At 72.0% G+C, this 54,843-nt stretch carries 57 protein-coding genes and 1 pseudogene (1 of these 58 only partly in view); 34 read left to right on the plus strand and 24 right to left on the minus strand.

The genetic code is table 11. The annotated features are described in order from the left end of the window. The first annotated feature begins 276 nt into the window (after positions 1-276). Positions 277-762, plus strand: a complete 486-nt coding sequence (locus IO33_RS0140090; protein WP_037687205.1) for a molybdopterin-dependent oxidoreductase — start codon at positions 277-279, stop codon at positions 760-762. A gap of 25 nt (positions 763-787) precedes the next feature. Here IO33_RS0140090 and IO33_RS0140095 read toward each other — a convergent pair whose 3' ends face one another. After that, entirely contained in the window at positions 788-1,183 is a 396-nt protein-coding gene (locus IO33_RS0140095) for a TOBE domain-containing protein (RefSeq protein ID WP_031174036.1), read from the minus strand. Between the two features lie 124 nt (positions 1,184-1,307). On the opposite strand from IO33_RS0140095, the gene IO33_RS0140100 reads away from it, so the two are divergent. Beyond that, positions 1,308-1,889: a DUF1707 SHOCT-like domain-containing protein gene (locus tag IO33_RS0140100; RefSeq protein WP_031174037.1), complete on the plus strand. Its 582-nt coding sequence runs from the start codon at positions 1,308-1,310 to the stop codon at positions 1,887-1,889. 69 nt (positions 1,890-1,958) lie between these two features. Here the strand turns inward: IO33_RS0140100 and IO33_RS0140105 are convergent, their stop codons facing one another. The 3 genes from IO33_RS0140105 to IO33_RS0140115 all read right to left on the minus strand — a co-directional run bounded on the left by IO33_RS0140105 (position 1,959) and on the right by IO33_RS0140115 (position 5,521). Further along, positions 1,959-3,914: an APC family permease gene (locus IO33_RS0140105; RefSeq protein WP_031174038.1), complete on the minus strand. Its 1,956-nt coding sequence runs from the start codon at positions 3,912-3,914 to the stop codon at positions 1,959-1,961. Between the two features lie 265 nt (positions 3,915-4,179). Continuing rightward, positions 4,180-4,755 (minus strand): hypothetical protein, encoded by a 576-nt coding sequence (locus tag IO33_RS0140110; protein ID WP_245236038.1) that lies wholly within the window; start codon positions 4,753-4,755, stop codon positions 4,180-4,182. Positions 4,756-4,990: 235 nt separating this feature from the next. After that, positions 4,991-5,521: a universal stress protein gene (locus IO33_RS0140115; protein WP_031174040.1), complete on the minus strand. Its 531-nt coding sequence runs from the start codon at positions 5,519-5,521 to the stop codon at positions 4,991-4,993. Between the two features lie 377 nt (positions 5,522-5,898). Here IO33_RS0140115 and IO33_RS0140120 point away from each other — a divergent pair, with 377 nt between their 5' ends. From IO33_RS0140120 to IO33_RS0140130, 3 genes are read left to right on the plus strand one after another with little or no spacing between them, the layout of a single operon-like run. Continuing rightward, positions 5,899-7,194, plus strand: a complete 1,296-nt coding sequence (locus IO33_RS0140120; protein WP_031174041.1) for an extracellular solute-binding protein — start codon at positions 5,899-5,901, stop codon at positions 7,192-7,194. A 7-nt stretch (positions 7,195-7,201) separates the two neighbouring features. Further along, complete coding sequence (locus tag IO33_RS0140125; protein WP_031174042.1) at positions 7,202-8,209, plus strand: carbohydrate ABC transporter permease; 1,008 nt, start codon at positions 7,202-7,204, stop codon at positions 8,207-8,209. After that, positions 8,206-9,036: a carbohydrate ABC transporter permease gene (locus IO33_RS0140130; protein ID WP_031174043.1), complete on the plus strand. Its 831-nt coding sequence runs from the start codon at positions 8,206-8,208 to the stop codon at positions 9,034-9,036. Before IO33_RS0140125 ends, IO33_RS0140130 begins: the two co-directional genes overlap by 4 nt. A 151-nt stretch (positions 9,037-9,187) precedes the next feature. Here the strand turns inward: IO33_RS0140130 and IO33_RS0140135 are convergent, their stop codons facing one another. Continuing rightward, on the minus strand, positions 9,188-9,394 hold the full coding sequence (locus tag IO33_RS0140135) for a DUF5999 family protein (protein WP_031174044.1): 207 nt from the start codon (positions 9,392-9,394) through the stop codon (positions 9,188-9,190). A gap of 279 nt (positions 9,395-9,673) precedes the next feature. Next, on the minus strand, positions 9,674-10,276 hold the full coding sequence (locus IO33_RS0140140; RefSeq protein ID WP_031174045.1) for a hypothetical protein: 603 nt from the start codon (positions 10,274-10,276) through the stop codon (positions 9,674-9,676). Positions 10,277-10,853: 577 nt separating this feature from the next. Between IO33_RS0140140 and IO33_RS0140145 the strand changes: the two genes are divergently transcribed. Continuing rightward, complete coding sequence (locus IO33_RS0140145) at positions 10,854-12,371, plus strand: glutamate-cysteine ligase family protein (RefSeq protein ID WP_031174046.1); 1,518 nt, start codon at positions 10,854-10,856, stop codon at positions 12,369-12,371. Positions 12,372-12,664: 293 nt separating this feature from the next. Beyond that, on the plus strand, positions 12,665-13,465 hold the full coding sequence (locus IO33_RS0140150) for a CPBP family intramembrane glutamic endopeptidase (protein WP_031174047.1): 801 nt from the start codon (positions 12,665-12,667) through the stop codon (positions 13,463-13,465). Between the two features lie 94 nt (positions 13,466-13,559). Here IO33_RS0140150 and IO33_RS0140155 read toward each other — a convergent pair whose 3' ends face one another. Further along, positions 13,560-14,372: a PhzF family phenazine biosynthesis protein gene (locus IO33_RS0140155; RefSeq protein WP_031174048.1), complete on the minus strand. Its 813-nt coding sequence runs from the start codon at positions 14,370-14,372 to the stop codon at positions 13,560-13,562. 45 nt (positions 14,373-14,417) lie between these two features. Continuing rightward, a complete protein-coding gene (locus tag IO33_RS0140160) occupies positions 14,418-14,852 on the minus strand; it encodes a hypothetical protein (RefSeq protein ID WP_037687208.1) in 435 nt (144 codons plus the stop codon). Between the two features lie 91 nt (positions 14,853-14,943). Between IO33_RS0140160 and IO33_RS0140165 the strand changes: the two genes are divergently transcribed. Further along, positions 14,944-15,306, plus strand: a complete 363-nt coding sequence (locus tag IO33_RS0140165; protein ID WP_031174050.1) for a MerR family transcriptional regulator — start codon at positions 14,944-14,946, stop codon at positions 15,304-15,306. Positions 15,307-15,825: 519 nt separating this feature from the next. Continuing rightward, a complete protein-coding gene (locus IO33_RS0140170; protein WP_031174051.1) occupies positions 15,826-16,452 on the plus strand; it encodes a PadR family transcriptional regulator in 627 nt (208 codons plus the stop codon). A gap of 105 nt (positions 16,453-16,557) precedes the next feature. Here the strand turns inward: IO33_RS0140170 and IO33_RS0140175 are convergent, their stop codons facing one another. After that, entirely contained in the window at positions 16,558-16,986 is a 429-nt protein-coding gene (locus tag IO33_RS0140175; protein WP_031174052.1) for a type II toxin-antitoxin system Rv0910 family toxin, read from the minus strand. Between the two features lie 286 nt (positions 16,987-17,272). Here IO33_RS0140175 and IO33_RS0140185 point away from each other — a divergent pair, with 286 nt between their 5' ends. The 3 genes from IO33_RS0140185 (at position 17,273) to IO33_RS0140195 (ending at position 20,098) form a co-directional block, all read left to right on the plus strand. Next, positions 17,273-17,851, plus strand: a complete 579-nt coding sequence (locus IO33_RS0140185; protein WP_390985413.1) for a Clp protease N-terminal domain-containing protein — start codon at positions 17,273-17,275, stop codon at positions 17,849-17,851. A 72-nt stretch (positions 17,852-17,923) separates the two neighbouring features. After that, positions 17,924-18,928 carry an EamA family transporter gene (locus IO33_RS0140190; protein WP_031174054.1) on the plus strand — a complete coding sequence of 335 codons (1,005 nt, stop codon included), beginning with the start codon at positions 17,924-17,926 and terminating at the stop codon, positions 18,926-18,928. Between the two features lie 192 nt (positions 18,929-19,120). After that, positions 19,121-20,098 (plus strand): DMT family transporter, encoded by a 978-nt coding sequence (locus IO33_RS0140195; RefSeq protein WP_051927270.1) that lies wholly within the window; start codon positions 19,121-19,123, stop codon positions 20,096-20,098. Here the strand turns inward: IO33_RS0140195 and IO33_RS0140200 are convergent. After that, positions 20,080-20,760 (minus strand): pyridoxamine 5'-phosphate oxidase family protein, encoded by a 681-nt coding sequence (locus IO33_RS0140200; RefSeq protein ID WP_031174056.1) that lies wholly within the window; start codon positions 20,758-20,760, stop codon positions 20,080-20,082. The two genes, IO33_RS0140195 and IO33_RS0140200, sit on opposite strands and share 19 nt — an antisense overlap. A 69-nt stretch (positions 20,761-20,829) precedes the next feature. Here IO33_RS0140200 and IO33_RS0140205 point away from each other — a divergent pair, with 69 nt between their 5' ends. After that, positions 20,830-22,161, plus strand: a complete 1,332-nt coding sequence (locus tag IO33_RS0140205) for an aminotransferase class I/II-fold pyridoxal phosphate-dependent enzyme (protein ID WP_107069497.1) — start codon at positions 20,830-20,832, stop codon at positions 22,159-22,161. Positions 22,162-22,235: 74 nt separating this feature from the next. Here the strand turns inward: IO33_RS0140205 and IO33_RS0140210 are convergent, their stop codons facing one another. After that, entirely contained in the window at positions 22,236-23,186 is a 951-nt protein-coding gene (locus tag IO33_RS0140210) for a DMT family transporter (protein ID WP_245236039.1), read from the minus strand. A gap of 74 nt (positions 23,187-23,260) precedes the next feature. Here IO33_RS0140210 and IO33_RS0140215 point away from each other — a divergent pair, with 74 nt between their 5' ends. Beyond that, complete coding sequence (locus IO33_RS0140215) at positions 23,261-24,163, plus strand: LysR family transcriptional regulator (RefSeq protein ID WP_031174059.1); 903 nt, start codon at positions 23,261-23,263, stop codon at positions 24,161-24,163. 3 nt (positions 24,164-24,166) lie between these two features. Here the strand turns inward: IO33_RS0140215 and IO33_RS0140220 are convergent, their stop codons facing one another. Then, positions 24,167-24,637, minus strand: coding sequence for a pyridoxamine 5'-phosphate oxidase family protein (locus tag IO33_RS0140220; protein ID WP_031174060.1), 471 nt, complete (start codon positions 24,635-24,637; stop codon positions 24,167-24,169). A gap of 114 nt (positions 24,638-24,751) precedes the next feature. On the opposite strand from IO33_RS0140220, the gene IO33_RS0140225 reads away from it, so the two are divergent. Beyond that, on the plus strand, positions 24,752-25,396 hold the full coding sequence (locus IO33_RS0140225; RefSeq protein WP_031174061.1) for a cysteine hydrolase family protein: 645 nt from the start codon (positions 24,752-24,754) through the stop codon (positions 25,394-25,396). Between the two features lie 6 nt (positions 25,397-25,402). On the opposite strand, the gene IO33_RS0140230 is transcribed toward IO33_RS0140225, so the two are convergent. Next, positions 25,403-25,927, minus strand: coding sequence for a Rieske (2Fe-2S) protein (locus IO33_RS0140230; protein WP_031174062.1), 525 nt, complete (start codon positions 25,925-25,927; stop codon positions 25,403-25,405). Positions 25,928-26,107: 180 nt separating this feature from the next. On the opposite strand from IO33_RS0140230, the gene IO33_RS0140235 reads away from it, so the two are divergent. The 7 genes from IO33_RS0140235 (at position 26,108) to IO33_RS0140265 (ending at position 32,147) form a co-directional block, all read left to right on the plus strand. Then, a complete protein-coding gene (locus IO33_RS0140235) occupies positions 26,108-26,884 on the plus strand; it encodes a HipA family kinase (RefSeq protein ID WP_031174063.1) in 777 nt (258 codons plus the stop codon). Further along, positions 26,881-27,330 (plus strand): DUF3037 domain-containing protein, encoded by a 450-nt coding sequence (locus IO33_RS0140240; protein ID WP_031174064.1) that lies wholly within the window; start codon positions 26,881-26,883, stop codon positions 27,328-27,330. The genes IO33_RS0140235 and IO33_RS0140240 overlap by 4 nt, the downstream gene beginning before the upstream one ends. A 168-nt stretch (positions 27,331-27,498) precedes the next feature. After that, the gene (gene fabG / locus IO33_RS0140245) at positions 27,499-28,260 is read left to right on the plus strand and encodes a 3-oxoacyl-ACP reductase FabG (RefSeq protein WP_031174065.1); all 762 of its coding nucleotides are present in this window, start codon (positions 27,499-27,501) and stop codon (positions 28,258-28,260) included. A gap of 12 nt (positions 28,261-28,272) precedes the next feature. Then, positions 28,273-29,037 (plus strand): SDR family oxidoreductase, encoded by a 765-nt coding sequence (locus IO33_RS0140250; RefSeq protein ID WP_031174066.1) that lies wholly within the window; start codon positions 28,273-28,275, stop codon positions 29,035-29,037. A gap of 187 nt (positions 29,038-29,224) precedes the next feature. Continuing rightward, on the plus strand, positions 29,225-30,802 hold the full coding sequence (locus IO33_RS0140255) for an ABC transporter substrate-binding protein (RefSeq protein WP_031174067.1): 1,578 nt from the start codon (positions 29,225-29,227) through the stop codon (positions 30,800-30,802). Between the two features lie 105 nt (positions 30,803-30,907). Then, a complete protein-coding gene (gene ung / locus IO33_RS0140260; RefSeq protein ID WP_031174068.1) occupies positions 30,908-31,591 on the plus strand; it encodes a uracil-DNA glycosylase in 684 nt (227 codons plus the stop codon). A gap of 100 nt (positions 31,592-31,691) precedes the next feature. Next, on the plus strand, positions 31,692-32,147 hold the full coding sequence (locus tag IO33_RS0140265) for a hypothetical protein (RefSeq protein WP_031174069.1): 456 nt from the start codon (positions 31,692-31,694) through the stop codon (positions 32,145-32,147). Between the two features lie 423 nt (positions 32,148-32,570). Here IO33_RS0140265 and IO33_RS0140270 read toward each other — a convergent pair whose 3' ends face one another. Beyond that, positions 32,571-33,083 (minus strand): DinB family protein, encoded by a 513-nt coding sequence (locus tag IO33_RS0140270; protein ID WP_031174070.1) that lies wholly within the window; start codon positions 33,081-33,083, stop codon positions 32,571-32,573. Positions 33,084-33,125: 42 nt separating this feature from the next. Further along, positions 33,126-33,716, minus strand: coding sequence for a TetR/AcrR family transcriptional regulator (locus IO33_RS0140275; protein WP_031174071.1), 591 nt, complete (start codon positions 33,714-33,716; stop codon positions 33,126-33,128). A gap of 80 nt (positions 33,717-33,796) precedes the next feature. Between IO33_RS0140275 and IO33_RS0140280 the strand changes: the two genes are divergently transcribed. Next, positions 33,797-34,987, plus strand: a complete 1,191-nt coding sequence (locus tag IO33_RS0140280; RefSeq protein ID WP_031174072.1) for an FAD-dependent monooxygenase — start codon at positions 33,797-33,799, stop codon at positions 34,985-34,987. Next, positions 34,984-35,895, plus strand: coding sequence for a Gfo/Idh/MocA family protein (locus tag IO33_RS0140285; protein ID WP_031174073.1), 912 nt, complete (start codon positions 34,984-34,986; stop codon positions 35,893-35,895). Before IO33_RS0140280 ends, IO33_RS0140285 begins: the two co-directional genes overlap by 4 nt. On the opposite strand, the gene lnt is transcribed toward IO33_RS0140285, so the two are convergent. Both lnt and IO33_RS0140295 read right to left on the minus strand, forming a co-directional pair. Continuing rightward, on the minus strand, positions 35,813-37,387 hold the full coding sequence (lnt, locus tag IO33_RS0140290; protein WP_031174074.1) for an apolipoprotein N-acyltransferase: 1,575 nt from the start codon (positions 37,385-37,387) through the stop codon (positions 35,813-35,815). The two genes, IO33_RS0140285 and lnt, sit on opposite strands and share 83 nt — an antisense overlap. Positions 37,388-37,565: 178 nt before the next feature. After that, entirely contained in the window at positions 37,566-38,042 is a 477-nt protein-coding gene (locus IO33_RS0140295) for a nuclear transport factor 2 family protein (protein WP_031174075.1), read from the minus strand. A 190-nt stretch (positions 38,043-38,232) separates the two neighbouring features. On the opposite strand from IO33_RS0140295, the gene IO33_RS0140300 reads away from it, so the two are divergent. Next, positions 38,233-38,955, plus strand: coding sequence for an SGNH/GDSL hydrolase family protein (locus tag IO33_RS0140300; RefSeq protein ID WP_031174076.1), 723 nt, complete (start codon positions 38,233-38,235; stop codon positions 38,953-38,955). Positions 38,956-38,980: 25 nt separating this feature from the next. Next, positions 38,981-40,399 carry an MFS transporter gene (locus tag IO33_RS0140305; protein ID WP_037687212.1) on the plus strand — a complete coding sequence of 473 codons (1,419 nt, stop codon included), beginning with the start codon at positions 38,981-38,983 and terminating at the stop codon, positions 40,397-40,399. Positions 40,400-40,545: 146 nt separating this feature from the next. Here the strand turns inward: IO33_RS0140305 and IO33_RS0140310 are convergent, their stop codons facing one another. Together IO33_RS0140310 and IO33_RS0140315 are read right to left on the minus strand one after the other, a co-directional pair. Then, entirely contained in the window at positions 40,546-41,163 is a 618-nt protein-coding gene (locus tag IO33_RS0140310; protein ID WP_031174078.1) for a TetR/AcrR family transcriptional regulator, read from the minus strand. A 91-nt stretch (positions 41,164-41,254) separates the two neighbouring features. Continuing rightward, positions 41,255-41,818 carry a dihydrofolate reductase family protein gene (locus IO33_RS0140315; RefSeq protein WP_031174079.1) on the minus strand — a complete coding sequence of 188 codons (564 nt, stop codon included), beginning with the start codon at positions 41,816-41,818 and terminating at the stop codon, positions 41,255-41,257. Between the two features lie 200 nt (positions 41,819-42,018). On the opposite strand from IO33_RS0140315, the gene IO33_RS0140320 reads away from it, so the two are divergent. Then, a complete protein-coding gene (locus tag IO33_RS0140320) occupies positions 42,019-43,152 on the plus strand; it encodes a hypothetical protein (RefSeq protein WP_157858045.1) in 1,134 nt (377 codons plus the stop codon). Positions 43,153-43,175: 23 nt separating this feature from the next. On the opposite strand, the gene IO33_RS48650 is transcribed toward IO33_RS0140320, so the two are convergent. Both IO33_RS48650 and IO33_RS0140330 read right to left on the minus strand, forming a co-directional pair. Then, complete coding sequence (locus IO33_RS48650; RefSeq protein ID WP_031174081.1) at positions 43,176-43,355, minus strand: hypothetical protein; 180 nt, start codon at positions 43,353-43,355, stop codon at positions 43,176-43,178. A 348-nt stretch (positions 43,356-43,703) separates the two neighbouring features. Further along, positions 43,704-44,579, minus strand: a complete 876-nt coding sequence (locus IO33_RS0140330; RefSeq protein WP_031174082.1) for an undecaprenyl-diphosphate phosphatase — start codon at positions 44,577-44,579, stop codon at positions 43,704-43,706. Positions 44,580-44,808: 229 nt separating this feature from the next. On the opposite strand from IO33_RS0140330, the pseudogene IO33_RS53195 reads away from it, so the two are divergent. Beyond that, positions 44,809-45,130, plus strand: a pseudogene (locus IO33_RS53195) (Gfo/Idh/MocA family oxidoreductase); the annotation flags it as partial. A gap of 311 nt (positions 45,131-45,441) precedes the next feature. Here IO33_RS53195 and IO33_RS0140335 read toward each other — a convergent pair. After that, complete coding sequence (locus IO33_RS0140335; RefSeq protein ID WP_031174083.1) at positions 45,442-45,912, minus strand: winged helix-turn-helix transcriptional regulator; 471 nt, start codon at positions 45,910-45,912, stop codon at positions 45,442-45,444. A gap of 124 nt (positions 45,913-46,036) precedes the next feature. Between IO33_RS0140335 and IO33_RS0140340 the strand changes: the two genes are divergently transcribed. Beyond that, positions 46,037-47,206, plus strand: a complete 1,170-nt coding sequence (locus IO33_RS0140340; RefSeq protein ID WP_031174084.1) for a thiolase family protein — start codon at positions 46,037-46,039, stop codon at positions 47,204-47,206. Positions 47,207-47,380: 174 nt separating this feature from the next. Here the strand turns inward: IO33_RS0140340 and IO33_RS0140345 are convergent, their stop codons facing one another. Next, the gene (locus IO33_RS0140345; RefSeq protein WP_078964129.1) at positions 47,381-48,280 is read right to left on the minus strand and encodes a TVP38/TMEM64 family protein; all 900 of its coding nucleotides are present in this window, start codon (positions 48,278-48,280) and stop codon (positions 47,381-47,383) included. 106 nt (positions 48,281-48,386) lie between these two features. Next, the gene (locus IO33_RS0140350; RefSeq protein WP_031174086.1) at positions 48,387-49,538 is read right to left on the minus strand and encodes a glutathione-independent formaldehyde dehydrogenase; all 1,152 of its coding nucleotides are present in this window, start codon (positions 49,536-49,538) and stop codon (positions 48,387-48,389) included. Between the two features lie 261 nt (positions 49,539-49,799). Between IO33_RS0140350 and IO33_RS0140355 the strand changes: the two genes are divergently transcribed. From IO33_RS0140355 to IO33_RS0140380, 5 genes are all read left to right on the plus strand, one after another. Then, complete coding sequence (locus tag IO33_RS0140355; RefSeq protein ID WP_031174087.1) at positions 49,800-50,522, plus strand: DNA alkylation repair protein; 723 nt, start codon at positions 49,800-49,802, stop codon at positions 50,520-50,522. Between the two features lie 300 nt (positions 50,523-50,822). Beyond that, the gene (gene tuf, locus IO33_RS0140365) at positions 50,823-52,004 is read left to right on the plus strand and encodes an elongation factor Tu (protein WP_031174088.1); all 1,182 of its coding nucleotides are present in this window, start codon (positions 50,823-50,825) and stop codon (positions 52,002-52,004) included. Positions 52,005-52,098: 94 nt separating this feature from the next. Then, complete coding sequence (locus IO33_RS0140370; protein ID WP_031174089.1) at positions 52,099-52,944, plus strand: spermidine synthase; 846 nt, start codon at positions 52,099-52,101, stop codon at positions 52,942-52,944. 80 nt (positions 52,945-53,024) lie between these two features. Then, complete coding sequence (locus IO33_RS0140375; protein WP_157858046.1) at positions 53,025-53,327, plus strand: hypothetical protein; 303 nt, start codon at positions 53,025-53,027, stop codon at positions 53,325-53,327. 124 nt (positions 53,328-53,451) lie between these two features. Then, positions 53,452-54,843, plus strand: the 5' portion of a protein-coding gene (locus IO33_RS0140380; protein ID WP_245236040.1) for a discoidin domain-containing protein. The gene runs 1,176 nt beyond the window's last position; the window shows 1,392 of its 2,568 coding nt (coding positions 1-1,392); the start codon lies at positions 53,452-53,454; its stop codon lies off the right edge, out of view.

A 54,843-nucleotide genomic window follows, 5' to 3' on the forward strand; every position in this document is an offset into this window, starting at 1 on the left:
CGGAGGAGGAGCAGGCGCTGAGTGCCATCAGGGCGGCGGCTCCCGCACCGGCCAGCTGCAGCATTCGCCGGGTCCGGCGCACGGAACGGGTCATCACGGATCTACTCCTCGGGTCCTGTGGAACAACTGTCGCGCCCTGCGGCGATGATGCTGCCGCATCTGCCAGCCCGAAGTCTCCTGTTGCATCGCATGAGCCGCGAAGCGGTGACTTGTAGCTTGCATGTGCGTTTGCACGGTGCGCCATGGCGGGTACGGTGCTGCGGGAGGTGGTCGCAGGTGACGCTCGCGGAACTCGCCCTGACCGGCGATCTGGCCCGGCCCGCTCGGCTCACCGTGCCGGATCTGCGGCGCTGGCCGCAGCACCGGGTGGACGTCAGCTTCGAGTGCGCGACCAGCGGCATCCAGCGCCATCGGTTCGCCGGCCCGCGCCTGTACGACGTCCTCAGCGACGCGGGGCCCGGCTTCGACCCGGCGCGACGCAAGGACCGGCTGCGCTTTCTCATCGCCGTCACCGGCACCGACGGCCATCACGCGATGCTGTCCTGGGCCGAGATCGACCCGGACTTCGCGGACGCGCCCGTCCTGCTGGGCGTGCGCATCGACGACACCCCGCTGGATGCGGCCGGGCCCCAGCTGGTGCTCCCGCAGGACCGGTGCGGAGCGCGGCACATCAGCGGGATCACGGCGATCCGTGTGGACGGCGGGTATCGCTGTGGCACTCCGGCACCGGCCGCACCCGGTCACGCCGCAGCAGCCCGCTGAACCGGTCGCCCCTCGGAGGGTCGTGTCAGACGCGGTCGATGTGCACGTTGGTGGACTTCACGCGCGCGGTGGCCTCCATGCCGACCTCCAGGCCCAGTTCCTCGACGGCCTCCCGGGTCAGCAGAGAGACCAGCCGGTGCGGGCCGGCCTGGATCTCCACCTGGGCGGCGACGTCACCGAGCTTGATCGCCGTGACGATGCCCGGGAAGGCGTTGCGGACGGAGGTGTAGGAGGCGTCCTCCTCGCCGCCGCCCGCCTTGGCCAGTTCCACGGAGAACGCGGCGAGGTCCCTGCCGTCGATGAGCCGCCGCCCGGACTCGTCGCGATGGGTCGCCACCCGGCCCGCGTCGGCCCAGCGGCGGGCGGTGTCCGGGCTCACGCCGAGCAGCCGCGCCGCCTGGCCGATCGTGTAGGACTGCATGCCGGTCACGATAGGGCCACCGGTGGGGAACCGCTGACGTGGGGTTGGCCGTTGGGTATAACGCGATATAGCGTTAGTGCGTGAGTGGGCTCCCTGCGGGGACGTGCTGAATCGGGGTGAGGGTATGGCGGCCGAGCTGCTGCACCGGGAGAAGCCGTCCGGACTGCGTGCCTCGCACGCGGACCGGGAGCGGGTGTTGGACGTGCTCACGGGTGCGGCCGGAGACGGCCGGATCACGGCGGAGGAGCTGGACGAACGGCTGAGCGCCGCACTGTCGGCCCGCACGTTCGGCGAGCTCGCGGTGCTCACCGCCGATCTGCCGGCGGTGCCCGGCGCGGCACCGGCCAAGGACGTCGTGCGGATCGAGCAGCAGGGGGCGTCGGCCAGGCGCGCGGGCGGCTGGTCCGTGCCGCGCCGGATGGAGGTGGAGTCCGCCTGGGGAGACGTGACCCTGGACTTCTCCAGCGCGGTGATCACTCAGGACACCCTCCGCATCGACCTGGACATGCGCGGCGGCACCCTGCGGCTGATCACCCGGCCCGGCGTGGTCGTGGACGCCGACTCGCTGGTGATCGACTACGGCGAGAGCAAGGTGCGGCCCGCCGGCGACCCGGGGGCGCCGGTCGTGCTCCGCGTGGAGGTACACGGCCGGCTCGGCATGGGACGGCTGGAGGTACGGCCGCCCAGGCGGTGGTTCGGCAGGTAGGCCCGGTCCGCGCGGTCCTTGGGGCGGACCGGCCGCGCGTACGGCCCCCTGGTCGGGACGCGCCCGGTCTCACCCGGTGTGCACCCGGGGCCGGCGCTCCCGGTCCGACTCCGCCTCGCGCAGTACCTCACGGGTGACCGGAGCGACCTCGCCCTGGCCGAAGAGGAAGAAGCGCAGGAAGTTGGCGAACGGGTTGCCCTCGGTCCACTCGAAGTAGATGTGCGGGGTGCAGCCGGTGACGTCCCGGACGTGGAGCAGCAGTGCGGCCAGCGCGTTGGGGATGGACGCGGACTCCAGGGTCAGCACGCGGTAGCGGCCGTGCAGCACCTCGCCGCGCACGGTCAGGCCCGCCTCGAACTCGGAGGGGTCGGTGACAGTGACCTCGACGAAGACGAAGTCCTCCTGCTCGGGCATGTCGTTGTCGGCGCGGATCTGCTCGATCTTGTCGCGGTACTCGGCCTTGTCGCGGTGCCCGGGCTCGTTGGCGATGAACCGCATCTTGCGGCTGGCCATGTCCCGGATGAATCGTTCCGCCAGTGGATCGAGGGTCACGCTGGTCACGCGCAGTTCGAAGGCGCGGGCCAGCCGGGAGGCCAGCGAGACGAGGATGATGCCGGCGATGAAGCAGGCACCGATCTTCACACCGTCGGGGCGCTCGATGACGTTCACGACGGTCGTGTAGAGGAACACCGCCGAGATCACCCCGAAGCCGATGGTCCAGTTGCGCTGCTGGGCCTTGTGTGCGGCGATGGTCACCGCGATGGCGGCCGAGCTGATCAGCACCAGCACACCGGTGGCGTAGGCACCGCCCTGCTTGTCGACGTTGGCGTCGAAGATCCAGGTCACCAGGAACGCGACCAGGGTGAAGACGATCACCATCGGACGCACCGCGCGGGCCCAGTGCGGGGCCATGCCGTAGCGGGGCAGATAGCGCGGCATCAGGTTGAGCAGGCCCGCCATGGCGGAGGCGCCGGCGAACCACAGGATGGCGATGGTCGAGATGTCGTAGACCGTGCCGAAGGCGCCGCCGAGGTACTGGTGCGCGAGGTAGGCGAGGGCGCGGCCGTTGGCCTGACCGCCCGCCTTGAACTCGTTCTCCGGGATCAGCAGCGTGGTGATGAAGCTGGTGGCGATCAGGAAGCAGCTCATGATGAGGGCCGCGGTGGTCAGCAGCTTCTTGGTGTCGCGGATCCGGCCGGTCGGCTTCTCCTCGGTGTCCCCGGCGCCGCCCTGGACGTGCGGCATGACGGCGACACCGGTCTCGAAGCCCGACAGACCGAGGGCGAGTTTCGGGAAGACGATCAGCGCCACACCGACCATGACGAACACGTTGCCGTGTTCCGCCGTCAGGGCGGTGGTCCAGTCGGTGACGACATGCCCGGCGGTGAGGACGTGCCACAGGCCGACGATCACGACGACCACGTTGAGCGCGAGGTAGATGCCGACCAGGGCGACCGCGACGCCGATCGCCTCCAGGAAGCCCTTGAGGAACACCGCGCCGAGCAGCGCCACCAGGAACAGCGTGATCAGCATCTGGTGGCCGTGCAGGGTGCTGGTCAGGTGGGGGTTCTCCACCAGGTGCGTGGAGGCGTCGGCGGCCGACAGGGTGATGGTGATGAGGAAGTCGGTGGCCGCGAAGCCCAGCAGTGTGAGCACGAACAGCTTGCCCTGCCAGAACGAGAGCAGCCGTTCCAGCATCGAGATGGAGCCCTCGCCGTGCGGGCTCTCCTCGGCCACCCGGCGGTAGACCGGCAGGGCGCCGGCCAGGGTCACGATGACCAGGACGATCGTGGCGATCGGCGAGAGCAGACCGGCCGCCAGGGCCGCGATGCCCGGCTGGTAACCGAGGGTCGAGAAGTAGTCCACACCGGTCAGGCACATCACGCGCCACCAGCGCTGGCCCTTGTGCGGGGGCTCCGGTTCGGCGTGGGGTCCGGTGTGGCCGCCGTGCTTGCCCATGTCGGAGAGCCCCTCCAGCATCCAGTTGCGCAGGCGACTGGGAGGGGGGTGCTCGGTCGTGGCCATCGGCGTGCTCCTGTGTGCGGCTCAGCTCTTTCCGGCCATCACGCGGACGGCGGCACCAGCGTATGCAGAGAGTGACGCGTGGGCCCATGGATCCGGGCTCGGGAGGCGTCAATCTTGCGTTAAGAATGGCGCGAGAGCAGTAAGGGCGCATCAAGAAGGCGAGGCCGGAGCCGGTCGCCGGGTGCATGGCGGTCCGGGTCGGCGGCTCGCGCCGCAGCGTCCGGTGTGGCCACCGAGTGTCATGTTCTGGGGTCGGGACACCGCCTCACTTCATGCCGGAGGCCCGGAACACGCCCAGGGCCGTCTCGTGGTCGATGCGGCGGGCGAGGCGGTGCAGGGCCGTCGTGCCGCACAGCAGGGTGCCGGCTGCCTCTGATACCCGGGCGCCCTCGTCGAGCAGGTACCACAGGCCGGGATTGCGGATCAGTACCTCGGGGTCGATCTCGACCCGGTTGCCGAGGGCGTCGCGCAGGACCAGCCGCTGGGACACGCCGTCCAGCGGGCGCACCGCGACCAGAAGGTCCGTGCGGACCCGGCGGGTGCGCAGCAGACGGCGGGTGGCCAGCCAGCCCGCACCGGCCGACACCCGCACCGGGAACAGGACGAGGAGCAGCAGCAGCGCGACGACCAGCCACAGGGCACCGCGCCACCAGGTGAGGGAGCCGGCCGCCCCGTCGACGAACAGCAGCAGCCCGAGCAGCACACCGGCGCAGCGCAGCGACGCGCGCACGTCGGCTGCCCGGTCCCGGTCCTCCACCACGCCGGGGGTGCCGGTCGGGTGCGAGCCGGTGCGCCGGGGATGTGTGTCGTCGCGGTGCCTCATGTCGTCGCGGTGCCTCATGTCTGAGACGGTAGACAGCCCTGGCCCCGGCGGAGCACGGTCGCGGCGCACCTTGACGGTCTTCCGACGGCGGAGGGGCCGCTTTTGACGCCGCGTTGACACCGACCCGGCGCATTGCCCCGGCGCGCGGTCCGCGGGGTGCTGGGCACCGCGCTGTCTCGGGGACGCCCCAGCGCGGTCACCGGCCCCCGGCGAGGCCCGGAGGGGGCCGGGGTGCCGTCTTCGGGGGGCGCCTTCACAGGCCCCGGATGTCCATGCGCAGATGCCAGGTGTTGCGCCGGTGGACGGAGAGCAGTTGCGACTCCAGGGGGGAGGGGGGCACCGCGAGCACGGGGCAGACCGCGTGCGCCAGACAGTGCCGGGAGACCCGGCCCGAGAAGGCGCGCTGCAGACCGCGGCGGCCGGCGCCCACGACGAGGACGTCGTTCTCCCGGTTCGCGGTCGCCACCAGGGCCGGGCCCGGAGCGCCGCGGACGATCACGGCGTGCACCGGCACCCCGGGCGTCTGGCTGCCGAAGATCTCCTCGAGCACCGAGGCCAGCCGCTGCCTGGCCAGCCGTTGCCAGTCCTCGACCAGCAGACCGGCGGCGGGGGAGCGGCGCGCGGCCGGATCCCCGCCCGGCGGCTCCCAGGCCAGCACCGGCCACAGTTCGGCTCCCAGGCGCAGGGCCAGCGCGGTGGCCCGGCGCAGGGCCGTGACACTGCCGAGGGATCCGCTGACACCGACCACCACCCGAGCGGCCGCCGAGACGTCGTAACCGGACATCACTCCACCGTTCCTCGCGGGCGACGCCGAGGTCTCTCGCGCGGACGTGCCCGCCCTGCAAGGCCGTTGCTTGCTTCCATCCCACTCCCGTGGCGGCGATTCGACCAGCCGGGCGACGGTGTTTTTCCGGCCGCTGCCACCGCCGCGTCTCGGCCACCTCGAGCTCCGGCCGTAGGTCCGGGACCTCCTGCGCGACATCTTGACGCTCCCCGCGCGCCTTCCTAGAGTCCCGGTTCGGAACGTTCGGTATTCGTGCCGAATGTTTCGAACAACCGGACCACTTACAGGCTGCGGTCGCCACCGGGCCGCGTCGGTGGCCGTCGCTTCTCAGTCGGAACCTCTGCACGGCAACTCCGAAAGTTTCGAAGGAGCGCAAGATGGGCGACCCCGTACTGTCCCGCCGCGGCTTCCTGGCGGCCTCCGTGGCCGCCGGGCTCGGTGTGACCGCACTCAGCGGCTGCGGCGGCGGCTCGGACGGAGGGTCGTCCTCGGGGACGACCACGATCGAATGGTGGAACATCTCGACCACGGAACCCACCAAGACCGTCTGGGCCGGCCTGGCCAGGAAGTTCGAGACCCGGAACCCCAAGGTCAAGATCAAGATCGTCCAGCTGGAGAACGACGCCTACAAGTCGAAGATGACGGCGCTGACCGCTTCCGGGAAACTCCCGGACGTCTTCCACACCTGGGGCGGCGGCGTCCTCAGGCAGCAGGTGGACGCCGGCCTGGTCGAGGACCTCACCGCCCGCACCGAGCCGTGGGCCGACAGTCTGCTGCCGGTGGCGAAGCAGCCGTACCTCCTCGACGACAAGCTGTACGGCGTCCCGTTCGACATCGGCATGGTCGGCTTCTGGTACAACAAGGCGCTCTTCAAGAAGGCCGGGATCGGCGCGCCCCCGACCACCTGGAGCGCCTTCCTGGACGCCGTGAAGAAGCTCAAGTCCGCCGGGATCACCCCGCTCGCGCTGGCCGGCAAGGAGAGCTGGACCGGCATGTACTACTGGGCGTACCTCGCCCTGCGCACCGCGGGCGTCGACGCCCTCCGGCAGGCCGACGAAAAGAAGGACTTCAGCGGCGAGGGGTTCGTCCAGGCCGGGCAGCACCTAAAGGACCTGGTCGGCCTCCAGCCCTTCCAGAAGGGCTTCCTCGGGGCCGCCTACTCCTCACCGACCGGACAGGCCGCGACCGTCGGCAACGGCAGGGCGGCCATGGAGCTCATGGGCCAGTGGGCGCCGGTCGTGGAGGCGGACGCCGGCAAGGGGCTCGGCGCGGACCTCGGCTTCTTTGCGTTCCCCGAGGTCGAGGGGGGCGCCGGGAAGATCACCGAGGTGTTCGGCGGAGGCGGCGGCCACGCCCTGCGCAAGGGGGCCCCGCAGGCGGCCGTGGACTTCCTGAGGTTCTTCGCCTCCGAGACCACCGACCGGGAACTGGTGCGGAAGACCCGCGTCCTGCCGGTCGTACCGGCGGCCGAGAGCGCCCTCACGGACCCCGGCATCAAGGCCGTACAGGCCCGGCTGAAGGGTGCCACCGGCTTCCAGCTCTACCTCGACCAGGCCTACGCCCCCGCCCTCGGCCAGCAGGTCAACGACAGCGTGGCCGCACTCATCGCCGGCTCCAAGTCCCCGCGACAGGTCACGGAGTCGATCACCAGGGCCGCGAAGGAAGAGCAGTAGGCGCGCGATGACCTCCACCTTCCTCCCGGACGAACGGGGCAGGCAGAGCGGACCCGACGCCGTCCGGGCGGCTTCGGCGACCGGCGCGGCCCGACAGCGCTCGCGCCGGCGCACGCTGCACCGGCTCACCGCCCTCGGCCTCCAGCTGCCCGCCCTCGCGCTCTTCGGCGTACTGGTCCTGCTGCCGATCCTGTTCGCGCTGTACGCGTCCTTCTTCCGCTGGGGCGGCTTCGGGATGCCGTCCGACTACACCGGCACGGACAACTTCGGCCGTCTGCTGCGGGATCCGGTCTTCCTCGGCGACCTGTGGCGCTGCCTGCTGCTGGTCGTGCTGTCCCTCGCGCTGCAACTGCCGTTCGCGCTCGCCATGGCCGTCCTGCTCCATCAGAAGGTGCGCGGACGTGCGGTGTACCGAATGCTGTTCTTCGCGCCGTACGTGCTCTCCGAAGCCGTCACCGGCGTGCTGTTCGGCATGATCTTCGCCCCCGACGACGGCCTCGCCGACCACGTCCTCGGCGCCGTCGGCCTCGACGGGCTCGGCGGCCAGTGGTTCTCCGGCACCTCCACCGTGCTGGCCACGCTCTTCCTCGTCATGACCTGGAAGTACTTCGGCTTTCACATGATGCTCTACCTGGCCGGCCTCCAGGCGGTCCCGGCCGAGCTGACCGAGGCGGCGACCGTCGACGGCGCGAACCCCTGGCAGCGCTTCCGGCACGTCACGCTGCCCCTGCTCGCGCCCACGCTGCGGATCAGCGTCTTCCTTTCGGTCATCGGGTCGATCCAGCTGTTCGACCTGGTGTGGGTGGTCACCGCGGGCGGCCCCGACCACCACTCCGAGACGATGGCCGTGACCCTGTTCCAGTACGGCTTCAAGCGCTACCAGGTCGGCTACGCCAGCGCGATCAGCGTGGTCATGTTCGCCATCAGTCTCGTCTTCGCCCTCGCCTACCAGCGGTTCGTGCTGCGCCGCGACCTCGAAGGGGCCACCACGACCATGAGGGGAACGGGAACATGAAGGTCCGCCGCAAGGGGCGCACGCTGCCCTTGCACGTCGTCCTGGTCGCCGTCGGCGCGCTGATGGCCGCACCGCTGCTGTACGCGCTGATCTCCGGCTTCAAGTCCACCGACCAGCTCTCCCGCAACCCCGTCGGGCTGCCCGAGCCCTGGGTGTTCGCCAACTACGGCGACATCCTCGGCTCCGGCTCCTTCTGGCGGCTGGTCGGCAACAGCACGCTGATCGCCGTCGGTACGACGGTCCTCGTCGTCGCCGTCTCCGCGCTCGCCGCGTTCTCCTTCGCGCGGTTCGCCTTCCGCGGACGGGAGGTGCTGTTCACGCTGTTCACCGTGGGGCTGATGTTCCCCTTCGCCGTCGCGGCGCTCCCGCTGTTCCTGCTGCTGCGCACGCTGGGCCTGCTGGACAACCCGCTCGGCGTGATCCTTCCGCAGGCCGCGTTCGGGCTGCCGATGACGATCGTCATCCTGCGCGGCTTCTTCCGGCAGATCCCGGGCGAACTGGAGGAGGCGGCCACGCTCGACGGCTGCGGACCGCTGGGCTTCTTCTGGCGGGTCCTGCTGCCGATGGCGCGCCCCGCACTCGGCACGGTCTCCGTCCTCGCCGTCGTCACCAGCTGGAACAACTTCTTCCTGCCGCTGCTGGTGTTCACCGACTCCACCTGGTGGACCCTCCCGATCGGTGTGCAGCAGTTCCAGGGGCAGTACTCCGCCGACACGGCGCGGGTCTTCGCCTACCTCGTTCTCGCCATGGTCCCCGCCCTCGCCTTCTACGCGGTCGCCGAGCGCCAGCTCGTCGGCGGCCTCACCGCCGGCGCCACCAAGGGGTGAACGCCCCTCGGAGGGACAGGAGTCGCCACCAGGCGCCGCCGGAGGCGCTGCGCGAGCGACCGGCCACGGTCGGTAGCCGCACCCGGACACACGTCGGGGCCGGTGCGCACCGGATGTGTGCGGCCGGCCCCTCAGGTCGCTCCCGCTCCGCTCAGGCGGCGGTCATCACCCGCTCCGCACCGAGCGGGCGGTGCGGAGCGATGATGCTGCCGTCGGGCAGCAGCTCACCGGTGTCCTCGAAGAGCAGGACGCCGTTGCACAGCAGACTCCACCCCTGCTCCGGGTGGTGCGCCACGAGACGGGCGGACTCCCGGTCGGCGGACTCGGCTGGCGGACACGGCGGCTGGTGCTGGCACATGGGTGGGATCTCTCGCTCTGTCGTGGTCATGGCCGTCCCCCGTGGTGTAAGTCGGTCGGAACCCAGTGTTGCCCTCTGGGCGGCGTTCCGCAGGGATTTCGCAGCACCGCTTCTCACAGGTTCATGACGCGTCACCCGCCCGGACGGTTCAGTCCAAGTGCACTGTCACTTCGGGTGGTTCCGAGTGGCCGGATAGGGCTAGTCCATGCAGGCCAGCGCTCCTGACATGGTCGTACCCCGCGTGCCGTGCGGGCAGCGGGGTACGCGAGGCGTCGTCCGTCAGGCGACGGGCGAGTCGAGCACGGGCGGTCCGAGCAGCGGAAGAGGGGTCGCGCGATGGGTCAGCACGGGCAGCAACTCGGTGACCCGGAACAGGCGGTGCGCCGGTATGCCGGGCGGGGCCGGCGCCAGCGGGACGAGCAGGTCGGTGCCCCCCGGGTGTCCCTCGGCTCCGTCGGCGGCGATGTCGCCGTGCAGCCACAGGGTCAGCATGTACAGGCCGGGGACGGACAGCAGTCGCGCCTGGTACGGCTGTTGCAGCGCCTCGGCCTGGTGCAGGGCGCGCTCGGTGGAGGCGACGTAGGGACCCTCGAAGAAGTGCGAGAAGGCCCAGCCGTCGGGCGTGAGCATGGTCTCCGCCGCGGCCACCGCCCGGTCGCCGCAGCGGATCAGGAAGCGCCAGCCGGCCAGCCGGGTCGTGGACAGACCCTGGGCGGTGATCCGGTCCAGCACATGTACCGGCAGCGGGAGTTCGGGTGTCGTCGGGCCCTGCGCGGCGCGCAGGGAGGGGGTGCGGGCCTCCCGCACCGCGGTGGGCGAACCCAGGGCGGTGAGGACGGAGCGCAGGGCAGGCGCGGGGGCAGGGGGCACGTGCAGCGGCATGTGGGTCGCCTCTCTCGTACGGCAGGCGCGACGGCGCGAGGAGGGGGGTGGGGCTGGGGCGGACGGCGCTGTCTGCTCACGCAAGGACGGAAGGGGTGAGGCCCGGGTCGGTGAACAAGGGTGCGGCTCGGCCTGCCGCCCGTCCCGGGACGGCCTGAACACGGCAGGAACCAGGACCGAGGGCGTCACCCTTCTGCCTTGTGGGCGAAGTTTATACGACGCGTGTTCGGCCGATGTTTCATCTATCCGATTCCGGGAAGTCACGCAAGCCGGTAATAAGCCGCAGATTTGCGGGACTCCTCCTGATTTCCCGGCCGGTTGCCGCCGCTGACCTCGCCATACGCGCCGGTAGCGGTAGGCCGAATATCATCGGCGTTTTTCACGAGGCGTTCCGGGCACTCGAAGGTGCACGCTGCGGCATGCCCCGTGAATGTGCCGCGGGGAACATTCCGAAAGAGTAGCGGGCGCCGGGCCCGCGCGGGACGTTATCGATCGCTTCCGCTGGGCATCATCCCCCCTGACCCGGGAGCCCCGGCGGCCGGATCATCGGCCCGCCCATCCAAGGAGGGACACTTCGATGGGGGAGAAGGTCGTGGCAGGGCAGTTCGACCTGTCCGATCGCCAGCGCTACCGCGAAAAGCTCCAGAAGTGCCTGACGGGACTGGAGCGACTGCTGCGCGAGAAGCGATTCGACCGTCCCAAGAACCTCATGGGAGTCGAGATCGAGTTGAATCTCGCCGGGCCCGACGGCATGCCGAAAATGTTGAACGGGCAGGTGCTGGAGCGTATCGCGAGCCGTGATTTCCAAACGGAACTCGCGATGTTCAACCTGGAAGTCAACATCGCCCCGCACCGGTTGGGCGGCCGGGTGTTCGACCGGCTCGCCGAGGAGCTGCGCACCTCGCTGGCCTACGCCGACCGCAAGGCCGGTGAGGTGGACGCCGGCATCGTCATGATCGGTATCCTGCCCACGCTCGACCGCGACGACCTGGTCTCCTCCAACCTCTCCGAGGTCGACCGCTACACGCTGCTCAACGACCAGATCGTGGCCGCGCGCGGCGAGGACTTCCGGGTCGACATCGAGGGCGTGGAACACCTCGTCTGCACCTCGAAGTCGATCGTTCCCGAGGCCGCGTGCACCTCCGTACAGCTGCACCTGCAGGTCACCCCGGCCCGGTTCGCGGACGTGTGGAACGCGGCGCAGGCGGCGAGCGCCGCTCAGATCGCCGTCGGCGCCAACTCGCCGTTCCTGTTCGGTCACGAACTGTGGCGCGAGTCCCGGCCGCCGCTGTTCCTGCAGTCCACCGACACCCGCCCGCCCGAACTCCAGGCGCAGGGCGTACGGCCGCGCACCTGGTTCGGCGAGCGCTGGATCACGTCGGCGTACGACCTGTTCGAGGAGAACCTTCGCTTCTTCCCCGCCCTGCTGCCGATCTGCGACGCCGAGGAGCCGCTGGACGTCGTGGCGGCGGGCGGCACACCGCGACTCGCGGAACTGGTGCTACACAACGGCACGATCTACCGCTGGAACCGGCCCGTCTACGGCATCGCCGACGGCGTCCCGCACCTCAGGGTGGAGAACCGGGTACTGCCGGCCGGGCCGACCATCACCGACGTGATCGCCAACGCGGCCTTCTACTACGGCCTGGTGCGCGCCCTGGCCGAGGAGTCCCGGCCGGTGTGGACCCGGCTGCCGTTCGCGGCGGCCGAGGCCAACTTCGACGCGGCGTGCCGGTACGGCATCGACGCCCGGTTCGTGTGGCCCCGGCGGGGACGCTACGGCGGCACGGGCGAGGTGGACGCGGTCACCCTGGTCCGCGACGAGCTACTGCCCCTGGCCTCGGCGGGGCTGGACGCGTGGGGCGTGGAAGCGGCCGACCGCGATCTCTACCTGGGCGTCATCGAGGAGCGCTGCCGGCGCCGGGTGAACGGCGCGTCCTGGCAGGCGGCCACCTTCCACCGGGCGCTGGAGCTGGGGCTGAGCCGTGAGGCGGCGCTGGCCGCGACGACGCGGCGCTATGCCGAGCTCATGCACGTGGGGGAGCCGGTGCACACGTGGCCGGTGGGGTTGCCGGAAGCGGTGCCGCTCGGCTGAGGGCCGTCGCCTTCACCGGGTCCGGGCCCGGCACCCCCGGCGGCCCGCGCGCCCGACGGGTCCCGGCCGAGGCCGTTCCGCTCGGCGCCCCGCAGACCACCGGTCCTCGCTGCGCGCCGGCGCTGCCCATGGGGGCCGGCGGCCCGGGCGTCGTAGGGGGCGCCGTCCGCGTCGTCGTGGCCGAGCGCCCTCGCGGCGGGCAAGAAGCGGGTGTGCGCCGCCGCACAGGTCCGTCTGCGATCCTTGCGGGGCAGAGGTGGGTCCTCGGGCCCATGAGCCGGTGGGAGGCAGGGGTGCAGGTGGAGGCTGACTCGGTGGCCGATCCGGGGGTGCGGGAGCGCGACCGGCGGCGGATCCTGCGGGACGAGACCCTGCTCGTCCTGGGGCTCTCGCTGGGCGCGAGCGGGGTCTCCGCGCTGATCAGCTTCATCGGCTCGGTCACCAAGCCGGGCGGCCTGAAGGACCAGGCCGCCACCCTCAACGCCTCGGCCGCGCCCGGCCGCCCCTGGCTGGACCTCGCCTGGCAGCTGTTCGGCATCGCGACCGCGCTCGTCCCGGTCGCCCTGGTCGCCCACCTGCTCCTGCGCGAGGGCGGCAGCCTGCGCACCCTCGGCTTCGACCGCACCCGCCCCTGGCCCGACCTGGCCCGCGGCGCCGGCGTCGCGGCCGTGATCGGCAGCACCGGCATCGCCTTCTACCTGGCCGCCCGCGGCCTCGGCTTCAACCTCACGGTCGTCCCCGAGGCACTGCCGGACGTGTGGTGGAAGTACCCGGTGCTGGTCCTGTCCGCCCTGCAGAACGCCGTCCTCGAAGAGGTCGTCGTCGTCGGCTATCTGCTGCGCAGACTGGGCCAGTTGGGCTGGACCCCGGGGACCGCGCTGGTCGCCAGCGCGGTCCTGCGCGGCTCGTACCACCTCTACCAGGGCATCGGCGGCTTCCTCGGCAACATGATCATGGGTGTGGTGTTCGTGTACCTGTACCGCCGCTGGCGGCGGGTCGGCCCGCTGGTCGTCGCGCACTCCCTGCTCGACATCGGCGCGTTCGTCGGCTACGCCCTCCTCGCGGGCAGGGTCGGCTGGCTGCCGACGGCCTGAGCTCCGCGCCGGGCCGGTGGCACGGAGTGCCGCCCGCATCCGCGTCAGGCCGTGGACGCGCGGCGACGGCTGCCCGCGAGGAGGGGGCGCCGGCTCAGGCGCGCAGCTCGCCCTCGATGACCGTCACCGCGCGGCCCGTGAGCAGGGTGCGCTCGCCGCGCAGGCCGGTGCGGATCAGCCCGGTACGGCGGGAGGCCTGCAGACCGGTCAGGTCGTCGCGGCCGAGGCGCGCGGACCAGTACGGGGCGAGCGCGGTGTGGGCGCTGCCGGTGACCGGGTCCTCGTCGATGCCGAGGTTCGGGAAGAAGCAGCGCGAGACGAAGTCGTAGCCGCGGGAGGCGTCGTCCGCGCGGGCGGTGGCGATGAGACCGCGTGACGCGTGCACGCCGAGGGACTTGAAGTCCGGTGCGAGGCCGAGGAGGGTCTTCTCGTCGGCCAGTTCCAGCAGCAGGTCGCCCACGGCGGGGCCGGTGGCGGCGGCCGCGACCGGCGGCGCGCCGAGCGCCTCGGTGATCCCGGCGGGGATCTCGACCGGGGTGAGCGGGGCCGTCGGGAAGTCGAGGGTGATCGAGCCGTCCGCGGCGGGCTCGGCCGTGAGTACACCACTGCGGGTGGCGAAGCGGACCGGGCCCGGGTGGGCACCCGTGGTGTGCAGGACGTGGGCCGTGGCGAGCGTGGCGTGACCGCACATCGAGACCTCGGCGACGGGCGTGAACCAGCGCAGCGCCCAGTCCGCCTCGCCGCCCTCGGGCAGCCGGTGCGCGAACGCCGTCTCGGCGTGGTTCACCTCCAAGGCGACGTCCTGGAGCCAGTCGTCGTCCGGGAAGACGTCGTCCAGCAGCAGGACTCCGGCCGGATTGCCGGCGAAGGGGCGGTCGGTGAAGGCGTCCACGATTCGAATGCGCATGCCGCCGACGCTACTGGCGGAGCCGGACGCCGGCCCAAGGCCAATTCAGGAGCTCTGGCATGCTTCCCGTACACCGGCGGCACGGCCCCGCGCCCACGGGGCCAGCTGGGCGATGCCGAACGAGGCCTCCAGCACCAGGAACGGCCACAGTACGCCGGGCCCTCCGTGCGCCAGCGCGTACGCCTGCCACAAGGAGAACAGGGCGCGGGCGGTGCCGTCGAGGAGGCCGTGCAGGGGAAGCGGCCGTACGACGCGCAGCAGGGCCCAGACCAGCACCACCGAGCCCATCAGGTTGGCGTACAGGGTCTGCAGCGGGGTGAGCGCGGGCATGCCGCCGAGACCGACCGCGTCGCCTCCGGCCGACAGCAGGCGGTGCACCAGCGCGTAGGTCCACGGTGTCGCGAAACCGGCCGTGACGATCAGGTCGTACCAGCCGCTCGTGCGGACAAGACGCAGATAGGCAGGGGTGACTGGGGACATCGGGACTCCTCGGGAGGGCTCGCTCGGGCGCCGCCCACGCTAGACAGCGGAGTACGCTCCAAGGTCAAGTCGACCTTGCGGCGGGGGAGTCATGCGCATCGGAGAACTGTCCGCGCGTACGGGGCTGTCGAAGGACACCCTTCGCTTCTACGAGAGGATCGGTCTGCTCGACGGCGACCGGCTGCCCAACGGCTACCGCGACTTCCCGCCCGAGACCGTGGTCTGGCTGCGGTACGTCCGCACCGCACAGACGCTCGGCTTCACCCTGGCCGAGATCGGCCGGCACGGCGAGGAACTCCGCGATGCCCCGGACAGCGCCGCGGCACTGTCGGCCCTGTTCGAGGACAAGATCCGCATCGTCGACGCGCGCATGGCGGAACTGACCGCACTGCGCGCCGACCTGACGTCCCGCGTCGGCACCGGCTGCCCCCTGCGGGCGGCTGACCGGACGTAGCGCCGGGAGGTCTGCGAGGCGGGACCGGCCGCGAGCGGCGGTGGACCGCGCCCACCGGGGGCGCCATGGGGCCACGACCAGCGCCGGCGAGGTGATCGGGCGCCGCTACACGCTGGTCCGCATACGACGGCAGCCTGTGGATCGTGATGCAGTACGTCGACGGCCGGCCGCTCGCTCGCCGAGGAGCTGCGGCGGCACGGGCGCCTGCCGATCGAGGGCCGCCGGGATCGCCGAGGCGGTGCTGTCGGCCCTGGACGCCGCACACAAGGCCGGACATCGTGCACCGCGACGTCAAGCCCGGGAACGTGCTTCTCGCCGTCGGCGGGCAGGCGCTCGGCGGCCGGCCGTGACCCGCTGAAGTCGCCTCGGGTTCGCTGTCCCACACCTCCCTCGGACGACAAGGGACGCCGTCCCTCGGGAAGGGCCTTGTCATGCGATCGGTTGCGATATATCGTTGAGGCATCGCGAACGATACGCGATGCACACGTGACAGATCATCGATGGAATGGAGTGAGTGCGATGCGTACCCACGGATTCGAACGTGGACACCGGCACGAGGGCCGCGGCCCGCGCGGCATGGGCGGCTTCGACGGGCGACGGGCCGCCTTCGGGCCCTTCGGTCCGGGTGGTCCGGGCTTCGGCCCGGGCGGACCCGGATTCGGCCCCGGCCCCTGGGGACCCCGCGGGCGCGGTGGCCCGAGGGGGCGGGCCCGGCGCGGTGATGTGCGGGCCTCGATCCTGGCTCTGCTGAAAGACCGCCCCATGCACGGTTACGAGATGATCCAGGAGATCGCCGAACGCAGCGGCGGCGCCTGGAAGCCCAGCCCCGGCTCGGTCTACCCCACGCTCCAGCTGCTGGAGGACGAGGGGCTGATCGCCAGTGAGAGCGAGGGTGGCAAGAAGCTGTTCACCCTCACCGAGGACGGGCGCGGTGTGGCCGACGAGGGTCCGCACGCCCCCTGGGAGGAGGCCTCGCGTGGGGTCGACTGGGAGGCGCTCGGTGAGATCCGCCAGGCCGGTGTCGGTCTGATGGAGGCCTTCGGGCAGGTCTGGAAGACCGGCAGCAAGGAGCAGCGCGAGAAGGCGCTGGTCGTCATCAACGAGGCTCGCAAGAAGCTGTATCTGATCCTCGCCGACGAGCACTGAGGCCGGAGAGCGATGAGGCCTGCGGGTGCTGAGGCTCGCAGGTGGGTGAGGCGCCCCGCGTGGTGATCCGCGCGGGGCGCCTTCGTATGCCCGGCCCGCCGGGGCTCAGGTGACCAGGCCGGCCAGCTTGCGCAACGACTCGTTCAGCGCGGCCGTCGCCGAGTCCTTCAGCTTGCCCGCCATCAGCGACACCGCGGCGCCGGTGAACTCTCCGTCGATACGGACGGTCGTGGCGTCGCCGTCAGGGGTGAGGGTGTAGCGGGTGGCGACCGTCACCGCCATCGGACCCTTGCCGCGGATGGCGAACACCCGCGCGGGTTCCAGCTCCTCGATGGTCCAGTCGACCTCGGCCGGGAAGCCCATCAGCTTCATGTTCTCCTGGAACGTCCCGCCCACGGCCGGCGCCTGCGGCCCGCCCTGCGGGAAGCTGGTGTGCGTGGCGTTCCACTCTCCGTACGACGACCAGTCGGTGAGCCGGGCCCACACCTTCTCGGCCGGCGCCTCGATGCGTGCCTCCGCGCTGACTTCGGCCATGCGACCACCTCTTCGGATCGGGCGTAGCGGGCTACGGTGTCGCGGAACGTAGCCGCAGGGGCGTGAACATTCAATACTGATGAACCGTCAGGCATGGTCGGGTCGTGGCGTGCGCCCGGCCCGACCGGCCCGACCGGCGCGAGGCGGCGCGTGCCCTCGGGGCCGAACCGGCCACGTCTCCTCCTTGAGGATGAGATCCCGATCGGCGATGTCCACTCTGTGTGGGACGCGAAGATGGTTCCGCTCGTGGATGACTCGGCCTCTTGAGGCTGATGGGGTAGAGGATGTGCACCCCCGTACAGCCCGCTGGACCGCCCATGACGAGGCGGCCGCGCCCATGGACGACGATGCCGCGCTCGGTGCCGAGCTGGCGGCGGTGGTCGCCGGTGCCCGCCGCCGGGCCGTCCGGGACGGGGACCGGCAGACCGACACCGCCCATCTGCTGCACTCCCTCCTGGAACACGACCCCGAGGTCCGCGCCGCCGTCGGCGGGCCGCCGCAGCTCGCCCGGCTGCTCGGCTACCTCGTGCAGCGCAGCATCGGCTACGGACTGCGCTGGCAGGGCAGCGTGGAGGACTCCGGTGCGCTGGCCGTCGTCCCCGCCGCGGCCGTCCACGACGCCCGTGACCCCAGGGACACCGCCGGCTGGTCGCCCACCGCGGCCGCCGCACTGACCGACGCCCGCGAGCGCGCCCGGCTGCGCGGCGAGCCCCGCGTCCACGGCGTCGACCTCCTCGCCGCCCTCACCGCGGACCCGGAGTCCCGGGCCGCCGAGGTCCTGCGACGCGCCGGCATCCGTGACCTGGACACCCGGGTCGACGCGGGCGCGGGGGAGTACGCCGGCGACAGCGGCACGCCCTGCTGAGACGGCCCCGCACGTCCAGCCCCTGAGACAGGTGTCAACAGGGGTGACGCTCATGTCGTCGCCTGCCATCATGTGCCGGTGCATACGTCAGAGAGCAGTCAGGGCAGCCGCGGCAAGGGCGTCGGGCTCGGTCTCGCACTCGCCTCGGCGCTCGCCTTCGGCGGGTCCGGAGTGGCCGCCAAGCCGCTGATCGAGGCGGGACTCGACCCGCTCCACGTGGTCTGGCTTCGGGTGGCCGGCGCGGCCCTCGTCATGCTGCCGCTCGCCGTGCGGCACCGCGCGCTGCCGCGCCGCCGTCCCGCGCTGCTCGCCGGGTTCGGACTGCTCGCCGTGGCCGGGGTCCAGGCCTGCTACTTCGCCGCGCTCTCCCGGATCCCGGTGGGCGTGGCGCTGCTCGTCGAGTACCTGGCTCCCGCGCTGGTGCTGGGCTGGGTGCGGTTCGTGCAGCGGCGGCCCGTGACGCGCGCCGCCGCGCTCGGCGTCGTCCTCGCCGCAGGCGGCCTCGCCTGCGTGGTGGAGGTCTGGTCGGGGCTGAGCTTCGACGCCCTCGGCCTGCTGCTCGCCCTCGGCGCCGCGTGCTGCCAGGTCGGCTACTTCGTCCTGGCCGACCAGGGCAGCGACGCGGGCGACGAGGCACCGGACCCGCTCGGCGTGATCGCCTACGGCCTGCTCGTCGGCGCCCTCGTCCTGACGGTCGTCGCCCGCCCCTGGAGCATGCGCTGGTCGGTGCTCACGGGCTCCGCGCACCTGAACGGCACCGCCGTACCGGCCCTCGCCCTGCTCGGCTGGATCGTGCTCGTCGCCACCGTCGTCGCCTACGTCACCGGTGTGCTCTCGGTGCGCCGGCTGTCCCCGCAGGTCGCCGGTGTCGTCGCCTGTCTGGAGGCGGTCATCGCGACCGTGCTGGCCTGGGTGCTGCTCGGCGAGCACCTCTCGGCGCCGCAGGTCGCCGGCGGCGCGGTCGTCCTGGCCGGCGCCTTCATCGCCCAGTCCTCCGCCCCCGCCAGGGGTTCCGCCGAGGCGGTGGCCGCGGGCGGCGCCGAACGTGAGTTGTCGGCCCGCGGTACGGCCGCATAAAGTGCCGGTCATGCCGTCGAACGCACTCGTCCTTCCGCCTCCGGCCGCCTGAGGCGGGCCTCCGGGACACGAGCCCTGCGCAGGAGCGCCGGGCCGGACGGTGCTGCCCGCAGATGAAGTCCGCGCGCCCCGCTGAAGCGGGCCGCTCTCGAACTTCCGCACCCCTGGGTGCGTTCCTGCGGAGAGAATTCCTTGACGAACGCTGTCTCCGGCCTGCCCGTCGGGCGTGGCCTGCTCTACCTGATCATCACCGGTGCCGCCTGGGGCACCGCCGGCGCCGCCGCCTCCCTGGTCTACCGGACCAGCGACATGGGCGCCTTCGGACTGTCCTTCTGGCGCTGCGCGCTCGGCCTCGTCCTGCTGCTCGCGGGACGCGGGCTGCGCCCGCGCGTCCGCCCGGCCACCGCCGAACCCCTGGTCCGCAGGGCCGGCAAGGCGCTCGCCACCGGCCTCGGTCTGGCGGTGTTCCAGACCGCCTACTTCGCGGCCGTGGGGTCGACCGGACTGGCCGTGGCCACCGTCGTCACCCTCGGCGCGGGCCCGGTGCTCATCGCGCTCGGCGCCCGGCTGCTGCTCGGGGAACGGCTCGGTGCGGGCGGGGTGCCGGCCGTCGTCGGGGCGGTCGCCGGGCTGGCCGTCCTGACCTTCGGCGGCCCGGCCGCGACGGTGCGGCCCGCGGGCGTGCTCCTGGCGCTCGCCTCGGCCGCGGGCTACGGCGCCATGACCCTGCTGACCCGCTGGTGGGGGAGGGGCGGCGGCGCCGACGCCGCGGACACCACCGTGGGGGCGTTCGCGGTGACCGGCCTGTGCCTGCTGCCGTTCGCGCTGCACGAGGGCCTGCTCCCGCACACCGTCCACCCCGCCCGGCTGCTGTGGCTGGTGCTGTACATCGCCGCCGTGCCCACCGCCCTCGCGTACACCCTGTACTTCGCCGGGGCGGCCGTCGTGCGCTCCGCCACCGTGTCCGTGATCATGCTGCTGGAACCGGTGACCGCGGCCGTGCTCGCCGTCGTCCTGCTCGGCGAGCGGCTCACGGCGTCCACCGCGGCCGGCACCCTGCTCCTGCTCGGCGCGGTCGCGGGCCTCGCCGTGAACGAGGCCCGCGGGGGCGGCCGCCGGGAGTCGGTCCCGGTCCGGGACCGGTCCGGGACCTACCGGGCCCTCAGGTAGTCCGGCAGCTCGACGCCGGCCGCCAGGTCGGCGTTGGGCACCGGCGCGTCGTAGCCCTTGCGGAGCGGGACGACGCCGGCCCAGTGCGGCAGCGCGAGGTCCTCCGGCTCGTCGTTGGCGCCGCCGGTGCGGATCTTGGCCGAGACCTCGTCCAGGTCCAGCCGGATCACCGCGGTGGCGGCCAGCTCCTTCTTGTTCGCGGGCCGGGAGTCGGCGGCGCGGCCCGGGACGACATGGTCCACGAGGGCGTCCAGGGCCGTGCGCCGCTCCTCGGGGTCGGTGACCTCGCGGGCGACGCCGTGCACCACCACGGAGCGGTAGTTGATGGAGTGGTGGAAGGCGGAGCGCGCGAGCACCAGCCCGTCCACGTGGGTGACCGTGAGGCACACCGGCAGGCCCGGGTCGCCCTCGCCGGTCATCCGCAGCGGACGGGAACCGGTGGACCCGTGCACGTACAGCCGGTCGCCGACCCGGCCGTACAGCGTCGGCAGCACCACCGGTGCCCCGTCGCGGACGAAGCCCAGATGGCACACGTACCCCTCGTCGAGTATCGCGTGCACCAGCTCCTTGTCGTACGACGCGCGGTCCGCGGAACGCGTGGGAATGGTGCGGTCGGTCGGGGTGTAGGCGGCGGCCTGCGTGTCCTCGGTCGTCCCCTGCATGACGGTCCCTCCGTGGCGAGCGATGGCGAGCACTGGCGGTCGATATTGCACTAGTGCATAATGGTCTTTGTGCTAGGAGAGTATGCCATCGAAGGGCGTGGCGCAGCGGAGATCGCGGCCAGCGTCGAGCGCGCGGTCGGCACCGGTGACCTGCGGGCGGGCCAACCCCTGCCGCCCATGCGGGAGTTGGCGGCCCGGCTCGGCGTGAACCCGAACACCGTCGCGGCCGCCTACCGCACCCTGCGTGAGCGCGGAGTGATCGAGACGGCCGGCCGGCGGGGCAGCCGTATCCGGTCCAGACCGGCCACCACCGGCCGCGAGGAACTGCGCGTGGAGGTGCCCGCCGGGGGCCGTGACCTGGCCACCGGCAACCCCGATCCGGCCCTGTTGCCCCGCCTCGGCCCGGTCCTGGCCGCGGCGGGGCGGGAAGCGGACCGGCGGCCTCTCCTCTACGGCGACGACCCGTTCGACCCGGAGCTCGTCCGCGTCGCCCGCGCCGAACTCGACGCCGACGGCGTCCCCGAGGGCCCGCTGACCGTCACGTCCGGCTCCCTCGACGCCATCGAGCGCCTGCTCGTCGCGCACCTGAGGCCGGGGGACGCGGTCGCCGTCGAGGACCCCGGCTGGGGCAGCGTCCTCGACCTGGTCCCCGCGCTGGGGCTGCGCACGGTCCCGGTCGGAGTGGACGACGACGGACCGAACCCCGACGACCTGCGCCGCGCCCTGGAGGCCGGGGCCCGCGCCCTGATCGTCACCGACCGCGCGCAGAACCCGACCGGCGCCTCGGTGACCGCCACGCGCGCGCGTGCCCTGCGCGCGGTCCTGCGCGAGCACCCGCAGACGCTGCTGATCGAGGACGACCACGGCCATGGCATCGTCGACCTCCCGCTGCACCCCCTGGCGGGCGTCACCCGCCACTGGGCCGTGGTCCGCTCGGCCTCCAAGGCCTACGGCCCCGACCTGCGCGTGGCCGTCCTCACCGGCGACCCGGTCACCGTCGACCGGGTGCGGGGCCGTCAGCGCCTGGGCCCGGGCTGGGTGAGCCTGCTGCTGCAGCGGACCGTGGTCCGGCTGTGGGCCGAGGGCGCGGTGGACCGGCCGGCGGTGGCGCGGGCGTACGGCGCCCGGAGAGACGCGCTGGTCGACGCGCTGGCGAAGCGTGGGGTGGTCGCCCACGGCCGCAGCGGCATGAACGTGTGGATCCCGGTCCCCGACGAGACCGGCGCGGTGGCCCGCCTGCTGCAGGCGGGCTGGGCGGTGGCCCCCGGGGCCCGTTTCCGTCTGGCCTCTCCGCCGGGCATCCGGATCACGGTCTCGACCCTCACCGAGGGGGACATCACCCCGCTGGCCGAGGCGGTGGCAGCGGCCGTACGCCCCTCTCCGGCCCGCGTCTACGGCTAGGGGTGCCGGAAGAAGGGGCGCGGGGGGCGGGCCGGCTCCGGGCGGTACGCGCGCACGGACCCGGGCGCTTCCCCTCAGGCGTCCTTGCGCCGCATCCGCGGAGCGCGACGCACCTGAGTGAGCGCGGCCCCCGCCAAGACGATCACCGCTCCCACCGGGGTGGTCCACCGCAGCGACTCCCCGAGGATCGCAACACCCGCACCCGTGGCGATGACCGGAATGAAGTACGTGACCATCTGAGCGGTCGTGGGCCCGACCTCGGCGACCAGCCCGTACTGGATCAGAACCGCGAGCCCGGTGCCCAGCGCCCCCAGCGCGGCGATCGCCAGCAGCGGCACCAGGGCGACATGCGTGGGGAGACCGGCGAACACCGGTGTGACGACGGCCAGTTGCAGCGTCGCCAGCAACAGCTGCGCCCCCGTCATCGACAGATGGGAGTTGCCCGTTCCCGCCAGTGTCCGCCGGACGTAGATCCAGCCCACCGGGTAGCTCAGCGACGCCAGCAGGGCCATGGCCGTACCCGTGGCGTCCAGCCCGTGGAACCCCTGCCAGGCGCCCAGCACCGTCAGGACGCCCAGGAAGCCCAGTCCGAGCCCGGCCACGCGGACCCGGGTCGGCCGGTCCTCGGAGAGGGCGACCAGCGACAGGGCCATGCCCCACAGCGGTGACGTCGCGTTGCAGATGCCGGCCAGCGTGGACGGGATGGTCAGCTCCGAGTAGGCGAACAGGGAGAACGGCAGGGCGTTCAGGAAGAACGCGGCGACCGCCATGTGCCCCCACAGCCGGGCCCCGCGCGGCAGCCTCTCCCGCTTGGCCGCCATCGCCGCCGCCAGGACCGCCGTACCGAACGCGAGGCGGCCGAGGGTGACCTGGAAGGGCGCGTACCCCTGTGTGCCCACCTTGATCAACAGGAAGCTGAAGCCCCAGATCAGGGACAGCGCACCGAAGCGCAGCCGCCAGTCGAGGCGGGCGCGGGGGCGGGTGGGGGCGGGGGACTGGGTCCGGGCGGTGGTGGCGGTGCTCATGACCGCAACGATGCCGGAGGCAACCTCGTAGCACAATCGATACTTCTCACCGAGTACCTCTTAGAATCGCTTACATGTTGAGTCTTGAGCGCCTGCGCACCCTGGACGCCCTCGCCCGGCACGGCTCGGTCAGCGCCGCCGCGGACGCGCTGCACGTCACCACGTCCGCCGTCTCCCAGCAGCTGGGCAAGCTGGAGCGGGAGGTCGGCCAGCAGCTCCTCGCGAAGAACGGACGGGGGGTGCGGCTCACGGACGCCGGCCGGCTGCTGTCGGAGCACGCGGCGCGCATCCTGTCCCTGGTCGAACTGGCCGAGTCCGACCTGGAGGCGCACCGCGGGCAGGTCGTCGGCGAACTGCGGCTGTCGGCGTTCCCGACCGCCGCCCGCGGACTCTTCCCGGCCGCGCTCGGCGCACTGCGGGCCGGGCACCCCGGGCTGCGCGTGCGCTCCAGCGAACTGGAGCCGGAGCAGGGCATCGCCGGCGTCGTCCGGGGCGATCTGGATCTCGCGGTGGTCCTGGACTGGTACAACAAGCCGATGCCCGTGCCCGACGGCCTGGTCAAGGCGCCCCTGCTCGACGACCCGGCCGAAGTCGCCATGCCTGTGGGGCACCGGCTGGCCGGCCGGGACGAGGTGGACCTCACCGAGTTCGCCGAGGACGAGTGGATCACCTGGGGCGAGGGTGAGTTCTGCCACGAGTGGCTGATGTTCACGCTGCGGTCCAAGGGCGTCGAGCCGATCGTCGGCCACCGCGCCGGCGAGACCCACACCCAACTCGGCCTGGTCGCCTCGGGGTTGGGCGTGTGCATCGCCCCGCTCCTGGGCCGGCACCCGGTCCCGGACGGCGTGGTCCTGGTGCCGCTCACCCAGCGGGTGCGCCGCCATGTGTACGTCGTGTGGCGAGCGGACGCCGACCGCCGCCCGTCGATCCGGGCCGCGGTCGACGCCCTGCGCACCGCCGCGCGGAAGCTGGGCTGAGCCCTACGCCCCGCCCAGTTTCCGGAAGTCCCAGGAGACGATCTTCTCCGGGGTCAGCCGGGCCCAGGCGTGCCGGCCGTCGTGCGGCATCTCGTCCAGGCCGAAGTTCTTCCGCGCGAACAGCGTCTCCGCCGTGTCGAGTTCGGCGCACAGCTCACCGGTGCGCGGCACCTCGCCCACGAACTCCACCCGGCCGGACAGCTCGACGCCGCGCAACTGGTCGTACTCCTCACCCGAGTCGACCACGACGGCCACCCGTGGATCACGGCGCAGCTGTGCCCAGCGCCTGCTCCGCACCACCGAGTACAGCCACAGCGAGGTGCCGTCCCAGGCGAACCAGAGCGCGCTGACATGCGGAGCGCCGTCCGCTGACACGGTCGCGACCCGGCAGGTGTGCTGGCCGGTGAGGAACTCGTCCAGCTCGCCGGGCGTCATCATGATCTTGCGGCCCCGGCGTTGCTCAGTGACGGTCATGCAGCCCCCTCTTCTCCCACGTCGTGCCAGAGAACTATCGTGTCCTGGAGATCCTCTGACATCACGTCAGAAAAGAGAACGGGTCGGCTCCACACAGCTTCGAAGGGGCGCGCCATGCCGTCGCACGAACAGCTCAGCGAACTCCTCGACCCCGTGAGCACCGTCCTGCTCACCGTGGAGTGCCAGCAGGGGGTCGTCGGACCGGACAGCGCACTGCCCGAACTCGCCCGTGAGGCCCGCTCCTCCGGTGCGCTGCGCAATGTGGCCCGGCTGGTCGCCGGCGCCCACCAGGCCGGTGTCCAGGTCGTCCACGCCATCGCCGAGCGCCGCCCGGACGGCCGGGGCGCGAGCCGCAACGCCCGGCTGTTCCGGGCCGCGCGGCGGCTCCCCGTCCAGCAGCTGTCGGGTACCACCGCGGTGCGCGTCGCGCCCCCGATCGAGGTCGGCGAGGAGGACCTCGTCGTCCGCCGGCTGCACGGCCTGTCGCCGCTCCACGGCACCGACGTCGACGCCCTGTTGCGCAACCTCGGCTGCCGGACGCTGATCGTCACCGGTGTCTCCGCCAACGTGGCGGTACCCAACGCGGTGTTCGACGCGGTCAACCTCGGGTACACCGTCGTCGTCCCGTCCGACGCCATCGCGGGGGTGCCCGCCGACTACACCCCGGCGATGATCCGGCACACCCTCGCGCTGGTCGCCACGATCGCGGCCACCGACGAGGTGCTCGGCTGTCTCGAACGGCCGCGTCGGCGGGCCTGAGAGCGCTCAGGCCAGCTTGATCTCGTCGCCGGAGACCGTGATCTTGGCGGCGGGCAGCGGCTGGGTCGCGGGCCCCTGCTTCACACTGCCGTCCGCGACGGAGAAGTGGCTCTTGTGGCACGGGCAGACGATCACGCCGTCCGCCACGCTGCCCACCGCGCAGCCCTGGTGGGTGCACTTGGACGAGAACGCCTTGTACGTGCCCGCCGTCGGCTGGGTGACGACCACGCCCTGGTCCTTGAAGATCTTGCCGCCGCCCTCGGGGATGTCGGAGGTCTTGGCGAGCGCGGTGCCGCCGGCGGAGCCGCCGCCGTTCTGCGAGCCCGCCGTGGAGCGGGTGCCGCCCGTGGACCCGGTCGAGCCGGTCGTACCCGCCGTTGCGGAGGAACCGGATCCGCTGCCGGCCGCGCCGGACGAGTCGTCGCCCGAACCGCAGGCGGTCAGCGCGGCGGCGAGCCCCGCCGCTCCGGCCGCCGCCACGACGGTACGGCGAGCGGGTCCGGTGGCCGGCTGGGGCGATGCGCTGGTCATGTGGCTTTCCTTCCGCGGAGCTTGTCGTGATCCGTCCAGGGGTACGGCGCCGGGACGCCGCCCGTTCAGACGGGCACCCAGATCCTTGCCGCCCCGGCATGAGGCGGCCGTGAGCCACAGCTGTCGGCCCGCTGTGAGCCCCGCCCCGGCAACCCGGTCCGATCCCAGTAGCCTGGGGCGATGCTCAAGGAAGTCACCGCGACCCGCTACATCACGCCCCTGCGTGAGGGCGGCTCGCTGCCGGGGCTCGTCGAGGCCGACGACTTCGGGACCTACGTCATGAAGTTCACCGGCGCCGGACAGGGCCGCAAGACACTGGTCGCCGAGGTGGTGTGCGGCGAACTCGCCCGCCGCCTCGGCTTCCGGATGCCCCGGCTGGCCACCGTCCGGCTGGACCCGGTCCTCGGTCTCGGCGAACCCGAGCAGCAGGTGCAGGACCTGCTCAGGTCTAGCGGCGGCACCAACCTCGGCATGGACTTCCTGTCCGGCGCCCTCGGTTACGACCCGCTCGCCTTCCCGGTCGGCCCCGCCGAAGCGGGCCGGATCGTGTGGTTCGACGCGCTGATCAACAACGTGGACCGCTCCTGGCGCAACCCCAACCTGCTCGTGCACCGCGGCGAGCTCTGGCTCATCGACCACGGCGCGACGATGATCTGGCACCACAACTGGCCCTCCGCCGAGGCCTCCGCGGCCCGCCCCTACGACGCCGGCGACCACGCCCTCGCCCGGTTCGCCCCGGACGTCACCGCCGCCGCGGCCGAGTTGGCGCCGCGGGTGACCGAGGATCTCCTGGCCGAGGTCACCGCCGAGATTCCCGACGCCTGGCTCGCCGACGAGCCCGGCTTCGACACCCCGGACGACCTGCGGCGGGCCTATGCGCGGCCGCTGCTGTCCCGGGCCGCCGTCATCGCCGAGCGCATCACGGGCATCGGCTTCGGACCGGAGGAGGGCAAGTGAGCCAGACCCATATCCACATGGCCGGCCATGTCACCGAGCGGCACATCACCCGGGCGGGCCAGGGCGGGGACCGGGACGTGTTCGAGTACGCGCTGCTGCGGGTCGTACCGCGGGTGGAGCGCGGCGAGTGCATCAACGCGGGCGTCGTCGTCTACAGCCGCGCCCAGGGCTACGTCGGCGCCCGCACCCATCTGGACGAGGCCCGGCTGCTCGCGCTCGACCCGGACGCGGACGTCGCCGGGGTGCGGGCCGCGCTCGGTGCGATCGAGCGTCACTGCGCGGGCGGCGAGGAGGCCGGGCAGGCGGCCGGCGACGACGCCGGACGCCGCTACCGCTGGCTGATCGCGCCCCGCTCCACCATCGTGCAGCCCGGCCCGGTGCACACCGGACTGACCAGCGACCCGGCGGCCGAGACGGAACGCTTGCTGGACCTCCTGGTGAGGTAATGGATCACATGGACCCGGTGTGCCGTTGACACCGGGTGCCAGGGCTTCTAGCGTCACGTGTGCTGAAGGTACTAAGCGGTCGCTCACCGCACCACAGAGCCCTCGGAAGAGCCGCCGCAGGCTTTCTCCAGGGGCGCCAGGTTCTCTCAAGGGCGAGGAGAAGCAGCAATGTCCACCACTGAACAGCGGGTCGCGGTAGTCACCGGAGCGGCGCGCGGCATCGGCGCCGCCACCGCCGTACGGCTGGCCGCCGAGGGTCGCGCCGTCGCCGTGATCGATCTCGACGAGGCCGCCTGCAAGGACACCGTCGAGAAGATCACCGCCGCCGGCGGCAAGGCGATCGCGGTCGGCGCGGACGTCTCCGACGAGGCGCAGGTCGAAGCGGCCATCGCCCGGATCACCGAGGAGCTGGGCGCCCCGACGATCCTGGTCAACAACGCGGGCGTGCTGCGCGACAACCTGCTGTTCAAGATGAGCGTCTCCGACTGGGACACCGTCATGAACGTCCACCTGCGCGGCTCCTTCCTGATGACCAAGGCCGTCCAGAAGCACATGGTCGACGCGGGCTTCGGCCGGATCGTCAACCTCTCCTCCTCCTCGGCGCTCGGCAACCGCGGCCAGGCCAACTACTCCGCCGCCAAGGCGGGCCTGCAGGGCTTCACCAAGACCCTCGCCATCGAACTGGGCAAGTTCGGCATCACCGCCAACGCCGTCGCCCCCGGCTTCATCGCCACCGAGATGACCAAGGCCACCGCCGACCGCGTCAAGATGGACTTCGACGACTTCAAGAAGGCCGCCGCCACCCAGATCCCGGTGCAGCGCGTCGGCGAGCCCGAGGACATCGCCAACGCCATCGCCTTCTTCACCGGCGAGGCCGCCGGCTTCGTCTCCGGCCAGGTGCTGTACGTCGCCGGCGGACCGCTCAACTAAGGGAACGGGTACATGACTTCCGCTGAACTCCCCGAGCTGTCGGGCAAGGCCGCCCTCGTCACGGGCGGCAGCCGCGGCATCGGCTACGGCGTCGCCGAGGCGCTCGTCGCCCGCGGCGACCGCGTGTGCATCACCGGCCGCAACGAGGACGCCCTCAAGGAGGCCGTCGAGAAGCTCGGCTCGGACCGGGTCATCGGCGTCGCCGGCAAGGCCCACGACCTGGACCACCAGGCCGAGGCCGTCGAGCGCGCCATGGAGGCCTTCGGCCGCGTCGACTTCCTGGTCAACAACGCGGGCACCAACCCGGTCTTCGGCCCGATCGCCGACCTCGACCTGGACGTCGCCCGCAAGGTCTTCGAGACCAACGTGATCTCCGCGCTCGGCTTCGCCCAGAAGACCTGGCACGCCTGGCAGAAGGACAACGGCGGCGCGATCGTCAACATCGCCTCCATCGCGGGCCTCGCGCCCTCGCCCTTCATCGGCGCCTACGGCGTCAGCAAGGCCGCGATGATCAACCTGACCCAGCAGCTGGCGCACGAGTTCGCGCCGAAGGTGCGGGTCAACGCGATCGCACCGGCCGTGGTCAAGACCAAGTTCGCGCAGGCCCTGTACGAGAACCGCGAGGAGGAGGCGGCCGCCGCCTACCCGCTCGGCCGGCTCGGCGTGCCCTCCGACATCGGCGGGGCAGCCGCGTTCCTCACCTCCGGGCAGTCCGACTGGATCACCGGTCAGACGCTCGTCGTGGACGGCGGCATCTTCCTGAACGCCGGGGTGTGAGCCACCTCCCGGGCGTCGATTTTCGGACGGATCGGCGCCCGGGAGGCCCCGGAGAGTCCGCACATCGGAATGACAACGTCGTCATGGCGAAGTCGATCAAGAAGCCCTGTTTCCGGGGAGGCTCAGGGGCCCGAACGCTGCGGTATGGTCTGCCGACCCTTGGTATGGCAGATCGAGGAGCGTGCGCGTGTTCAACCGGAACCGATTCCTGCGGAGAGTCGCGGCGATCGCGTCCATATCCCTGGTGGCCGGATGCGGTCTCCTGTCCGGCGGTGACAGCGACGGCAAGGGGCCGATCGTCGTGGGCACCACCAGCGCCCCCAGCACGCTGGACCCGGCCGGTGCCTGGGACGGCTCATGGGAGCTGTACCGCAACATCTTCCAGACGCTGCTCGCCTATCCCAACGGCGCCACCACGCCCCAGCCCGACGCCGCCGAGCGCTGCTCGTTCACGGACTCCTCGAGCCGCACCTACCGCTGCACCCTGCGCGCGGGCATGAAGTTCGCCGACGGCGACGCGCTGAACGCCCAGGCCGTCAAGCACTCCATCGACCGCATCCGCGCCATCGACGCCCCCGGCGGACCCGCCGGCCTGCTGGGCAGCCTGGACCGGGTGCAGGCGCTCGGCGACCGCGACGTCGTCTTCCACCTCAACCAGTCCGACGCCACCTTCCCCTTCGTGCTGGCCACCCCCGCCATGTCGATCGTCGACCCGGACGACTACCCCGCGCGCTCCCTGCGCAAGGACGACAGCGTGTACGGCTCGGGCCCGTACAAGCTCCAGTCGTACGAGGACGACAAGCAGGCCGTCCTGGTCCGCAACGAGAACTACCAGGGCTTCGCCAAGCGGCAGAACGACGCGGTGACCATCCGCTACTTCCAGGACTCGGCCGGCATGGTCAAGGCGCTGCGGGACAAGCAGATCGACGTCACCTACCGCGGCCTCGCCGCCGACGACATCCTCGCCCTCCAGCAGCACGACACCACCGACCTGCAGCTGGTCGACGGCGCCGGCACCGACATCAGCTACCTGGTGTTCAACCCCAAGGACCCCTGGGCCAAGGAGCCCGCCGTACGCAAGGCCGTCGCCCAGATCGTCGACCGGGGCGCCATCGCGCACAAGGTCTACAAGGACACGGTCGACCCGCTGTACTCGATGGTCCCCAAGGGCCTGACCGGGCACGCCACCGGCTTCTTCGACGACTACGGCGACCCGAGCGTGCCCAAGGCCCGCAAGATCCTCTCCGACGCCGGCGTCCACCAGCGCGTCCCGCTCACCCTCTGGTACACCACCGACCGCTACGGCTCCGAGACCGCGCTGATGTTCCAGGAGCTGAAGCGGGAGCTGGAGGACTCGGGGCTGTTCACCATCACGCTGAAGAGCCGCCCCTGGAAGACCTATGTGGTCGGCTACCAGAAGGGCGAGTACCCGGTGTTCGGCCGCGGCTGGTTCCCGGACTTCCCCGACGCGGACAACTTCATCGCCCCGTTCGTCGGCGAGCACAACGCGCTCGGCACGCCCTACCCGTCCAAGGAGATCACCGGCCAGCTGCTGCCCCACTCCCGTGCGGAGAGCGACCGCGCCCAGACGGTCAAGGACATGGAGCAGGCCCAGCAGATCCTGGTGGACGACGCCCGGCTGATCCCGCTGTGGCAGGGGAGGCAGTTCGTCGCGGCGAGCGACGACATCTCCGGCGGCGAGCAGGCCCTCGACCCGTCGACGATCATGATGATGTGGACGCTGCACCGCAAGACCAGCTGGTGAGAGGGCGAACGGCTCTCGCGGCACCGATTGTCAGTGGTCGCCTGTAGGTTCTGAAGCCTGAAGTGACCGCAGGCCGTAGTTGATCGATACCGTGAGGACGTTGACGTGACCGACATCGCCATGCTGCCCGAGTCCTGGCGCGGGGTTCTGGGCGACGAGCTGCAGCAGCCCTACTTCAAGGAGCTGACCGAGTTCGTCGAGGAGGAGCGGGCGAACGGCCCCGTCTACCCGCCGCGCGAGGAGGTCTTCGCCGCGCTGGAGGCGACGCCGTACGAGCAGGTCAAGGTCCTCGTCCTCGGCCAGGACCCGTACCACGGCGAGGGACAGGGCCACGGCCTGTGCTTCTCGGTCCGCCCCGGGGTGAAGACCCCGCCCTCGCTCCGGAACATCTACAAGGAGATGAAGGAGGAGCTGGGCCTGCCGGTCCCGGACAACGGCTACCTGATGCCGTGGGCCCGGCAGGGCGTGCTGCTGCTCAACGCGGTCCTCACGGTCCGCGGCGGGGAGGCCAACTCGCACAAGGGCAAGGGCTGGGAGAAGTTCACCGACGCCGTCATCCGCGCGGTCGCCTCCCGCCCCGACCCGGCGGTCTTCGTGCTGTGGGGCAACTACGCGCAGAAGAAGCTTCCGCTGATCGACGAGACCCGGCATGTGGTGGTCAAGGGCGCGCACCCCTCGCCGCTGTCCGCGAAGAAGTTCTTCGGCTCCCGCCCGTTCACCCAGATCAACGAGGCGATCGCCGCACAGGGGCACGCGCCGGTCGACTGGCGCATCCCGAACCTGGCCTGACGGCCACCGGCCCGAAGCGCAACGGCGCCGCCTGACCCGCAAAACTCGCGGAGCCGGTTAGCGTCGGGAGCGGACAACCGACGACGGCCCGGAGGACGCGGTGACGGAGCGGCAGGAGCAAGCGGCACTGGATCCCATGCTGACGAGGATCGGGCAGGTCGTGATGCTCCACCACGGGGGCGACCGCGAGGAGGCCCGCAGCCGCCTCCTGGACCTGTGGGCGGAGATCGGCGAGGCCGGCGATCCGCTGCACCGCTGCACCCTCGCCCACTATCTCGCGGACACCCAGGACGACCCGGAGGACGAACTCGCCTGGGACCTCAGGGCGTTGTCGGCGGCGGAGGAGCGGGGAGCCCCGCTGGGCGTGCGGGGCTTCCTCTCCTCCCTGCATCTCAATCTCGCCGCCGACTACGTGAAGCTGGGCCGTGACGACGCCGCCCGCAGCCATGTGCGCCGGGCGCGGGCGGCCGCGGGCGCGCTGGCCGACGACGGGTACGGCGACGGGGTGCGGGCGGCCATCGGGCGGCTGGAGCTGCGGCTGGGCGAGGGCACCTGAGAGCCTGCCGGGCCGTGCCGGCGTGCGGCTGCGGCTGGGCGCTTCAGTGGCCGTACGTCTGATTGCAGATCACCGACTCCGGGCTGTCGGAACGCCAGCCGCCGTACTTCCTGCCGAGGGCGCACACGTCCGGGGTCGCGGGTACCGGGTGGGCCGGGCCCGGGGTGTCGGGGCGCGCGCGCCGGTGGTGCTCGGGGTGGGTGCGCTGGCGTGGGGGAGCGGCGGGGGGGGCAGGGGGCCGGGGCGTCGGCGGGGGGGGGGGCGGGGGCGGGGGCGCCTCCGGCCGGGGGGGGGAGGGGTTCGATGCACCCGCGCAACTCTGCTCGGTCGTGCCCCGGCTCGGCGGCAGGGAGACGGCGTCGGGCCCCCGCACGGGTGATCTCGTGCCCCCTGCGGAGGATTCCCGCGTACCGGAGGTGACGCTCAGTCGCCCGTGGCGCCGTCGATCTGTTCCCGGACCAGGTCGGCGTGGCCGTTGTGCCGGGCGTACTCCTCGATCATGTGGGTGTAGATCCAGCGCAGGTTGAAGGCTTCCCCGGTGGACCTGCTCCTGCCCCGGGAGAAGTCGTCGAGCGCGAGCCCGGCGGCGTTGCCCCGGGCCGCCTCGATCTCGGCCTGCCAGGTGGCGTGCGTCTTCTCCCAGGTGTCCGCCTCGGTGACACGGAAGTCGCCGTCCGGGTCCTCCTCGGTGCAGTACAGGGTGCCCTGGTCCTCGCCCAGCAGAACCTCGTGGAACCAGAACCGCTCCACCTCCGCCAGATGGCGGACCAGGCCCAGCAGGGACAGCTCGGAGGGTGCGAGGGGCTTCGTCCGAAGCTGTGCGTCGGTCAGCCCCTCGCACTTCCAGGCCAGGGTGCTGCGGTGGTAGTCCAGCCAGCCTTCCAGCATCTCGCGTTCACCGGCGTTCAGGGCGGGCTCTCGGCGTTCGATTGTCATGTCCGTATCCTCGCCGAAACTCGTGGGCTCCAGCGGCGATTTTCACCGGCCGAGCATCCCGGCCAGCAACTCCCGCAGTCCCCCGCGGATCTCCTCCCGTCCCGGCACCTCGGCGCTGAACGAACCCGCCACACACGAGAACAACAGCCCGTCCGCCCACGCGACCAGGGACAGCACGTGCCGGTGCGGGTCGGGCGAGCCCGCCGCGGTGAGCATCGCGGCCAGCTGTTCCCTGAAGACCGCACCGGTCCGGTCGTAGAAGGCCCGCAGCTCGGGGCGGCGGGTGGCCTCCAGGGCGAGTTCGTAGCGCGCGATCAGCAGCTCGCGCCCCTGGGTCAGGGAGCGGTGGACGGCGAGGGCCAGCCCGTCGGCCAGCGCGTCGGCTCCGCCGCTCGGATCCGGCATCTCGGCCACGTCCAGCACCCGTGCCTCACGCTCGGCGTGCCGTCGTACCGCCAGTTCCAGCAGTGCCTGCCGGGTGCGCGCCACGTTCGAGGTGGAGCCCGGCGGCAGGCCGGCCGCCTCGTCGACGGCGCGGTGCGTCAGCCCGCGCATCCCGCGCTCGGCGAGCAGGGCGAGCGCGGTGTCGGCCACGAGGGCGGCACGGGAGGCGCTGGAGGTGCGTACGGGCATGAGGCGACCCTACCGGCGCCACTACGGCTGTAGTACAGTCACGTTCACTACAGGTGTAGTCATCGGGGTCAGGAGGAGTCATGGCACAGTCGGCCCGCGCCGTCGTCGTCGGCGGCGGCATCGGAGGCCTGGCCTCGGCGGCGGCCCTGCACACCCGGGGCTGGGACGTGACCGTGCTGGAGCGGGCGCCCTCCCTGGAACCCGTCGGCGCCGCCATCTCCCTCGCCCCGAACGCCCTGCGCGCCCTGGACGTCCTCGGCATCGGCGAGGAGATCCGCGACCTCGCCGCCTGGCAGGGGGACGGCGGCCTGCGCACTCCGAGCGGGCGCTGGCTGTCCCGCTCCAGCGCCGAGGCGGCCACCGCCCGCTTCGGCGGCCCGCTGGTCCTGCTGCCCCGGGCCACCCTGGTCGACCGCCTCGCCGCCCTGCTCCCGCCCGGTGCCGTCCGCACCGCGGCCACGGCGGTCCTCACCGACCCCGGCGACGGCCGGCGGCCCGCCCGGGTGAGTGTCGGCGGGCAGGACCTGGAGGCCGAGCTGGTGGTCGGCGCGGACGGCGTCAACTCCCGGGTGCGCCGCGCCCTGTTCCCGGCGCATCCCGGTCCGGTGTACGCCGGGTTCACCACCTGGCGGGTGCTGATCCCGCTGCCCGGCGTCGAGTTCGCCTCGCACGAGACCTGGGGCCGGGGCCGCATCTGGGGCAGCCATCCGGTCAAGGGCGGCCGGGTCTACGCCTACGCGGCGGCCGTGACACCCGCCGGCGGGCGGGCGCCGGACGACGAGAAGGCCGAACTCCTGCGCCGGTTCGGCGACTGGCACGACCCCATCCCGGCCGTCCTCGCCGCCGCCCGCCCCGAGGACGTGCTCCGGCACGACGTCCACCACATCGCCACGCCCCTGCCCGCCTGTCACTCGGGCCGGGTCGCCCTCCTCGGCGACGCCGCCCACGCCATGCCCCCGACCCTCGGCCAGGGCGGCAACCAGGCCGTCGAGGACGCCGTCGTCCTCGCCCACCACGCCCATGACCTCGCCGCCTACACCGCCGCCCGCCTTCCGCGCACCACCGCCGTCGCCCGCCGGGCAGTGAAGGCCGCCCGCCTGAACATGACCGGCAACCCGGCCGCCATCGCCGTACGCGACACCGCGATCGCCGCACTGTCGAAGGCCGGACCCGCGCTCTTCCTGCGCGGCTTCGACGGCATCGCCGACTGGCGGCCCCCGTATGCTGCCGGGGAAGCGCACACGGGCGAGCGGAAGAGGGAGAGCACGTGAAGGTCGCCTGCATCGGACTCGGGGACATCGCGCAGAAGGCGTATCTGCCGGTGCTGGGCACGCAGTCGGGGGTCGAGCTGCACCTGCAGACCCGTACGCCCGCCACCCTCGACCGGGTCGCGGACACCCTGCACCTGCCGGCCGGGCAGCGGCACACCACGCTCGACTCCCTGCTGGGCGCAGGCCTGGACGCGGCCTTCGTGCACGCGCCGACCCCTGCCCACCCCGAGATCGTCACCCGGTTGCTCGAAGCGGGCGTACCGACGTACGTGGACAAGCCGCTCGCCTACGAACTCGCCGAATCCGAGCGGCTGGTGCGCCTCGCCGAGCAGCGCGGGGTGTCCCTGTTCGTCGGCTTCAACCGCCGGTACGCGCCCGGCTACGCCCAGTGCCTTGAGCACCCCCGCGAACTGATCCTCCTGCAGAAGAACCGGATCGGGCTGCCCGAGGAGCCCCGCTCGATGATCCTGGACGACTTCATCCACGTCGTCGACACCCTGCGCTTCCTCGCGCCCGGCCCGGTGGACGACGTCACCGTGCGCGCCCGCGTCGAGGACGGGCTGCTGCATCACGTGGTGCTCCAGCTCGGCGGGGACGGGTTCACCGCGCTCGGCGTGATGAACCGGCTCAGCGGCTCCGCGGAGGAGATCCTGGAGGTCTCCGGGCAGGACACCAAGCGCCAGGTGCTCAACCTCGCCGAGATCATCGACCACAAGGGCCAGCCCACGGTACGCCGCCGCGGCGACTGGGTGCCCGTGGCCCGGCAGCGCGGCATCGAGCAGGCGATCCTCGCCTTCCTCGACGCCGTGCGCGCCGGCAAGCTGCTCAGCGCCCGTGACGCGCTGGCGACCCATGAGCTGTGCGAGCGGGTGGTACGAGCGGTTCGGGACCGCTTCGCCGCAGCCTGAGCGCCCGCACGCCCTCCATGGCGCACAGCGCCGCCAGCACCAGCAGCGCGCCGTGCACCGGCCAGTCGCCGTAGCGGACGTACGGCGTGACGCCGTGCGCGAGCGGTACGTCGTACACGTGCGCGGCGCTCGCGTCCGTGCCGAGCCACGGTCCGAGCCGCTGCCCGCCCGGCCCGTACACGGCCGAGACACCGGTGAGCGTCGCGTGCACCATCGGGCGGCCGGTCTCGGCGGCCCGCAGCGCGGCCAGCGAGGCATGCTGCTCCGGTGCCCAGCTGTGCTGGAAGGTGGAGGTCGCGGACTGGCCGAGCAGGACATCGGCGCCGTCCTCCGCCAGATGCCGGCTCATGTCCGGGAACGCGGTCTCGAAGCAGATCAGCGGGCCGATCCGCAGCCCGTGCCCGACGTTCATCACGACCTGCTCGGTGCCGCGCCTGCGGTCCTCGCCGGCCGCCTTGCCGACCGAGGTGGCCCAGCCGAGGAGCGAGCGGGCGGGTATGTACTCGCCGAAGGGCACGAGCCGCATCTTGTCGTACCGGTCGGCGGTCGGACCGTCCGGGCCGACCAGCACCGAACTCTTGTAGATGCCGGGCTCGCCGGAGCGGCGGGCGTCCACGTTCACCAGCACGTCGGCGCCGGTCTCACGGGACAGTGCGACGATCCGCCGGGCCAGGTCGGGGCGGTCGTCCAGATCGAAGCCGACGCTGGACTCGCCCCACACGACCAGGTCGACGCCCTGCCCCGCGAGCCGCCGGGTCAGCTGTTCCTCCCGGGCGAACCGCTTGTCGCCGCTGTCCTGCCCGTCCACGACTCCCGGTTGTACGACGGCGATCCGCACCTGCCCGTCGGTCTCGGGGCGCGGCGCCCACGCCCACGCCGCCGAGGCCGCGGCGGCCGTGGCGACCAGGGAGGCCACGGCCGGCACCCGGGACCCGCGCACCGACATCAACACGGCCGCCGCCACGTTCACGGCCACGATCAGGAAGCTGAGCAGCCACACCCCGCCGACGGAGGCCAGTCGCAGCGCGGGCGGCACCTGCCACTGGCTGGCGCCCAGCATGCCCCAGGGCCCGCCGAGTCCCTGCCAGGACCGCACCAGCTCCACGATCAGCCAGGCCGACGGCAGCACCAGCAGTGCGGCGGCGCACCGGCCCGGGGTGGGCCGCCCGCCGAGGAAGCGGCGCACCAGCAGGCCCCAGGGCGCCCACAGCGTGCCGAGCAGGGCGGCGATCAGGAAGATGAACACGTGCAGACTCGGCAGCAGCCAGTGGTGCACGGCCACCAGGTAGCCGAAGCCACCGCACCAGCCGTCGTACGCCGCCCGCCGTCCGGTCGGTGCCGCGCGGGCCAGCAGGATCCAGGGGACCAGGGCGACGTACGCGAACCACCACAGCGACGGCGCGGGGAACGCGAGCACCGGCAGGGCACCCGCGAGTGCGGCGGCGCAGGAGCGGCGCCAGGGGGAGGTCAGCCAGCGGTTGATCGTCCTCATACGGACCCTCCGTACCCAGGGCTGGCTCCAGTGTGCGCGATCGGAGGGATCTCCTCCAGGGTGGGGGAGCGATGCGCGGCAGAACCCGGATCGTGCGGTCGTCGAGCGTGTGCGGGCGGCGGGTGGCCCGGTCGCGCCCTCGCGGCGGAAGCCGCATGCCGATCCCGGGCCCGTGCCCCTAGGAAGCCGGTGCCCTCTCGGCCTGCAGGCGGCGCCACTTCTCCTCGACCACCACCTCGCTCAACCGCCATCCCTGTGGTGTGCGCAGCAGCGCGAAGGCGTAGCGGCCGCCGCACACCAGGTCGGGGGCCGTGGGCCCGCCGTCGGCGGCGAACCGCATCGGGTTCAGGTAGTCGGCCCGCACCGAGGCGGTGTCACCGGTGTCGTGCTCCAGGACGTCGAACCGCAGCCGGCGGTTGACGATCAGGTGCTGCCGCATGGCGAACAGGGTCAGGCTCTCGGCGAGCCATCCGGCGACCTGCCCCGCGCCGCCCTCGATGCCGCCGGCCGAACGGTAGTCGGCCCGCCCGTCCGCCGTGAAGAGCCCTCGGTACGCCGTCCAGTCGCCGTCGTCCACCGCCACCGCGTACGCGGTGATCAGCTCGTCTACGGCCAGCCGGTCCATCACGGTCGCCAGCTCCGCGCGCTGCGTCATTCGGCACAGTGTCGGGCATGGCGGGCGCGGAGCCAAGAGGCGTGCGGGGACATTCGGTAGTGCCGGGACATCCGGTGCCGCGGGAGGCGGCCGGGACCCGACCCCCGCGGCGGACTTCACACCACCACAGCGGACGCCTGGACGCCGGAACGCTCTTGAGAAAGCATACGACCGACTGTACGCTTTTTGCATGGAGCAACCCTTCCTCACCGAGGCGACCGACCCGTTCTGTCTGGGGCACTCGGATGCCGTGACATTGCTGACGGGGGCCCCGTGGGCCAGGTATGCCGTCATCGGCGACAGCCTTTCGGCGGGAACCGGCGATCCCACCCCGGGCTACCAGGACCAGGGCTGGTCGGACCGGGTCGCCGCTGCCCTGCGGTCCGTCCGGCCGGAGCTGGAGTACTTCAACCTCGCCGAGACAGGGGCGACAACCGCCCAGACGCTGGAGAACCAGGCGGCCCGCATGGCCGAGTTCTCCCCGGACCTGCTCCACCTGCCCTGTGGGGCCAACGACATCGTGCGGCGCAGGCCGGACTTCGCCGAGACGGAACGAACGCTCCGGCAGATGTACGACGTGGCGAAGCGGACCGGCGCCCTGCTGACCACGTTCACGCTCGGCAGGGCGTATGTCGTCCCCGTATACCCCGACTGGCCGGAACGGATCACCGCGGTCAACGAGATCGTGCGCGGGCTGGCTTCCGAATACGACGCCCTCGTGGTCGACATGTGGGATCACCCGGTCAACGACCGCGTCAACCTGCTCAGCGAGGACCGTATCCACTTCTCGACCTCGGGGCAGGCCGTCATGGCGGCCGAGGTGGTCAAGAAGCTGGCTGCTGCCCTGGGCCGTCCCGGTTCCACGCAGGGACGGACCCCGACGAACGACGAGGTCTCCTACCGTGGCGAATAGTCAGCGATCAGCCAGTCGGCCGTCAGTGGACGCGAAAGCCGACGCCATTCCCTGGACGACGATATCGGTTGTCCTGACCGCCCTGTTCATGGCCGTCCTCGACTCGTTCATCGTCGTGGTCGCCGACCCCTCGATCGTGGCGGACCTGCATGCCTCCGACAGCGATGTCCAGTGGGTCCTGGCGGGTTATCAGCTGAGTTACGCGGTCTTCATCATCACGGCCACCCGCCTCGCCGACCTGTACGGCCGCAAGCGGATCTTCCTCCTCGGGGTGGCCCTGTTCACCCTGTCCTCCGTCGCTTGCGCGCTCTCACCGAACGCGGGCAGCCTGATCGCTGCACGCGTCATCCAGGGCCTGGGAGCCGCCCTGATGGTCCCCCAGGTGTTCGCGTACGTCACGGTGCTCGTCCCGGCGGCGAGGCGGCACAGCGTGTACGGCGTGCTCGGCATCGTCATGGGTATGGCCACCATCGGTGGACAGGTCATCGGCGGGCTGCTGATCGGTGCCGACCTCTTCGGCTCCGGCTGGCGGCTGGTGTTCTGGGTGAACGTGCCGATCGGAATCGCCATGTTCCTGCTCGCCGTGCGCCACGTGCCGGAGAAAGGCTCAGCCGCCACCCGCAAACTGGACATGCCCGGCGTCCTGGTGCTCAGCGCGGCCCTCTTCCTCCTGGTGCTCCCGCTGATCCAGGGTCAGCAGGCAGGCTGGCCCGGGTGGGTCTGGGCCTGCTTCGCGGGCAGCGCGGTCGCGTTCGGCCTGTTCGTCGTGATCGAGCGCGGCCTGGAACGGCGGGGCGGGGAGCCGCTGATACCGCTGACGCTGTTCGGACAGCGCTCGTTCTCGCTCGGGATCGTTCTCGTCCTCGCCCTGTACGCGCTGATCTACTCCTATTACCTGGCCTTGTCGGTGACGTTGCAGCAAGGCCTTGGCATGTCGGCGCTCGGCGCGGGCCTGGCCTATACGCCGGCGGCCATCGCGTTCTTCGTGTTCAGCATGGTGGCGAGCCGCATCATCCCGAAATACGGACGACGCGTTCTCGAGGTGGGGGCGATCGTACTGGCGAGCGGCTATCTGGCGACCGGCCTGTTGCTGGTGTCCGGCCCGCGGATCACTCCGCTGCTCGTGATTCCCACCCTCGTTCTGCAGAGCGTCGGTGGCGGACTGGTCATCACGCCGGCGCTCAACACGGTGCTGAGCCGCGTCAGGCCGGAGTCCGCAGGTGTCGCGTCAGGGGTCCTGTCCACGGCGCAGCAGTGTGGCGGAGCGCTGGGGGTCGCCGTGATCGGAGCGGTCTTCTTCAGCTCGTTCCATCCCGCGGCGGTCGGGAGGGTGGCTGCCGCCGGCCACGCCTTCGCCGTCGCGTCCTTCGGGACGTTCGGCATCGCTGTCGTGGCGGGCATGGTGGTCTTCCTCCTGCCGAAGCGGCCGGCGTCCCAGAGCTGAGCCAGGGACCTGGCCGTAGCGACGTCCGGGCAGGCCCGCTGCCCGGACGTCCGCCTTTTCGCCATGCCCTCACGCAGGCAGCCGACGTCGCGGGCCAGGAGGTGCACGCCGCCGCGCCCGCGGAACCGGCGCAGCGCCGACACCCGCTATCGCGGGGGGGTCAACAGCCCCTCGACGATGCGGCGGACCTTGCTCACCGCGCTGTCGTCCCCGAGCCGCAGCGCCGTGTTGGCGGCGCACAGCAGCGCGTCGATCTGGAACACGGCGAGTTCGACGTCCAGGTCCGCGATCTCACCGCTGTCCACCGCGTGCCGCAGTTCGCCGGCGATGACGTCGAGCCACTCCCGCTGGTCGCGGAAGAGCGCGTCATGGACGGGCCCGGTCCTGCCGTCGAACTCCGCGAGGTTCGCGGCCCGGAAGCATCCGCCCGCGAACAGCGGGGTCGAGGCGTAGACGACCCACTCGTCGAGCAGCGCGCGCAGACGTGCGACGCCGCGCGGCGCGGACCTGGCCGGACGCACGACGTTGTCGACGAACATCTCGCGAGCGAAGTCGATGACCGCCAGCTGCAGCGCTTCCTTCGACTTGAAAAGCGTCTGGATGCCCGCCTTGCTGAGCCCGGTGTCCGTGGCCAGACGGCCGAAACTGAGCCCTTCGAGACCATCGAGCGAGGCGATGTCGACCGCCCGCTCCAGGACGACCTTCCGGGTCCGGGCACCGCGCAGGAGGCGTTTGTCCGTGACATCTGCCGTGGCACCACCCATACGGTCGATCGTACCCCAGCCCGGCGGACCCGGTCAGTGAGCGAACCTCCGTGGCTGACGCGCCCTTCCCGGGGTTCGGCGGACCAGTCGGCTAGCGCGCCACGCGGTGGCGGAGGTAGACGACTCCTGAGCTGAAGGTGCGGGTCTCGACGAGTTCGAGATCCACCCGGCGCTCGTGCCGGGGGAAGAACGGAATGCCACCGCCCACCAGCACCGGGTAAACCATGGCCCGGTACTCGTCGATCAGACCCGATGCGGCCGCCTCGGCGGCGAGGGTCGCGCCGCCGATCGCGATGTCGCCTTCCCCCGGCTCGCCCCGCAACCGCTCGATCTCCTCCGCCAGACCGCCGGACACCAGACGGGCATTGCCCTGCACCGCCGACAGCGTGGTGGAGAACACCACCTTGGGGAGCGGCTTCCAGAGCGCGGCCCACTCCAGCATCGAGTCGTCGAGCGACGGATCCTGGTCGGCGGTCTCCCAGTAGAGCATCGTCTCGTACAGCCGTCGTCCCATCAGGTGGACGCCGACCTCTCGGATCTCGTCGATCCAGAAGCGAAAGACGTCCTCGTCCGGCGCCGTCCAGTCGAAGTCGCCGTCCGGCCCGACGATGTAGCCGTCAAGTGAGACGCCCATCGAATAGGTCACGCTGCGCATCGGAAGCCCTCCTCGGTGACGGGTTCGACAGTACGACCGCTGAACACCGCGAAACTCACCGCGACTCGCGGGATCCCATGTGTGTGCGCAGGTGAACCCTCTGCCGGGCAACGACGGTCGTGCCAGGTCGGAGTGGCCGGTGAACACGGCGTGGCCTGGGACGGGAGCTCCTGTCAGTGGCCCCTTCTACTCTGCCGGCCATGAGCAGATGGATGGGCGACACCCGGGTCCTGGCAGAACAGGCCGCTCAGTACCGGACACTCGCCGAGCGCGGCGATCTGCCGGAGCTGTCTCGCGCCGTCATGCGAGCCGCCTGCGACAACGGCTCCATGACGGGCGTGGGGTGCGAGAACATGGAGCTCCTGCGGGCGCTGCCCGATGAGGAGCGGCTGGAGCTCGCCGGCATATGGGCCCGTTGGTATGCCGACGTGGAAGGCGACTGGTCGGCCGAGGAGTTCAAGCGAGACCCCGGATATCTCCGCACCGAACTGCTCATGGCGGCCTCCGGAGTCGCCCGGGGCCTCGACGGGGGCCTCCTGGCAGCCGAACGCCAGGAACGGCTCTTCCCGCTGAGGGACCAGTTCCTCATCTGGTCGACCCACCGGATCTGGGAGTTGGCCGATGCGGAACTCGCGGCCGGGCGCTCTCCCGACGCGGTCGTCCTGGCCGCCTTCCGGCGCACAGGTGCGGCGGCGAAACTGCCGGGCTTCCCTCGCACGCAGGCGGCCGCGAACGGTGCGGAGCCCGGAATGCGGAAGCTACTGGCTCATTTCCCTGGTCCGATACTCAATCCCGGTGAACCGTGGGCCGACGCGGCTCTCAAGCAAGCGGCTGCCGGCGGAGAGCCATGGCGGCGACTGCTTCGGCATGCGGCCCCCGCGACGGCCGCCGCGCCTTCGGCGAAGTGGATACGGACCGGATCGGCCCTGCTGGACGCCGTCGGCCCGGAGGCGGCGGCACGAGCGGTGCTGAGGTGGTTCGAGCTCGCTGAGCTGGATCGGACCTTCCCGCTCCTCGGCCATCCGCATCTCCCGTTCGACGTGAACGCGTGTTTCGACCCCTACAACTCCCATGTGCTGCGTGGACTCGCCTGGATGCTTTCCCTCCTTCCGCAGCGGACGGACACCGTCCCTGCCCTCGCCCGCCTCGTCGAGACCTCCCTGGACCATCGGTCCGGAGACGTTCCCCGCTCGGCCCACGTGGCTGAGGCGGGCATCGTCTCCCTGGCCCGGATCGGAGACCGGGCGGCACGCAGGGAGCTGGAGACCCTGAGCAGAGGGGTCACGCACAGGGGCACGGCGCGGCGCATGGACGAAGCACTCGCGGGGTTCTGATCGGGCCGCGGCGTCGGGCCGTGTCAGGCCGCCTCGATGATCTCGCCGCGGATCGCCTCGGCCCACTCGACCACCAACAGCTCGTACTCCGCGCGTTCTTGGGCCGACAGGGTGCCGCCCGCACGCAGCCACAGCGCCCGGATCTGCTCGTTCACCTCGGCGGCAGACCGCACGGAACCAGAGGGTAGGGAATCGGGGGACATGCGGACAGCCTAGGGGTAAGCACTGACACTGCGCTACCGCCCGGCTACGGGGAAGGTATGGGGTTGGTCACCGTCGCCGGTCGCGGCGCCCCAGATCGGTCCAGACCACCGGGCATATGCCGTGCCGGGACGTCGTGCGGAGAGTGGCCCGTCGGCGGTGAAGTGCCGGGGTGGGCAGGGGCGTAGGGCAGCGGTGAAGCCCTGGAATGCGCAGGCCGCGGCGACTTGGGGAGCCGTGGCGGGCGGTGGGGGCGCAACGGCGGGCGGTTCGGATGCGCCCGGGCCCGGGAGATGTCCGAAACGGTGCCGCCGGGCAGGAGCCGGGACGCCGTCGGCTCCTGCCCGGGTTCAGCTCGCCGACTCCGCCGCGTGCGGGCTGAGCACGCCGGCCGAGACCAGGGCGATGATGACGACTCCCAGGGCCACGCGGTACCAGACGAACGGCATGAAGCTCTTGTGGGAGATCCACTTCATGAACCACGCGATCACCGCATATCCCGAGGCGAACGCGATGACCGTCGCGAACAGGGTCGGGCCCCAGGCCACGTGGCCCCCGCTCACCGAGTCCTTCACCTCGAAGGCGCCCGACGCCAGCACCGCGGGGATGGCGAGCAGGAAGGAGTAGCGGGCCGCGGCCTCGCGCCTGTAGCCCATGAACAGGCCGCCGCTGATGGTCGCGCCGGACCGGGAGACGCCGGGGATGAGCGCGCAGGCCTGGCACAGGCCGTAGATCAGGCCGTCCTTGACGCCCAGGTCCGCCAGCGTCTTGCGCTGCTTGGGCGCGCGGTGCCGGCCGCCGGTCTCGTCGCGGGCCGCCAGACGGTCGGCGATGCCGATGACCAGGCCGACGACGATGAGCATGGTGGCGGTGACCCGCAGATCGCGGAACGGCCCCTCGATCTGGTCCTTGAGCGTCACGCCCAGCAGCCCGATCGGGATCGAGCCGACGATCACCAGCCAGCCCGTCTGCGCGTCGTGGTCCTGGCGCATCGCCTTGTCGAAGAGCGACCGGGACCACGCCGAGACGATCCGGCCGATGTCCTTGCGGAAGTAGATCAGCACCGCGGTCTCCGTGCCGATCTGCGTGATCGCGGTGAAGGCCGCTCCGGGGTCCTTCCAGCCCGCGAACGCCGCCGTCAGCCGCAGATGGGCGCTGGAGGAGACGGGCAGGAACTCGGTCAGCCCCTGGACGAGGCCGAGGACGAGGGATTCAAACCAAGACATGGAGGTCGGCGTCCCAGTGCGGAGAGGTAAAAGAATGATCAAGTGACGAGGTCAGCGTAGCGGGCACCGGGGGTGGCGGGTCACCGGGGTCGGCCGGACCGCGACGCGCCGCACCTCCCGCGGGTGTTGACCGGTTCGCTCGCCGCCGCGTAGTTCGCCCCGTGAGGAAGCGCTTGCTGCAGTCTCGTGCCGCGCCCGCCGCCGTACCGGAGGAGTGCTGAGCCCGCCCATGCCGTCCTCTCCCCTCCCGCCCGGGCCCTCCTGTTCCCACCCGCCCCAGCCCGGTTCCTCCGCTGCGGCGGCTCCCCTCACCGGCCGGCGTATCCGGGCGGCCCTCGTCGGCACCGGTGCCATCGGGCACGGCTCCCATCTGCCCGCGCTGGCCCGACTGGCGCGGGAGAGCTGAGACGGAGGCCGTCGCCGCCGTCGGCATCGACGAGGACGCCGTCAAGGCGTTCTGCGCCGGGACCGGCATCCCGCACGCCTGCACCGACCTCGACCGGATGCTGGCCGAGCAGCGGCCCGACCTGGTCAGCGTCTGCACCCCGCCGCGGCCTTCCACCGGGCCGCCGCCGCGCTGGTACGACCCAGGGTCGCGGAGTGGCGTCGACGCTGGAGGAGCGGTGCGCTGGCGGCGGCGGAGGCGACGGGCCGGCATCTGGACCAGCCGGCGTCGGGCGCCGCGGCCCATCTCGGCGAGGCCGTCGTGCGGGCCGAGCAGCCCGTCGAGCGAGGGCGGTTCGGCATGTGCGGACGGCTTGATGTGTACCGCGCGCCGCTGTAGTGGCGCGATGGACCGATGAGCGTCTGCGGCTTCGTCGTGGCTGCTCGCGCGGTTCCCCGTGCCCTGTGTGCGGAGCTGCTACGCCGCCGTCGGCCCCGTGAGCGTCCAGCCCGGGGCCTGCGGGTGCGCCGTGAGGTCCTGGTGGCGCACCTCGTCGCCGCAGGCCCGGCAGGTGACGACCGGGACCAGCGCGTGGCCGCAGGCGTGCTCGACGACCATGGGCAGGCCGGTGCCCTTGCGGAGATGGCGGTCGCCCCACTCCTTCAGCGTCATCAGGACCGGCTCCAGCTCCAGTCCCGCCTGCGTGGCCCGGTACTCGAAGCGCTGCGGGCGCTCGCTGTAGACGCGCTTGGTGAGGACCCCGGCGTCCACGAGCCGGCGCAGCCGGGCGGCCAGGATGTCGCGCGGGGCGCCGATGTTGCGCACGAGCTGGTCGAAGCGGCCGTTGCCCAGGCACACCTCGCGCAGGACGAGCAGGGAGTACTTCTCGCCGACCAGCGCGAGGGCGTCGGCGATGGAGCAGGGGCGCGGGTCTTTCGTGGCGGCCATGACGGCCAGTCTAGGGGAGGGTTTGATTTTCCAACCCTTCCGGCTATGGTGAGTTTGGATTTCCTACTCACTGGTAGCTGTCGTGGCCCGCCACGGACAGCCAGGCGGCCAAGGAGGCCCCGCCATGCGCGACGCAGTGATCGTCGAAGCCGTACGCACCCCCATCGGCAAGGGCAAGCCGAACGGCTCCCTCGCCGACGTCCATCCCGTGCAGCTGCTCGCCCACACCCTGCGCACCCTGGTCGAGCGCTCCGGCGTGGACCCCGAGCTGATCGACGACGTGATCGGCGGCACCGTCGACCAGGTCGGCGAGCAGGCCATGAACACCACCCGGTACGCCGTCCTCGCCGCGGGCTTCCCCGAGACGGTCCCGGCGACCACGGTGGACCGCCAGTGCGGTTCCTCCCAGCAGGCCGTGCACTTCGCCGCTCAGGGCGTGATCTCGGGCGCGTACGACCTCGTGGTGGCGTGTGGTGTGGAGTCCATGAGCCGGGTGCCGATGTGGTCCAACGTCCCCGACGGAAAGGACCCGTTCGGGCCTGGTGTCGCCGAGCGCTACCCCGAGGGCCTCGTCCCGCAGGGGGTCAGCGCGGAGCTGATCGCCGCCAAGTGGTCACTGACGCGGGCGCGGATGGACGAGTTCGCCGTCTCCTCGCACCGGAAGGCCGCCGCCGCGTGGCAGGGCGGTCTGTTCGACGCCGAGGTCGCGCCGCTGGAAGGCGTCACCCGCGACGAGTGCGTACGGCCCGGCAGCACCCCGGAGATCCTGGCCGGCCTCAAGCCCGCCTACTACGATCCCGGCTTCGCCGAGCGCTTCCCGCAGATCGAGTGGAACGTCACGGCGGGCAACGCCAGCCCGGTCAACGACGGCGCCTCCGCCGTCCTGATCACCTCCGGCGAGACCGCGGCCCGGCTCGGCCTGCGCCCGCTCGCCCGCCTGCACAGCTTCGCCGTCACCGGCTCCGACCCGCTGCTGATGCTCACCGGCGTCATCCCCGCCACCGAGAAGGTCCTGCACCGGGCCGGGCTGCGGCTGGACGACATCGACCTCTTCGAGGTCAACGAGGCGTTCTCCAGCGTGGTCCTGGCCTGGCAGCAGGAGACCGGTGCCGAACTGGCCAAGGTCAACGTGCACGGCGGCGCCATCGCGCTCGGCCACCCGCTCGGGGCGAGCGGCACGCGGCTGACCACCACCCTGGTCCACGCCATGCGGGAGCGCGGCGCCCGCTACGGACTGCAGACGATGTGCGAGGCGGGCGGACTGGCCAACGCGATGGTGCTGGAATCGGTGTGACCGTGGGCGCCGCCGGGTGATGAGGGCCGCTCCGTGCCGCCGGCCGGCTGCCTCGCCGTCCTGGCGGCCGTCCCGCCGGGCCCTCGGCCGTGCCGACGGGGGACGGCGGCGCGGCGGAGCCCGTACGCGCCTGCCGGCTCCGCAGGTGGTGCCGCTTGCGCCAGGCGATCGTTGTCAGGAAGGCGGGGGACGTCGCGCTGAGGCGTGGGCGTCGGTTGCCGCGCCGTCGTGGGTGTTCGTATCACCGGGCTGTGGCTTTGCCGGGACCGCGGCGCGGTGGGAGGGCGCAGGCGCCTGCCGGCTGCGCAGATGGTGCCGCTTGCGCCAGGCGATCACTGCGCCGGCGAGCGCCGGTGCGGCGATGGAGGCCATCGCGATCAGGAAGGCGGGGGACGTCGGCGCCGAGGCACGGGCGCCGGCCACCGCGTAGGCGGCGGTGTTCGGGATCGACCCGAGCGCGGTGGCCAGCAGGAACGGCCACCAGCGCATCCGGGAGACGGCGGCGCAGTAGTTCGCCGCCCAGAACGGCACGCCCGGGAAGAGCCGGGCCGCCAGCATGGACCGGAATCCGTGCCGGCTCAGCTGTCCGTCGGCCGCCCGCAGCCAGCGGCCCCGCAGCAGCGGGCGCAGGGCGTCCTGCCCGAGCACCCGGCCCAGCCCGAACGCCACGCCCGCCCCGAGCACCGTGCCCGCGAGCGCCGTCGTCAGCCCCAGCTGCGAGCCGAACAGCGCACCCGCCGCCAGGTTGAGCAGGGGCCTGGGCACGAACGCCACGGTGCACAGCCCGTACGCCACGGTGAACACCACGGCCGCCGCGAGCCCGCCGAGCTGCGGCGGCCAACCGTGGGTCAGCAGCCGCTGCGGCTCGAAGACCAGCACGGCGGCACCGGCCCCCGCGAGGAGGGCGAACAGCAGCGACAGCCGGGCGTACGGGGACCCCAGCGCGCGCCTGCAGCGAGCGACGACGCCCGGGCGGGGGAGGGGCGTGGTGAGGACGGCCGGGGGGACGGCGAGCCCGGTGGCGGCGGCCCGGGGCGAGGCCGTGGCGGTGCCAGAGCGGTTGGCATCGAGCATCCGGCGACCCTAACCGACACACATGTGTGATCGCCGTCAAGAGTGTCCCGTCTTCGCCACAAAGCGGTCCGGGCGCCCCCTGGCGCCCGGACCTGTGACCCGTGGTTCACGCGGCGAGCGCGTGACCGGGGTGGAGTACCACCTTGGTGTAGCCCTCGATCCGCTTGTCGAACTTCTCGTACGCCTGCGGCGCCTGGTCCAGCGGCAGCTCGTGGGAGACCACGAAGCTGGGCTTGGCCCGCCCGGCGATGATCAGGTCGCGCAGCTGGCGGTTGTACCGCTTGACGTTGCACTGACCCGTGCCCATCTGCTGGCCCTTCTCGAACATCTTGCCGATGGAGACCAGCAGCTGGCCGTGCTTGGCGTGCTCGTCGGGGCCGCCCGGGTCCGACGGCACGTACAGCCCCGGTACGCCGAGCATGCCCGTCGGCCGTACCGTCATGACCAGCTCGTTGAGGACGATGGCCGGTTCCTCGTGGCTGGCGTCGTGCGCCTGGGCCTGGTAGCCGACGGCGTCGACGCCCTTGTCGGTTCCCTCGCCTCCGGTCTGTTCCTTGATCTGATCGGCCGGGTCGCCCTTGGTGAAGTCGATGGGAATCGCTCCGATCTCCTCCGCCTTGGCGAGCCGCTCGGGCACCCGGTCGACGGAGAAGACCTTCGCCGCACCGCGCACCAGTGCCGAGTAGGCGGCCATCAGCCCCACCGGTCCGGCACCGTAGACGGCCACGCTCTCGCCGGGGGAGACCTGGGCGAGTTCGCAGCCGTGGTAGCCGGTCGGGAAGATGTCGGCGAGCAGCACGAAATCGGTCTCGAACTCCTCGCCCGGCGGCAGCTTCAGGCAGTTGAAGTCGGCGAACGGCACCCGCAGCAGCTCGGCCTGGCCGCCCTTGTACGGGCCCATCGCCACATAGCCGTACGCCCCGCCGGCGAATCCGGGGTTCACCGTCAGGCAGAAGCCGGTCTTCCCGGCGAGACAGTTCTTGCAGAAGCCGCAGGCGACGTTGAAGGGCATCACGACGCGGTCACCCTCGGACAGGGAGGTCACGCCGCTGCCGACCTCCTCGATGATGCCGAGGTTCTCGTGTCCGAAGACGATGCCGGACTGGGCCGCCGTACGGCCCTCGTACATGTGCAGGTCCGAGCCGCATATGGCGGTCGACGTGACCCGTACGAGCACATCGTTGGGATGCTGGATCTGAGGGTCCTGGACGTCCTTCACCGCCACACTGAAGGGCTCTTCGTAGACGACCGCTTTCACCTCTGTCACCTCCGCGTCGAGCGCTGGACGGCGGCGACGAGGAGGGGGCCGCTGCCGAGGAGGACGCACGCGCGGGACACACCCGGAAGGCGCGGGCCCTCGGACTGTGCCGTGGCCCCATGTGCCCGCTTCACCGCCGGTACTTCCAGGTAACGCCCGCTCGGCGGGGGGTGCAACCCCCGCCACCCCTGCCACCCGCGGCGCCACGCCACGATGGGCGACGCTGGATGCGAACGCGCATTCGACAGTAGGGTGCGTGCCATGACCCTCACCGGTGCGGCCCCGCCGCGGGTCCCGCGCAGCGCACTCGCCGACACCGTGCTGGAGCGGCTGACGGCCGTGTTCACGGGCGCCGCCGACCCCGGGCGGGCCGCCGCGATGCGGGCGTACATGAAGGACGTGGCGCCCTTCCTCGGCATTCCCACCCCGGCGCGCCGCACCCTGTCCCGTACCGTCCTCGCCGGCACGCCCCGGCCCGCCGAGGCCGACTGCACCGCGCTCGCGCTGCGCTGCTGGGCCCTGCCCGAGCGTGAGTACCACTACTTCGCCGTGGACTACCTGCGCCGGCACGCGGCACGGTGCACCTCCGCCTTCCTTCCGGTGACCCGGCACCTCGTCACGACCGCTCCCTGGTGGGACACCGTCGATCTGCTCGCCGCGCACGTCGTCGGAAGGCTGGTCGCCGCCGACCCGGCGCTCACCGCCGCCATGGACGCCTGGATCACCGACGACAGCCTGTGGGTGGCCCGCACCGCCCTGCTCCACCAGCTGTCCTACAAGGAACGCACCGACGGCGAACGGCTGTTCACCTACTGCCTGCTGCAGTCCGGACACCCCGACTTCTTCATCCGCAAGGCCATCGGCTGGGCACTGCGCGAGTACGCCAAGACCGACCCCGAGGCCGTACGGGCCTTCCTGGCGCGGGAGCGGGGCCGGTTCGCGCCGCTGACGGTGCGGGAGGCGCTGAAGAACATCGGGGCCTGAACCGCCCGGACGGCCCGACGGGCGGGGTCCGCCGGCCTGAACTGCGCACGGGGGAAAAACCATTCGACTCCGGACACCCCGTCGACGATGATCGACGGCATGTTCCGGTACGCCTTCCTCCTCGCAGCATCCGCCGTCGCGGATGCGCCGAAGGCTGCCGTCCCGCTCCTCGTGGCCGCCGTCGACGGCGCCCGAAGCTGACCCTCTCCGGAATGTCCGGCGACCCCGCAGGGGGAGGGTCGGCCAGTCCCTCGGGGTCCCGCATTCCCGTACGACGAGCAGAGGCTTCGAGGTACAGCCATGTCCAAAACTGCCTACGTGCGCACCAAGCCGCACCTGAACATCGGCACCATGGGTCACGTCGACCACGGCAAGACAACCCTGACCGCCGCCATCACCAAGGTGCTCGCCGCGCGCGGCACCGGCGGCGGCACCCGGTACGTTCCGTTCGACCGCATCGACCGGGCTCCGGAGGAGGCCGCCCGCGGCATCACCATCAACATCGCGCACGTCGAGTACGAGACCGACACCCGGCACTACGCCCACGTGGACATGCCCGGCCACGCCGACTACGTCAAGAACATGGTCACCGGCGCCGCGCAGCTCGACGGGGCGATCCTCGTCGTCTCCGCGCTCGACGGGATCATGCCGCAGACCGCCGAACACGTGCTGCTCGCCCGGCAGGTGGGCGTCGACCACATCGTCGTGGCGCTCAACAAGGCCGACGGCACGGACGACGCGGAACTGATCGACCTCGTCGAGCTGGAGGTCCGCGACCTGCTCACGGCCCAGGGCTACGCCGGCGACTCGGTCCCGGTGGTACGGGTCTCGGGCCTCAGGGCGCTGGAGGGCGACCCGCGCTGGACGGCGTCGATCGAGGCGCTGCTCGACGCGGTGGACACGTACGTGCCCATGCCGGAGCGGTATCTGGACGCGCCGTTCCTGCTGCCGGTGGAGAACGTCCTCACCATCACCGGGCGGGGCACGGTCGTCACCGGCGCGGTGGAGCGGGGGACCCTCCGCCTCGGCGACCGGGTGTCCGTGCTCGGCGCCGACGTGGAGAGCGTGGTCACCGGTCTGGAGACCTTCGGCAAGCCGATGGAGGAGGCTCAGGCCGGGGACAACGTGGCGGTGCTGCTGCGGGGTGTGCCGCGGGACGCGGTCCGGCGGGGGCATGTCGTGGCGGCGCCGGGGAGCGTGGTGCCGGCCCGGAGGTTCTCGGCGCGGGTGTATCTGCTGTCGGGGCGTGAAGGGGGCCGTACGACGCCGGTCGCGAGCGGGTACCGGCCGCAGTTCTACATCCGTACGGCGGATGTGGTGGGCGATGTCGACCTGGGAGCGGCCGGGTTCGCCCGGCCGGGGGACACGGTGGAGATGACCGTCGAACTGGGCCGGGAGATCCCCTTGGAGCCGGGGCTCGGGTTCGCCATCCGTGAGGGCGGACGGACCGTCGGTGCGGGGACCGTGTCCGCGGTGGAGTGAGGCCGGGGCGCGCGGGGGACAGCGGGGCCGTCGTGGCTGGTCGCGCCGTTCCCCGCGCCTTCGGAGGGGCGCTGCCACCGGGCACAATGGGGAGGTGACCGAACCCATACCCCACACCCGCCGCACCGACCACGGCACCGCCAGACTGATGCCCGACGTCGACCGCGAGCGGGCCTGGCTGCTGACGGTCGACGGGGCACCGCAGTCGTACGTGGACCTGGACGAGCCGACGCATCTGGAGTTCGAGTACGCACGGCGGATCGGGTACGTCCTGGACACCGTCGGCGAAGCGGGGCGGCCGCTGGACGTGCTGCACCTCGGCGGAGGGGCGCTCACCCTGCCGCGCTATGTGGCGGCCACCCGGCCGGGCTCGCGGCAGGAGGTCGTCGAGGCCGACCAGGGGCTGCTGGAGCTGGTCGCCGAGCATCTGCCGCTGCCGGCGGGCTCGGGCGTCGCGCTGCACGCTGCCGACGCCCGGGCCTGGCTGGAGACGGCCCCGGACGATCACGCCGATGTGCTCGTCGCCGACGTGTTCGGCGGGTCCCGGGTGCCGGCGCACCTGACCACGCTCGCCTACGCCCGTGAGGCCGAACGGGTGCTGCGTCCCGGCGGGGTCTATCTGGCCAACCTCGCCGACGCGACGCCGTTCGGGTTCCTGCGCTCCCAACTGGCCACCTTCGCGGCCGTCTTCGAGGAGCTGGCCCTGATCGCCGAGCCCGGCGTGCTGCGCGGGCGGCGGTTCGGGAACGCGGTGCTCGTGGCCGCGCACCGCCCCCTCGACACCGCCGCCGTGGCCCGTCGTGCCGCGGCGGACGCCTTTCCGGCCCGGGTCGAACACGGGGCAGCGGTAAGGGAGTTCACCGGTCCGGCGCGGCCGGTCGAGGACGCCGACGCGGCGCCCTCACCCGAGCCGCCCGACGGGGCGTTCCGCATCGGCTGACCGGCGTCACCCGAATCGCGGCTCCCCCAGTCGGCTGCGCTCGGGGCGAATTCGATCGTGAGGGCGTGCATGGTGAGTCCATGGACACTGCACACGTGAACCCCGCCAAGTACCCCCGACTCCTTTCCCGCATGCCGCGAATATGCGCGGTGAGTGCCGTCGGCGCAGCCCTGGGCATGACCTGGCTGGCAGGCACGGCGAACGCCGTATCGGCCGCGACCGTGACCCCCGCCCCGCACGCGGCCGCCCAGACCACGGGCGTGAAACCGGCCCCGGACCACGGCCACCGCGCACCCGAAGCCCAGCGTGGCGGCGGCGACTACGGCGATGACGACTACGGCGATGACGACTGCAACGGTCTCATCGTGCTCCTCTGCAACTGACGGACGACCCACCGCCGTTCGGACCGCGTCCCGCCCCGCCGAGTCACCGACGGGGCGGGACGCCCCGCTTCTTCCCCCGGGTCGGCCTCGTGCGACCCGCTTCCCCACCGTTCGGAGAGGCGTCATGACAGGTGCGCCAGGCAGGATACGAGGGGTCGCGTCGCGCGCCACCGGCCTCGTGCTGCTGGTCTGCGCGGCGGCGACCCTCGCGCTGACACAGCCGGACTCCACCGCGGCGCACCGCGCGGCCCTCGGACGAGGCACGGACCCGCCACCCGGGGCACACACGCCGATGCCCCCGGGCGTCCACGGCGAGGTCGTTCCCGAGTCTGCCATGGCACCCCCCGCTCCCACCCTGTCGCGGAAGGGCTGGACCGCCACCGCCGACGGCGAGGGGACCCAGGCGAGCCACGAGCAGGCCCAGAACGTGCTCGACGGCGACTCCGCCACCCTGTGGCAGTCCACGTGGTCCGGTGCCGGGCCACCGCGGCCGCACACCCTCACCATCGACATGCACCGCACCGACGTCGTCTCGGGCATGGTCTACCAGCCGCGCCAGGACGGCAGCCCCGACGGCCGGATCGGCGAGTACGCCATCTCCCTGAGCGGGGACGGCAAGGGCTGGGAAAAGCCCGTGGCCACGGGCACGCTGGCCGACGACGCGACCACCAAGACCCTGCGATTCGCCACCGCCCGCGCCCGCTATGTGCGGCTGACCGTCAGCTCCGAGGCCGGCGGGCGCGGACCGTGGGCCTCGGCTGCCGAGATCAACCTGCTCGGGGACCCGGGCGGACCGGCGTCCGGTGTCGACCTGCCGCGCGACGGGTGGACCGCCACCGCCGACAGCGAGGAGACCCAGGCGGGGGGCTACCGCGCCCAGAACGCGCTGGACGGCGACCCCCGCACCCTGTGGCACACGCGGTTCTCCGGCGACGCCCCGTCGCTGCCGCACAGCATCACCATCGACATGCACCGCACGGCGGTCGTCTCAGGTCTGACCTACGAGCCGCGGCCGGACGGCCCCAACGGCCGGACAGGCCAGTACTCGATCACCACCAGTGTGAACGGCACCACCTTCGGGGAGCCCGTGGCGACCGGGTCCTGGAACGACGACGACACCGCCAAGGGCGCCACGTTCAGCCAGCCCGTCACCGCCCGATACGTGCGTCTGACCGCCCTCACCGAGGCCGGCGGGCGCGGACCGTGGACCTCGGCGGCGGAAGTGCGCCTGCGCGGCCCCGCCGACCCCTCCGTCAACGGCAGCTGGAGCCCCGTGATCGGTTTCCCGCTGGTGCCGGTGGCCACCGCCGTACTGCCCAACAACAAACTCCTGGCCTGGTCCGCCTACGCCCCCGACCGCTTCGGCGGAAGCAACGGCTACACCCAGACCGCCCTCATGGACCTGACCACCGGCAAGATCACTCAGCGCCGTGTGGACAACACCAAGCACGACATGTTCTGTCCGGGGATCGCCCTCCTGGCCGACGGCCGGGTGCTGGTGACCGGCGGCAGCGAC

It is taken from the genome of Streptomyces durhamensis (genome assembly GCF_000725475.1).
Lineage (GTDB): Bacteria > Actinomycetota > Actinomycetes > Streptomycetales > Streptomycetaceae > Streptomyces > Streptomyces filipinensis.

Excerpts from the sequence above, each read along its gene's own strand:
- IO33_RS0140095 (WP_031174036.1), bottom strand. The coding sequence starts at position 1,183 with ATGCAGTCCTACACGATCGGCCAGGCGGCGCGGCTGCTCGGCGTGAGC.
- IO33_RS0140100 (WP_031174037.1), top strand. The coding sequence starts at position 1,308 with ATGGCGGCCGAGCTGCTGCACCGGGAGAAGCCGTCCGGACTGCGTGCC.
- IO33_RS0140105 (WP_031174038.1), bottom strand. The coding sequence starts at position 3,914 with ATGGCCACGACCGAGCACCCCCCTCCCAGTCGCCTGCGCAACTGGATG.
- IO33_RS0140110 (WP_245236038.1), bottom strand. The coding sequence starts at position 4,755 with ATGAGGCACCGCGACGACATGAGGCACCGCGACGACACACATCCCCGG.
- IO33_RS0140115 (WP_031174040.1), bottom strand. The coding sequence starts at position 5,521 with ATGTCCGGTTACGACGTCTCGGCGGCCGCTCGGGTGGTGGTCGGTGTC.
- IO33_RS0140120 (WP_031174041.1), top strand. The coding sequence starts at position 5,899 with ATGGGCGACCCCGTACTGTCCCGCCGCGGCTTCCTGGCGGCCTCCGTG.
- IO33_RS0140125 (WP_031174042.1), top strand. The coding sequence starts at position 7,202 with ATGACCTCCACCTTCCTCCCGGACGAACGGGGCAGGCAGAGCGGACCC.
- IO33_RS0140130 (WP_031174043.1), top strand. The coding sequence starts at position 8,206 with ATGAAGGTCCGCCGCAAGGGGCGCACGCTGCCCTTGCACGTCGTCCTG.
- IO33_RS0140135 (WP_031174044.1), bottom strand. The coding sequence starts at position 9,394 with ATGTGCCAGCACCAGCCGCCGTGTCCGCCAGCCGAGTCCGCCGACCGG.
- IO33_RS0140140 (WP_031174045.1), bottom strand. The coding sequence starts at position 10,276 with ATGCCGCTGCACGTGCCCCCTGCCCCCGCGCCTGCCCTGCGCTCCGTC.
- IO33_RS0140145 (WP_031174046.1), top strand. The coding sequence starts at position 10,854 with ATGGGGGAGAAGGTCGTGGCAGGGCAGTTCGACCTGTCCGATCGCCAG.
- IO33_RS0140155 (WP_031174048.1), bottom strand. The coding sequence starts at position 14,372 with ATGCGCATTCGAATCGTGGACGCCTTCACCGACCGCCCCTTCGCCGGC.
- IO33_RS0140160 (WP_037687208.1), bottom strand. The coding sequence starts at position 14,852 with ATGTCCCCAGTCACCCCTGCCTATCTGCGTCTTGTCCGCACGAGCGGC.
- IO33_RS0140165 (WP_031174050.1), top strand. The coding sequence starts at position 14,944 with ATGCGCATCGGAGAACTGTCCGCGCGTACGGGGCTGTCGAAGGACACC.
- IO33_RS0140170 (WP_031174051.1), top strand. The coding sequence starts at position 15,826 with ATGCGTACCCACGGATTCGAACGTGGACACCGGCACGAGGGCCGCGGC.
- IO33_RS0140175 (WP_031174052.1), bottom strand. The coding sequence starts at position 16,986 with ATGGCCGAAGTCAGCGCGGAGGCACGCATCGAGGCGCCGGCCGAGAAG.
- IO33_RS0140200 (WP_031174056.1), bottom strand. The coding sequence starts at position 20,760 with ATGCAGGGGACGACCGAGGACACGCAGGCCGCCGCCTACACCCCGACC.
- IO33_RS0140210 (WP_245236039.1), bottom strand. The coding sequence starts at position 23,186 with ATGAGCACCGCCACCACCGCCCGGACCCAGTCCCCCGCCCCCACCCGC.
- IO33_RS0140215 (WP_031174059.1), top strand. The coding sequence starts at position 23,261 with ATGTTGAGTCTTGAGCGCCTGCGCACCCTGGACGCCCTCGCCCGGCAC.
- IO33_RS0140220 (WP_031174060.1), bottom strand. The coding sequence starts at position 24,637 with ATGACCGTCACTGAGCAACGCCGGGGCCGCAAGATCATGATGACGCCC.
- IO33_RS0140225 (WP_031174061.1), top strand. The coding sequence starts at position 24,752 with ATGCCGTCGCACGAACAGCTCAGCGAACTCCTCGACCCCGTGAGCACC.
- IO33_RS0140230 (WP_031174062.1), bottom strand. The coding sequence starts at position 25,927 with ATGACCAGCGCATCGCCCCAGCCGGCCACCGGACCCGCTCGCCGTACC.
- IO33_RS0140235 (WP_031174063.1), top strand. The coding sequence starts at position 26,108 with ATGCTCAAGGAAGTCACCGCGACCCGCTACATCACGCCCCTGCGTGAG.
- fabG (WP_031174065.1), top strand. The coding sequence starts at position 27,499 with ATGTCCACCACTGAACAGCGGGTCGCGGTAGTCACCGGAGCGGCGCGC.
- IO33_RS0140250 (WP_031174066.1), top strand. The coding sequence starts at position 28,273 with ATGACTTCCGCTGAACTCCCCGAGCTGTCGGGCAAGGCCGCCCTCGTC.
- IO33_RS0140270 (WP_031174070.1), bottom strand. The coding sequence starts at position 33,083 with ATGACAATCGAACGCCGAGAGCCCGCCCTGAACGCCGGTGAACGCGAG.
- IO33_RS0140275 (WP_031174071.1), bottom strand. The coding sequence starts at position 33,716 with ATGCCCGTACGCACCTCCAGCGCCTCCCGTGCCGCCCTCGTGGCCGAC.
- IO33_RS0140280 (WP_031174072.1), top strand. The coding sequence starts at position 33,797 with ATGGCACAGTCGGCCCGCGCCGTCGTCGTCGGCGGCGGCATCGGAGGC.
- lnt (WP_031174074.1), bottom strand. The coding sequence starts at position 37,387 with ATGAGGACGATCAACCGCTGGCTGACCTCCCCCTGGCGCCGCTCCTGC.
- IO33_RS0140295 (WP_031174075.1), bottom strand. The coding sequence starts at position 38,042 with ATGACGCAGCGCGCGGAGCTGGCGACCGTGATGGACCGGCTGGCCGTA.
- IO33_RS0140300 (WP_031174076.1), top strand. The coding sequence starts at position 38,233 with ATGGAGCAACCCTTCCTCACCGAGGCGACCGACCCGTTCTGTCTGGGG.
- IO33_RS0140310 (WP_031174078.1), bottom strand. The coding sequence starts at position 41,163 with ATGGGTGGTGCCACGGCAGATGTCACGGACAAACGCCTCCTGCGCGGT.
- IO33_RS0140315 (WP_031174079.1), bottom strand. The coding sequence starts at position 41,818 with ATGCGCAGCGTGACCTATTCGATGGGCGTCTCACTTGACGGCTACATC.
- IO33_RS0140320 (WP_157858045.1), top strand. The coding sequence starts at position 42,019 with ATGAGCAGATGGATGGGCGACACCCGGGTCCTGGCAGAACAGGCCGCT.
- IO33_RS48650 (WP_031174081.1), bottom strand. The coding sequence starts at position 43,355 with ATGTCCCCCGATTCCCTACCCTCTGGTTCCGTGCGGTCTGCCGCCGAG.
- IO33_RS0140330 (WP_031174082.1), bottom strand. The coding sequence starts at position 44,579 with ATGTCTTGGTTTGAATCCCTCGTCCTCGGCCTCGTCCAGGGGCTGACC.
- IO33_RS0140335 (WP_031174083.1), bottom strand. The coding sequence starts at position 45,912 with ATGGCCGCCACGAAAGACCCGCGCCCCTGCTCCATCGCCGACGCCCTC.
- IO33_RS0140340 (WP_031174084.1), top strand. The coding sequence starts at position 46,037 with ATGCGCGACGCAGTGATCGTCGAAGCCGTACGCACCCCCATCGGCAAG.
- IO33_RS0140345 (WP_078964129.1), bottom strand. The coding sequence starts at position 48,280 with ATGCTCGATGCCAACCGCTCTGGCACCGCCACGGCCTCGCCCCGGGCC.
- IO33_RS0140355 (WP_031174087.1), top strand. The coding sequence starts at position 49,800 with ATGACCCTCACCGGTGCGGCCCCGCCGCGGGTCCCGCGCAGCGCACTC.
- tuf (WP_031174088.1), top strand. The coding sequence starts at position 50,823 with ATGTCCAAAACTGCCTACGTGCGCACCAAGCCGCACCTGAACATCGGC.
- IO33_RS0140375 (WP_157858046.1), top strand. The coding sequence starts at position 53,025 with ATGGACACTGCACACGTGAACCCCGCCAAGTACCCCCGACTCCTTTCC.